We start from the raw sequence: 55458 nt of genomic DNA, 5'->3' as shown, positions 1-55458 counted from the left end.
TGTTGCTGCGGTGGCAGGACCGGCGCTGACGGGGACGCCGCGGCCCAGGCGGCCCAGCAGCGGCCGCAGGAGGTCGCGGAGTTCACTGACGCGGAAGACCTTCAGCAGGAACAGGTAGGCAACCAGCATGACAGGCCCGACGACGACCACGGTCACCAGGGCGGCTGGCCGGCTGCTCCAAGCGAAGCCGTCGGCCCGGTAGCTGCCCAGCAGCCAGAGCGCGAGGGCACCGGCAAGCGCGGAACCGAGGCCTGCGTAACCCATGCGGATGTAGGAATTGGCAATGCGGGGACCATCCAGGTGGCCGAGGAGTCGACGGAGGAACACCACGCTGATCACCACTGACAGGATGTTGCCCAAGGTGTAGAGGATGGCGATCGCGTAGATGATCTGGCCGACGGGGAGGAACTGGATGAAGAATGCGCCCACCACGTAGATCAGGGCCAGCAGGAGCTGGACATACAGCGGCGTGCGGGCGTCTTCGTTGGCATAGAACACGCGCGACATCATGAAGTTCGCGCTCAGGAACGGAGTGCTCAGCGCAAGGATGGTGAGCGTTTGGGCCAGCATGACGCCGTCCTGGGGTTTGCCACCGGAGAAGAACATACCCAGCGGGCCGGCCAGGGCGAACAACGCCAAGGCACCGAACACGGTGGCCACGGCCATGGTGCGCAGGCCGTGGGAGAGGGCATCGCGCAGCTCGGCCTTGTTGCCGTCCTGGGACGCGCGCGTCATGCGGTTAAAGAGGACGGTGGCCAGCGACAGCGCGATGATCGAGTGCGGCAGCAGGTACAGCTGGCTCGCTACTTCCAGGACGGCGTTGCCGGGCAGTACAGCCGCGGCTGCATCGTCTCCGGCGTTGTCCAGGCGCAGGCGCTCGGCACCGGGAATCGTGGCAATTTTCATGACGTAAAGGAACGCCAACTGCCCGACGGCGGCAGTCAGTAACGTCCAGATGCTCAGCTTGGCTGCCTGGCCCAGTCCAACCCCGCGCCATCCGAAGCGGGGCCTCAGCCCCAGCTTCAGGCGAAGAACAGGGATGAGCAAAATGGCTGTTTGCGCCACAACACCGATGGTGGAGAAACCGGCCACAAGGAATGTCTGGGTTGGCCCCCAGTTGTCCAAGGTGTGCGGGTTGGTGACGTTGTCTCCCAGGATCCAGATGAACATCCCCAAACCGGCGATAGCCACCAGGTTATTAAGGATGGGTGCCCACATGGCCGGCCCGAAGGCTCCGTGGGCGTTGAGTACCTGGGTCAGCAGGGCGTACAGGCCGTAGAAGAAAATCTGGGGCAGGCACCAGAAAGCGAACGTGACAGCCAGCGCCTTCTGTTGCTCCGAGTAACCCTGCGTGGTGAGGTCGATGACCAGTGGAGCCGCCAACGTCACAAGTGCAGTGAGCCCGAGGAGAACCAGCACCGCCAGTGTCAGGAGACGGCTGATGTAATCGGCTCCCCTGTCCGGTGCGTTGCTTGCCTTGATGATTTGCGGCACCAGGACGGCGTTGAAAACACCACCGGCAACCAGCAGGAAGATCAGGTTGGGCAGGTTGTTCGCGTTAATAAACGTGTCATTGACCGTTGAACCCAGGCCGAGGGCGGCCCCGAGCATCCAGGTCTTAGCGAAGCCAAGGAACCGGGAAACCAACGTTCCGGCGGCCATGATGGCGCTGGAACGTGCTTCTCCGGATTGAACGGACTGGGTTGCTTTGGCGTCAGACATCGCCTTTATCGTCCCATGAGCCCGCGTCAGAGGTGTTCCGGCAGCACTTCCCGTGCCAGGTCGGCGATGCGGCGTTCATTGGGGAAGGACAATTTGCGGGCAAGTTCCTGGATGGGAACCCAGGCGGCGTCCACGGCTTCCTGGTCGGGATCGTTCTCGATGGTGAGCTCCCCGCCGGTAGCTTGCAGCAGGAAATGATGGACAGTTTTGTGCACGCGGTGGCCGCTGACCGTAAACCAGTAATCGATACTTCCCAGGGGTGCCAGGATGCTGCCTTCGATGCCGGTTTCCTCGGCGATTTCCCGGACAGCTGCTTCCTCATTGTTCTCCCGGCCTTCCGGGTGGCCCTTGGGCAGGCACCACTCCAGCCGGCCACCCCTGTTAAGGCGGGCGATGATCGCAACCCGCAACTCGCCGTCGGACGTGTCCACTACGACGCCGCCCGCGGAGACTTCCTCAACAGTGGGAAGCGAGGCCTGGACCGGGTGCTGCGGGGCGGGCGCGACGTGGGCGCCGATTGCCGACGGCAACGGTGCGTTTGTCCTCCTGCCAGGAGCGCTCGGTATCGGATTGGCCATGAAGTCCACTCTAACGACTCTTGCCCGTGAGTGATGACCGGGACATGGCCACAAGATGGACTGCAGGAGCCGGCTGTTCGGGGACGCCGGGTTTTTGCAGCGATCCGTGACCCAACGCAGGGTAAAAATCTGCCAAGCTTAAGGGACTATGGCGCACGTATTGGACAGTTCTTCAGTTAACTTCACCATCGACCCGGTGGTGCTCGATCTCGGGCAGCGCTTTGTCGACGCCGGATTTGAGCTGTCGCTGGTGGGTGGACCCGTGCGCGACCTTTTCCTGGGCAGGACATCCCCGGACCTGGATTTCACGACTGATGCAACGCCGGACCAGACGATCTCCGTCATCAAGAAGTGGGCGGATAACTTCTGGGAGATCGGGCGTGCGTTCGGGACGATCGGGATGCGCAAGGACGGCTTCCAGATCGAAATCACCACCTACCGTGCCGAGGCCTATGACCCCGACTCCCGCAAACCAGTGGTGGCTTTCGGCAACTCGCTGACCGATGACCTGCTGCGCCGCGACTTCACCATCAACGCCATGGCCCTGAAACTGCCTGGCCTGGAACTCGTGGATCCCTTCGGCGGGGTCCGCGACCTCCATGCCTCGGAACTGGCCACCCCCGGCGCGCCTGAAGCATCCTTTTCCGACGATCCGCTGCGCATGATGCGGGCAGCCCGGTTCGCGTCGCAGCTGGGTGTGTCGGTACATGACGACGTCCGCCTTGCCATGAGCCAGATGGCCGACCGCATCAAGATCATCTCCGCCGAGCGTGTCCGGGATGAACTCATCAAGCTTATTAACGGAGCGCACCCCCGGGTGGGTATCGACCTGCTGGTGGACACGGGCCTTGCCGAGTTCGTCCTCCCGGAAGTCTCTGCCCTGCGGCTGGAGTCGGACGAACACCACCGCCACAAGGACGTCTACCAGCATTCGCTCCAGGTCCTGGAACAGGCTGCAGACCTTGAAACCGGTCCGGACGGCCCGGTGCCCGGGCCTGACTTTGTGCTGCGGTTCGCGGCGTTGATGCACGACGTCGGCAAGCCGGCTACGCGCAAATTCGAACCGGGCGGCGCGGTCAGCTTCAGGCACCACGACGTCGTGGGTGCGAAGCTCACCGCCAAGCGCATGAAAGCACTGAGGTTCGACAACGACACCATCAAGGCCGTTGCCCGTTTGGTTGAACTGCACATGCGCTTCTACGGCTACGGCGATGCCGGTTGGACTGACTCGGCCGTCCGCCGTTACGTTACGGACGCAGGTCCGCTGCTCGAGCGCCTGCACCGGCTCACCCGTTCGGACGTCACAACACGCAACCAGCGCAAGGCCGACAGGTTGTCGTTCGCCTACGATGACCTTGAGCAGCGCATCGCTGCCTTGCTGGAACAGGAATCGCTGGCAGCCATCCGGCCGGACCTGGACGGTGCCCGGATCATGGCGCTCCTCGGAATCAAGCCCGGCCCTGTGGTGGGCCGTGCCTACAAGTTCCTCCTGGAGGAGCGCATGGAACACGGACCGCTGTCCCCCGAGGAAGCCGAATCAAAGCTCCTGGCCTGGTGGGACGCCCAACCCGAGTCCGCCGTCGAGCTTTCAACCGAAACAGAGGAGCCCTAATTGACCGCCGCGACTTCACCGCGTCCGCAGCTCTGGATCCTTCGCCACGGCGAGACTGAATGGTCCAAGAGTGGCCAGTACACCGGCCTGACCGACCTTCCGCTGACTGTGGAAGGCGAACAGCAGGCCGTGGAAGCCCGCAAGGTCCTCGAAGGCATCGACTTCGACCTGGTCCTCACTTCCCCGCTTCGCCGTGCCCGCCGCACCGCGGAACTGGCCGGCTACCCGGACGCCGTCCATGAGCCGTTGGCCGTGGAGTGGAACTATGGCGATTACGAGGGCATCAGTTCCGACCTCATCCGTAAGGACAACCCCGACTACCTCATCTGGACCGATGGCGTTCCCAACGGGGAAACCCTGGACGAAGTCGCAGCCCGGGCCGACAAGATCATTGGCCGGGTCCTGGAATCCGGAATGGACAACGTCCTGGTGGTGGCCCACGGCCATTTCTCCCGCATTCTCACGGCCCGCTGGCTGGAAATGGACGCCCGTGAAGGCCGGCATTTCATTCTTGGAACCGCCAAGGTCTGCACCCTGGGGTGGGACAAGCGAACCCCTGCCATTGTCCGCTGGGGCCTGTAAACCCTCATCCCGCCCACCAACTAATCCTAAAATTTCAAGAAACTTTTGAAAAAAGTGCGAATTAGCTGGTCATGACAGTAATTCATGCTGTAGCTTATATCTTGTTCCCAGAGCGACCCGCCGGGAACCAGGCGTGCATAGGGCAGTCAGTCAGCTGTCCATGCCACAAGCAGAAAAGGAGGTTGGGAAAAATGATTACTTTGACTAGCGGATGGAATGTGACCGTCAACGCCACCCCGGCCTCTGCTGCTTTGCGACGCCCTTTTACAAAGCACATCTCCAATCACTGATCACTCCTGAATTGCCGGACCGGGCTTGTTGCCGGCGGTTTTTCACTGTCACCTCCGGGTGGCGCTGAGTAGTCAGCTGTAGAGGCAGACCCTGGCAGAACGCCGTGGGTGTGCAGTTTCCCCAAAGATCGGAACCAGCTTCTTGTTGGGGGCCGCTGCAGGAAATCCAAATCTCCTGCGGGACCATTCGAGGTTTTTCCGTTCAGGTCTGCTTTATCCCTTATTTATCCTTGGGTAATTGTGCCCTTTTGCCATGGTTTTTCACTGCATAAATCAGGCTTTATTTGTTGTGCCCAAATGCCCCGTAGTTTATGGAAGGAGGTGATCGCTTTGCGCAAACGCCCGGAAGAACAGCGCTTCTACAAGAGCAGCGACGCTCCCAAAGACCGCACACTGTTCAACGGCCAGCTGCTTGACCAGCGCCGTGAAGACGTCTTCGTTGTCCTGCACCAGATGGGACTCATCCGCTGATGCATCCGTGCCGTGAATGAAGGAGTGTCCGGTGCCGCATATCCAGGCTGAACCCCAGGGAGCCCACGCTGCCATGCGTGGGCTCCCCCTTTTGAAGTCTGTTCCGGGTTGGTACCGCCGGAGCTACCTGACGGTAAGCTCGACTCATGCAGGAGACGAGGCCGCGCCGGCAAAGTAAACGTGCAGGCTTTGTGGTCCCCAGCCGGAATGATTCCCTGCTGCGCAACTTCACTGAGCTCGTGGGCGGTCCCCTGGGCAGGCACACGTCGCCGGGAAGGATCTCTCCCGGTCCGTTCACTGTTGAACGCGTCCTGATCGTCCTCACCGTCATCGCCGCCCTGCTTGCCATCCTGGCCAAGGATTACTGCAGGACCAACGGTTGGCAGACACCCAGCCAGTTCTATGCCACGTGCTACTCGGACTTCCCGGAGCTCTTCCGCAACCGTGGCCTGGGCGATGGTGCTTTTCCGTTCCTCACTCCTGACGCCCTGTTCGAATACCCCGTGCTTATGGGACTCATCGCGGGAGCTACGGCGTTGCTGGTCCCCGGCCAAGGAGTCAGCAACGAACGCATCCTGGGCTACTTCGATGTCAACGCCACCTCGATTGTTGCGGTGTGGATCATCACCGTTCTCCTGACTGCCCGCATGAACAGGCGCAGGCCGTGGGACGCCGCCATGGTTGCTGTGGCGCCGGGCATCATCCTGGCCGGATTCATTAACTGGGATATGTGGGCTGTGGCGCTCCTGGCCCTGGCCATGTACTTCTTTTCCCGCGACAAAGCGGTCCTGGCTGGTATCTGCATCGGTCTCGGCACGGCAACCAAGCTCTACCCCGTGCTGATCCTGGGGGCGGTCCTCGTGCTGGCCCTAAGGAGCGGGCGGATCAAGACCTTCCTGGTGACCACCGCTTCCGCGCTGGCGGCGTGGTTGGCGGTCAACCTGCCCTTCGCCGCCATGAACCCCGCCGGATGGCGGTACTTTTTCGAGTTCACCCAGGACAGGCCGGCGGGGTACAGCTCACCATGGTTCGCCTACAACCTGATTGCCGAGCGGCTCCAATGGGTGCAACTGAACGCGCTCACCATCAACGCCCTCGCCCTGAACCTGTTCGTCCTGGCGTGTGCCCTGATTGCCGTCCTTGCCCTCGTGGCTCCACGCAGGCCCCGGCTTGCGCAACTGGCCTTCCTGATCGTGGCCGCCTTTATCCTGACCAACAAGGTGTACTCGCCCCAATTCGTCATCTGGCTGATCCCCTTGCTGGCACTGGCAAGGCCCCGGTGGCGGGACTTCCTGATCTGGCAGGCAGCAGAAGGGCTGCACTGGGCGGCCATCTGGATGTATCTCGGCCAGGCAACCAGCGGAGGGGCAGCCCAGCACAACATCGACATGTCCGCCTACGTCATGGCCGTGCTGGTTCATATGGCGGCTACGGCCTACCTCATGGTCCGCGTGGTCATCGACATCTGGGACCCCTCGCAGGATCCCCTGCGGTCTTCGGGCGACGATGACCCGCACGGCGGTCCGTTCGCCGGAACACGGGATTGGTTGAGAATCGACCTGTTCCGCCCCACCGCCTCCATTCTTCCCTGGCGCAAACAGGAAGTATCCGTCCCACCCGAAGCACCCCCTGCAAAGGAGGTCGGCCGCCATGGCTGATGTCGCCGTCGTCGGATCCGGTCCCAACGGTCTTGCCGCTGCGGTGGTGATGGCCCGGGCAGGCCTGGACGTGCAGCTGTATGAGGCAGCGGACACGATCGGCGGTGGGTCGCGCACCAGTGAACTGATGGAGCCGGGATACCTGCATGATGTCTGCTCGGCGGTGCATCCCATGGCGCTGGTGTCGCCCTTCTTCCGCGACTTCGAGCTCGCGCGGCGGGTGGAACTGATCGTGCCCGAAGTCCAGCACGGCGTGCCGCTGGACGTAGGTGGTGCCGCTGTTGCCTACCAATCCCTGGTCCGCACGGTGATGGAACTGGGCGTCGACGGACCCGCCTACCGCCGCCTTATCGAGCCGCTGCTTGCGCGCGTGGATGGCGTAGTGGACTTTACGTCCAACAAGCTGCTGCGGATCCCCAAGGATCCGATCGCCGCTCTCAAGTTCGGACTCGCGACGCTGGACCAGGGTACGCCGGTGTGGAACCGGCGGTTCAAGGAGACTGCCGCTCCCGCGCTGCTGACCGGTGTCATGTCCCATGCGCTCGGGTCGCAACCCTCGCTGAGCTCCACCGGCGCCGGACTGATGCTCAGCATCCTTGCCCACGCGGGAGGATGGGCTGTGCCCGTAGGCGGATCACAGTCCATTGCCCAGGCCATGGCCGACGATCTTGTTGCCCATGGGGGGACCATCCATACCGGCCAGCGGATAGACTCCCTGGACCAGGTCCGGCCAGCGAAGGCGATCCTGCTGGATGTTGCCCCACCGACGCTGCTGCGCTTGGGAGGGGCGGAAATCCCGGACCGATACAGGCGCTCACTTGAAGCATTCCGTTTTGGGAATGCAGCGTGCAAGGTGGACTACATCCTGTCCGAGCCGGTTCCGTGGTTGGCGCCCGAGCTCCGGAAGGCCGGTACGGTGCACGTCGGCGGATCGCGCCGGTCGATGGCGGAGTCGGAAAACCAGGTTGATCTTGGGATGCACCCGGATGAACCCTACGTCCTGGTTTCACAGCCCTCGTTGGTGGACTCATCCCGGGCTCCGGCCGGAAAACAGATCCTGTGGACCTACTGCCACGTGCCTGCCGGATCCACGGTGGACATGGCCGAGGCCGTGACGAACCGCATCGAGCGCTACGCTCCCGGTTTCCGGGACGTTGTGGTGCGGTCCAAAACCACGACGGCGGCGGAGATGGCCGAATACAACGAGAACTATGTGGGTGGGGATTTCAGCGCGGGAATCATGGACATGCCGGGGCTGCTCCGGCGGCCCGTGGTGTCACTGGTTCCGTGGCGGACGCCGCTGCGGGGCGTCTACCTGTGTTCTTCTTCCACCCCGCCAGGGCCGGGAGTGACGGGAATGCCCGGGTATCACGCCGCCGAATATGCCTTGAAAGACATATTCGGCAAGCGCGTACCAGGGCTGGGCGTTGGCAGTTAGTTCGCCGCGGTGAAGCGTGCCCGGCGGTGTGCCGGGCTTTCGATCTCGTCCAGCATGGCCACAGCGTAGTCCTGCGACGAGATGGCGTTCCCTGCAGGAGTGTCCTTGGCGACCTTGTACTCGCCGGTGCGCTCACCAGGCTGGATCAGGGGTGCAGGTGCCAGTACGGTCCAGTCCAGGGCCTCGGGTGCCTGCCGGACGATCTCCAGGGCCTTGGCACCCGTTGTTGCTTCCGCCTTGTAGGCCTCGGGGAAATCCGGAGAGTCAAGGAGCCGGACGCCGTCGATCTCCAGGGTTCCTGCGCCGCCGACGATCATCAGCCGGGTTCCTTCGGCATTGCTGTAGGCCGTGGCCATGGCGTTCAGCCACTCTGCATGGTCACCGCCGGTGCGGCTGGGGCCCGTAGCCAGCACAACGACGTCGTGGTTTTTCGCGATGGAGGAGAAGACCTGGGCGTCGGACTGGTCGGCTGCCTTTGCCGTTGCTCCGGCCACCTCGGTGCCCTTGCGTGAAATGGCGGTGACCTCGTGGCCGCGGGTCAGGGATTCCTTGACGATCTGGCTGCCGACCATGCCGGTTGCCCCGTAGACTGCGATCTTCATAGCTGCTCCTTTGGGTTGGTATCCTTGATGTAGTTCAAAGGTATCTATTTGATACTGATAGCTTCAAAGGAACCCAGTTACCTGATGGAAACCAACCTCCCCGCCAACGTCCTTGACCCCAACTGCCCTTCCCGCGTGATCTTCCAGCGCATCGGCGACAAGTGGGCCTCCCTGGTCATCCAGGTGCTGGGGGCCGGGCCTGTCCGGTTCTCGGAGTTGCGCAAGATGGTCAACGTTGTCACTCCCAAGGTGCTGACGCAGACGCTCCGGGCGTTGGAACGGGACGGCTTGATCACGCGCACTGTCTACGCCCAGGTTCCGCCGCGGGTAGATTACCAGCTGACTCCGCTGGGCCAGTCCTTGCTGGAGCCGTTGCGCCTGCTGCGTGAATGGGCCGAAAGCCACGTGCCCAGCATCCTCGAAGCCCGTGACGCCTACGACGAAGCCCAGGACGACGCACTGCTCCCCGAACCCAACTGAGTCGCATTTGTGCGCGTTTTGAGCGGTCTAAACGCGCTTAAGTGCGACTCAGTTGGGTTGTGGGGCGGGGGTCAGGGCAGGGCTGATCCGTCCGTCGCTCATGGTCGCAACAGAATCCGTCAGGGGTAAGAAGCCCGTGTCGTGAGTGACCATCACCGTTGCTGTTGAGAAGTCGTCAGTGATGCGCCGAAGCAGCCGCACGATCGACTCGCTGCGCTCGTGATCCAGTGCCGCGGTCGGCTCATCCACCAGCAGGACGGACGGGCTGCCCATCAGCGCCCGGGCAATGTTGACGCGTTGGCGCTGCCCTCCTGACAGCTGGTGCGGCTTCTTGCCTGCAGCGCCGCCCAAACCCACGACGTCCAGCAGATCCTCCGCCTTCCGGCGCCCCTGCCGCGGCGGGATGCCCCGCAGGTGACAGTGGATCAGCAACTGCTCGACGGCGGTCAGTGACGGCAGGAGGTTGGGTTGCTGGAAGATGATGCCCACCTTCTCCCGGCGCAGGGCAGCCCTTTCGGCTTCCTTGAGGCCGGTGACCTCCTGCCCGTCGATGATGACAGACCCTGAGCTTGGTTTGATGAGGGTCGCTGCCACCGCGAGGAGGGAGGACTTTCCCGATCCGGACGGACCGACAAGCGAGAGGAACATGCTGCTGCCGACTGTCAGGTTTACCGCATTCAGGGCGGTCAGCGTGGATTCGCCGTCCGGGTATTCGAGGCTGACATTTACGAGTTGGAGGGAGCTCATGTGTATTCCTTTCCGGGAATTCTTTAGTTGCCGCCGAGTGCAAGCAATGGGTCGATACGGGTGACACGACGGACTGCGAGGACGGACCCGAGCAGGCCCAGGACGATGATTCCGAGCACGGGCAGGACGGTGGTGAAGGGTGTCAGGAGGAAGGGCGCTGCCTGCACGGCGGCGAGTCCTCCCGCCAGCCCCAGCACTCCACCTGTCACAGACCCGGCCAGCAGAACCACCACCGCTTGGGCCAACGCGTCGCGCAGGACGTAACCGGACGAGCCGCCAAGAGCCCGGAGTACCGCGATGTCGCGCGTGCGCTGCACCGTCCACACAGTGAGGAACGCGACGATCACCAGGGCGGATATGCCGTGCAGAAATGCCTGCATGAGCATGAGTGATCCGTTCTCGCTCTTGTAGCTGGCCAGGGCCTGGAATGACGCAACAGGGTCGGCGCTGACCGTGCCGGCCGCCACATTGGCGGCGTCGGTATCCAAGGAGGTACCGCCGTCGTGGGTTACTCCCAGGACCGTGGCCTTGCCCGGTGCCGCGTGGGCAATGGTCCGCCAATCCCCCAGCGTGGTCCACACCACGGAGGTATGTGAATACCACTGGTCTTCCACCACGCTGGAGACGGTGAGGTGCAGGCCGCCCACCTGGACCCGGCTGCCTTCCCGCAGGTCCAGTTCGCGGGCAACGCCCTCGCCGATCACCGCGGTTCCTTCCTGCACCCGCGGGCCAAGCGAGCCGCCGAAGACTGCCACGTTCGCCGTTCCCGTTGCCGCGCCGTCCGCGGCCAGGGACTGGAACCGTGACTGGCTGATGCCGAGCTCCTGGACGGAAGCCACCCCCGGCTGCTCCCGCCAGGTGGTGAGCTGGCCGGTGGAGACCTCGGACTCGGTGAAGGACGCCTTGGGCTCCCCGCCGGCAGGGGCTCCGAACACGATCTGCTGCACCGGCAGAGCGGCGATGGCGGACGTGGACTGGTTGGCAAGCCCCGCCGTCAACCCGGAGAGCATGACGAGCAACAGGGTGATGAGGGCGATCACGCCGCCCATGAGTACGAAACGTCCTCTCGCGAAGCGGATGTCGCGGATGGCTAGAAACATCGGATTCCTTTGGTTCAACCCGGGCTTGTCCCGGCCCTTTCCACTCTTCCGGCCAGCACTCCCGGGCACATCGGGAGCGGGATGGATTGGGCCGGGACAAGGGGTTGAGGGTGCCGTCAACCGAATGGTTGATTCCGGCTGGAGGGCGGGGAATTCCGTCCCGCGCGGTGCGCGCCGCGGATACGCTGGAAGGCGTGCAGGACCAACCCAAGCCCGACGCCCGGGAGACGCCCACCGGTGCGATTCTCCGCGTCCTCCGTGTGAGCTTGCATGTGGGATTTGCCGTCCTGTTGCTGGTGGCCGTGGTCCGGCTGTTGCTGGGAGCCGGCGGCAGCAGGACACCGCTGTCCTTGGGTGCGGGCCTTGTGCTGTCCGGCGCGTTGGCCTTGGTGTATCTTGCCGGGACTTTCCTTGAGAAGCGCCACGCCAACTCCCCCGATGCGTTTGATCCCGCTCCGTACGCGCGCTGGTGGCTGGCCGCGGTAACGCTTCTGTGGCTGCTGCTCCTGTTGGTCAGCAGCGACTTTGCCTGGGTCGCCTTCCCCCTGTTTTTCCTGCAGCTGCATGTGCTGCCGCGCCTGGTGGCGCTGCCGGTCATTGCGGCGTGCACCTTCTTGCTGATCGGGGCGCTCTGGTTCCATGGACAGGGATCGGCCGACGGCGGACTGCAGCTTGCGATGGTACTCGGGCCTGTGTTCGGGGCCGGGTTCGCCGTGGTCACCGGCATGGCCTACGGAGCCTTGTTCCGCGAGGCCGAAACGCAGAGAAGGGTTGCCGGAGAACTGCTCCGGACCCGCGCCGAACTTGCGCGGACGCAGCATGAGGCAGGCATGGTGGCGGAGCGGGAGCGTCTGGCCCGGGAAATCCACGACACCCTGGCCCAGGGCTTCTCAAGCATCGTCCTGATGGGCAGGTCGGTCGGGAAAGCCATGGACGCCGGCGACCTCGAGTCGGCGAAGGGCCTGCTCAAGGTCGTCCAGGAACGGCATCCGCCAACCTGGCCGAGGCCCGCAGCTTCGTGCGCGGCTTGCGATCGCCCGACCTCGCGGAGTCCGGGCTGGTGGCCACCCTGCGCGGACTGTGCGAAAAGACGGAAACCGAGGCTGCCGCCAGGGGAACAACAATGCGTGTCCGGTTTCAGCTGGTGGGTGCCCCTGTTGACCTCCCGAACGCCTTCCAAACCACCCTGTTGCGGGCCGCGCAGGCCTCCCTCGCCAACGTGTGGAAGCATGCGCAGGCGCGTGCCGCCGTCGTGACCTTGTCCTTTCTTGAATCCGAGGTGACCTTGGACGTGTTTGACGACGGCGTCGGTTTTGAACCCTCGACGGCGGCCCATGCGGTGCGTGGCGACGGTAGCGGCGTCGGGCTTTCCGGCCTGCGCGAGCGGCTTGCGGCGCTGAACGGGAGCCTGGAGGTGGAGTCGGCGCCGGGTGAGGGGACCGTGGTCGCAGCCCGGCTGCCCCTTCCCGAGGAGGATGCCCAGTGAACGAAATCCGGATTCTGTTGGTGGACGATCACCCTGTAGTGCGGGCTGGTCTCCGTGCGATGCTGGCGGATTTTCCCGGGGTCACCGTAGTGGCCGAGGCTGCTGACGGAGACGCTGCGCTTGCCCACCTCGTGCGGCTGGGCAGCCTGGGTGAACCCGTTGACCTGGTGCTCATGGACTTGCAGATGGGGCAGGGCATGGACGGGGTGACGGCCACGGGGAAGATCAAGGCCGGGGAGGCCGGGACTCCCCCGCCACCTGTCCTGATCCTGACCACCTATGACACCGATGCCGACATCCTCGCAGCCGTCGAGGCCGGCGCGAGCGGCTACATGCTCAAGGACGCTCCGCCCGAGCAGCTCCGCCAGGCCGTACTGCAGGCGGCCGCCGGGCAAACCGCGTTGGCGCCCGAAGTCGCCGCGAAACTCATGGGCAGGATACGGAATCCGTCGCCGGCCTTGAGCGGCCGCGAGGTGGAATTGCTGGAGTTGCTGGCTACGGGCATGAGCAACCGGGCCATCGCCAAGCAACTGTTCATTTCAGAGGCCACAGTGAAGACCCACCTGGTGCACATCTACGCCAAGCTTGGCGTGGACAACAGGACAGCCGCAATCGCCGTGGCGACGCAGCGCAGGATCATCCGCGGGCATTGACCCCCACCCTCCCAACTGGGTCGCACTTGTGCACGTTTTGAGCCGTCATAACGCGCACTAATGCGACTCAGTTGGGTGCGAATTTAGGTGAAACGGTTGACCTTTCGCCTTCAAGCAGTGACGATTAGTGCACGTTTCGCTATGAGTTAGATCACAAACTATCACTCGTCGAAAGTTGGCACCCATGTCCGCACCCCTCAAGGGCTTATCCGGCGCTGCGCCCAACAGCCCACGATGCGCCCCGCTTCCGTTCCTCAGGAAGGCCGCGTCAATCGGCTTGGCAACGCTGCTGCTGGCCGGAACCATCCCCACCCTGGGCTTCACACCGGCCGCGGCCGCCCCAGGCGCCCCGGCAGCGATCAAACCCGTCACTCCTGAAGTCCCCGTTGATTCCGCGGGAGTACCCCTCGGGGCGGTGACCGGATACACCCAGGCGGGAAACGTCGTCGAGCTTTCAGCCGAAAAGGGTGCGATCCGCGTGACGTTCCTCGATGACGGGAACTTCCGCCTGGAGGCCGACCCCAGCGGCACGTTCACCGACCCTGCCAATACTGACCAAGGCGACCCGGCCCGGACCGCGAACATCGTGGTCGGCAAGGACAAGTTCCCGGGCGCTAACCCAGAGGTGACCGACGGCGACTGGATTGTCCTCAAGACGGCCAGGATCAGTGTCCAAATCAACAAGGCCACTACCCGGTTCCGTGTTGTGAGGGCGGACGGATCTTTGGTGCTGCAGGAAACCGCGCCCATCACATTTGGGGCGACCACGGCAACGCAGCACCTGGCCCAACAGGACGGTGAACAGTTCATCGGCGGCGGCATGCAAAACGGCCGTTCCGTCCACACCGGGGCCCTGATCAACATCGCCAGGAACTTCGACTGGGATGACGACGGCTACCCCAATGCCGTCCCCTACTACATGTCTTCCAAGGGCTACGGCGTCCTGCGCAACACCTTCGCGCGCGGTTCCTACAACTTCGCCGGCCAGCCCACCACCACGCACGAGGAAAAGCGGTTCGACGCCTACTACTTCGTGGGCGACTACAAACAGTCCCTCGGGGCCTACACCACGCTGACCGGCAAGCCGATGATGCCCCCGGTCTACGCGCTGGAATACGGCGATGCGGACTGCTACAACCGGTCGAACACGGGCTACTCCTCCTCAGGCTACGGCGATCCCGACGGAGCCAAGCAACGCACTCCGGATGCCATCAAAACCGCGCGGAAGTTCGTGGAAAACGACATGCCGGCCGGATGGATGCTGGTCAATGACGGTTACGGCTGCGAATATCAGCAACTCCCGGAAACCGTGGACAACATCGAGGAAGAGACTGACCTGAAAGTTGGCCTCTGGACCCAGCGTTCCCTGACCAACCAGGAATACGAGGTAGGCGAGGCCGGTGTCCGCCTCCGCAAGCTGGACGTCGCGTGGGTGGGCCAGGGCTACCGCCAGGCGCTCACCGGATGCGAAGCCGCCCACAGCGGAATAGAGCAATACTCGAACGCGCGCGGCACCTCGCTGATGGTTGAAGGCTGGGCAGGTTCCCAGCGGTGCGGCATGCAGTGGACCGGTGACCATTCAGGAAACCTCGACGCCGTCCGCTGGCAGGTCCCGGCACTCACCGGAGCCGGGAACTCGGGTCTGGCATTCTCCACGGGCGATGTCGACGGAATTTTCGGCGGCTCACCGGAGTCTTACGTGCGCGATCTCCAGTGGAAAGCCTTCGCTCCTGCGCTGTACTCCATGTCCGGATGGGCCGCGACTGACAAGCGTCCGTGGTTGTACGGCGAGGAAGCAACCTCGATCAACCGCCATTACCTGCAACTCCGCCAGCAGCTCATGCCGTTTATCTACAGCCTGGCGCAGGAGTCTTCCACCACAGGCGTTTCCATGATGCGCTCCATGGCGCTCGAGTTCCCGGACCAGGAATGGTCCTACGGCGCGGAGGCCAACAACCAGTTCATGCTCGGATCGGACTTCCTGGTCGCTCCGGTTTTCACCCAGACAGATGTCCGCAACGGAATATTCCTGCCGGCAGGCCGGCAGTGGGTGGACTACTGGTCCGGCAAGCTGTACCAAGGCGGCCAGATCCTCAACGGCTATGACGCACCCTTGGACAAACTTCCTGTCTTCGTGCGGGCGGGCGCGGTGATCCCGCAAGGCATCGTGGCCAGGAATGCTTCCCTGGTTCCCGAAGATTCCATGATCACGCTGGACGTCTATGCCCAGGGCAAGGACAGTTTCACCCTCTACGAAGACGACAAGGTCACCCGGGAATACAAAGAGGGCAAGTCCTCAAGCCAACTCTTCGAGGTGGACGCCCCGGGCAAGGGCAACAGCAGCGTGAAGATTTCCATCGGCGAACGGAAGGGCGACTACACCGGCAAGGCAGCAGCCCGCCCCTACCAACTCAAGGTCCACGCCGGTGCTGCACCCAAGGAGGTGAAGATCGGCGGCGCGAAGCTCACGCAGCTCAGCACCAAGGAGGCGTTTGACGCGGCAAACGCCGGCTGGTTCTTCGACGAATCCACCAACGGCATCGTGTGGGTGAAGACCGGAACCATCGCATCAAACCAGTCCGCGACAGTCCAGCTGCAGCAGGCCGGCCCGCTGGGTGGAAACAGCCAGGACGCGGTTGCGGCCGAAGTCCGCGTTACCACCGGGCAGCAGGTCTTCCAGGATCAGCAGACCACGGTGACAGCCGAATTCGTGAATACCGGCGCCAAGGCCAAGACCACCGTGGAACTGGCTCCGGTCCTTCCCGAAGGTTGGACCGTCATTTCCTCCGCCGGGACGACGGCGGCCACGGTGGAGCCCGGACAGACGGCAACCGCAACGTTCGTCGTCTCACCCGGCTCCAGCGCGAAGGCGGGTCAACAGACCGTGCGGGTGTCGGCGTCGTACTCTGCTGCCGACTCAACCACACAGACGGTGACCGGAGGCAACTCCCTCTACGTGGCTTATGGGTCACTGGCCGCGGCCTACAACACCGTCTCGGTCACCACCGTGGCGGGCAAGGCGCTCGGAAACTTCGACGGCGGTGGCGCCACCTTCGCGGCCGAACAGCTGGCTGCCGCACCGGTACCGTCGGGCGGCGTCCGGCCAGGCAGCACGGTGACGGTGGATGCGGGGAAGCCCACCCAGGTTGATTACACATGGCCGTCCGTTGGGCCGGATGTACCCAATTCGGTAGCACTCTCCGCCCAGACCATCGCGGTCAAGGGCAAGGGAACGCACTTGGCTGTGCTGGGCTCGGCAGCCGTCGGCAACGGCACCAGTCCCGAGCTGACCTTGACATATGCCGATGGGAGCATGGAAAAGCAGTCCGTCTTCTTCCCCAACTGGCTGCAACCTTCAGTCCTGAACGGTGCCGTGGTGGCGGTCTCTGAGCAGGGCCGCAACAATGCCAACGGACCATCTCCCGAGTACACGCAGTACAAGTACCAGGCCTTCTCGAACACGGTCCGGCTCAACCCCACCAAGGAACTGGCCTCGGTCACGCTGCCCACGGACACACGCGTGAAATTCTTCGACTGGAAGGTGGTTTCCCAGCCGCTGCCGGATGTTCCGCGAGGTTCCGTGTACGCCTCGGAAACGCCTTGGGTGCAAGCCATTAACGGCTATGGCGTGATCGGCAAGAACGTGGCGAACAAGGACAGCGCATCATCCCCGGACAAGCCGCTCGCCATCAACTACACCGATCCCGCCACAGGCCAACAGCCCGTCTTCACCAAGGGCCTGGGTGTGCACGCGGCCTCGAAAATCACGTATTACCTGGGTGGAAAGTGCACATCGTTCACGTCCCAGGTGGGCTTGGAGAGCGGTTTTGGCGGCAACATCATCTTCAAGGTCAATACCGACGGCGTGAACAAGTACCAGTCGCGGACCTATACTCCCGGTTTTGCGCCCGAGTCCGTGAAGGTGGACCTGTCCGGCGCAGCGTACGTGGAGCTGGTGGTTGATCCCTCCGGTTCCATCAACGGGGCACACGGCGTATGGGGTGATGCCAGGTTCACCTGCGCGCCCTAGCTGATTCCCTGGCCCTCCGGCCCGCAGCATCGTTGACCACGGCTGCGGGCCGGCGGCGTCCCGTCCGGGGTGTGGGCGCAGCAGGAAACTGTCAGGGGAACCCGGCATAATGTCGCAAATGGGGAAACTTAGGAATCTGGTCCTTGGACTCGTGGCGCTGGTGATGGCTGGATCGCTGGCTGCGTGCGACGACGGCCGTTCAGGAGCGGAGAGCGCTGCCCGGCAGCTCGCGTCCGCCCTGGAAGCGCTCGACGTCGGGCAGCTCGCCGTGGAAGGCACGGACGCTGCCGCAGCCAACGAGGAACTTAAAGCAGTATTGGGAGGCTTGGATGCCAAGCCGTCTGTCCAGTCCGGTGACGTAAAACTCGACGGCGACACCGCCACGTTCCCCCTCAACTACAGCTGGAATATCGGTTCCACCACGTGGGACTACAGCCTGGACGCCACGCTCAGGAAATCCGGTGACAAGTGGGCGGTCCAATGGAGCCCCCGCCTGCTGGCTCCTGACCTGGGTGATGGCGAAACCCTCTCCGTCAAAACCGTCCCGGCCCAGCGGGGACAGATCCTCGGTGCAGGGGATGCTCCTATTGTGGAGGACCGCCCGGTCTTCCGCGTGGGAATAGATAAGACGAAGGTGCCGGCCGAACAAGCGGATGCCTCGGCACGGGCCATGGCTGCGCTGCTGGGGTTGGACGTTGAGGAGTACGCCAAGCAGGTAGCTGCCTCCGGTCCCCAGGCGTTCGTAGAAGGCATCGTCCTCCGTGCTTACACAGCCGAGATCACGGAGGCCAGGATCAAGGCCATTCCCGGCGGCGTCAGCATCCTTGATTCCATGGCACTGGCTCCCACCCGGACCTTTGCCCGGGCCCTTCTGGGCAGCGTTGGCCAAGCCAGTGCGGAGCAGATTGAGAAGTCCAACGGTGCGCTGCGGGCCGGTGACGCCACAGGAACGGGAGGCCTGCAGCAGAAGTACGACTCCCTGCTCCGGGGCAAGGATGGCGTTGAGGTTGTTGCCACCGCCAAGCCCGCGTCCGAAGGCGCAGAGTCCCAAACCAAGGTGCTGTTCTCCACAGCCGCTGAAGCCGGCACAACGCTCAAGACCACACTGGACATCGAGCTCCAGCAACTTGCCGAGCAAACACTGGCAGGGGTGGAGCCTGCATCCGCCATCGTCGCCATCAAGCCGTCCACCGGGGCTGTGCTCGCTGCCGCCTCCGGGCCGGGAAGCAACGGCTACAACACGGCCATGCTCGGCCAGTACGCTCCCGGTTCCACCTTCAAGATCGTGGATTCGCTGGCCATGTTCCGCAACGGCGCCACACCGGACTCCAAGGTAGAGTGCCCGTCCACACTGACCGTGGACGGCCGGACCTTCAAGAACGCCGAGGGCTACCCCGAAAGTTCGCTGGGTTCCGTTGCCCTCCGGGATGCGTTCGCCCACTCCTGCAACACCGCTTTCATCAATGCCCGTACCACCGTCTCCCAGGACCAGCTTGAATCCGCCGCCCTGGCATTGGGCGTGGCGGTGGAAGCGCCAAAACTTGGGGCCGATGCCTTCCTGGGATCCGTCCCGGCCGAAGCCGAGGGCACAGAACATGCCGCTTCCATGATCGGTCAGGGCAAGGTTCTGTTCTCCCCGCTTTCGGCAGCGGTCATGGCTGCTTCGGTGGCCAACGGAGCGCCCGTGTCACCGCAGCTCGTCCTGAACGCCGATGCTGCAAGTACGCAAACACAGAACCCCGACCCCGGTACCGCCCCTGCGGAAGGCGGCACCGCATCGCCGTCGTCCGCTGCTGCTACGGTTCCGGCCTCACCAGCCTCAACCACCCCGATCACCAAGGAAGAAGCCGCAGGATTGGCGGACATGATGCGGGCAGTGGTGACCTCAGGGCACGCCGGCTTCCTCGCCGAGGTCCCCGGGGCACCGGTCGGTGCGAAGACGGGCACTGCGGAGTTCGGCAACGAAAACCCGCCAAAAACCCATGCGTGGATCGTGGCAACCCATGGGGACCTCGCAGTTGCAGTGTTCGTAGAGGACGGCGGCCTGGGTGCCACTACCAGCGGTCCTTTGCTGAAGCAGTTCCTGACAGCAGCCGGCTGACAGGCGTTCGGTGGGCTGAGAGCCTGCATGGGAAGATGGGGCAGTGGCCCATATTGACGTTTCCGGCATCGACTACTTCCTCTCAGACGGCACCCAACTGCTGAACGGCGTGACGTTCAAGGTGCCGGACGGCACCAAGACAGCCCTGATCGGACCGAACGGCACCGGCAAAACCACGCTGTTCAAGATCATTTCGGGGGACCTCACCCCGGACGAAGGCGCCGTGGGCCGTTCCGGGAACATGGGAATCATGCGGCAGTTCGTGGGCCAGGTGCGGGACGAATCCACAGTCAGGGACCTTCTGGTTTCAACGGCGCAGCCCGGCCTGGCAGCGGCTGCAAAAGCCGTGGAGGAAGCCGAGCTCGCCATGATGGAGCGGGATGATGAGCCTACCCAGATGAAATATGCCCAGGCGATCGTGGACTGGGGCGACGCCGGCGGTTATGACGTGGAGACCGTCTGGGACGAGGTTTGCATGGCTGCCCTTGGGATCTCGTTCGACAAGGCCCAGTTCCGCCGGGCCTCCACGCTGTCCGGTGGCGAGCAGAAGCGTCTGGTCCTGGAGGCATTGTTTGCCGGACCGGATGAGTTGTTGCTGCTGGACGAACCGGACAACTACCTGGATGTCCCTGGTAAGCGCTGGCTCGAGTCCAAGCTCAATGAATCCAGGAAAACGGTGCTGTTCATCAGCCACGACCGCGAATTGTTGAACAACGCCGCAAGCCGCATCGTGACTTTGGAACCGGGGATCAATGGTGCCGGCGCATGGATCCATGGTGGCGGGTTCGGTTCCTACGTCGACGCCCGTGCCGACCGGAATGCCCGTTTTGAGGAACTCCGCAAGCGGTGGGACGAGGAGCATGTCAAGCTCAAGGAACTCGTCAACATGTACAAGAACAAGGCTGCGTTCCGTTCCGACATGGCCAACAGGTACCAGGCCGCGCAGACCCGTTTGGCCAAGTTCCTGGAGGCTGGCCCGCCGGAGGCCTTGCCCATCGAGCAGAACGTGCGGATGCGGCTCAAGGGCGGGCGTACCGCCAAGCGTGCCGTGGTTGCGGAGAAGCTCGAACTGACGGGGCTCATGAAGCCGTTCTCCACGGAAATCTGGTTTGGCGACCGCGTGGGTGTCCTGGGGTCCAACGGCTCGGGCAAGAGCCACTTCCTGCGCTTGCTCGCCACCGGCGGCACGGATCCTGAGCGGGAACACCTGCCCGTCTCGGACGTGGTGATCGCTGAGGTCCCCCACCAAGGCACCGTGAAACTGGGTGCCCGCATCCGGCCCGGGTTCTTTGCCCAGACGCACGTCCGCCCCGACCTCCTTGGCCGCACGCTGCTGGAGATCCTGCATCGGGGTGACGAGCACCGCTCCGGCCTGCCCCGGGAGGCTGCGGCCGGAGCCTTGGATTCCTACGGCCTGGCCGGTCAGTCCGAGCAGAAGTATGAGTCCCTGTCCGGTGGCCAGCAGGCGAGGTTCCAGATCCTGCTCCTGCAGCTTTCCGGTGCCACCCTCCTGCTGCTGGACGAGCCCACTGACAACCTCGACCTGCACTCCGGCGAGGCCTTGGAGCGGGCCATTGATGCGTTCGAGGGCACCGTCCTGGCGGTGACGCACGACCGCTGGTTCGCCAAGTCCTTCGACCGCTTCCTGGTGTTCGGCTCGGACGGCAAGGTGTACGAGTCGGAGGAACCGGTCTGGGACGAGAAGCGCGTGGAGCGCACCCGCTGATCCTCTCCCACATCCCGTCGTGTTTGGGCGGATCCGAAGCAGGGATGAGCAAATGATCACAGTTGGTGATCAATTGCTCAAAGCCATGCTACGGTTGAAGCATGGGAACTGCTGACCGTCATCGCCTCATTGGCGAACTTCTGCGCCAGCGCGAGGAAGTCTCCGTGGAGGAGCTCGTTGCGGCGTGTGGTGCCTCCGGTGCCACTATCCGCCGGGATCTCGAAATTTTGTCAGCCAATGGTGTCCTCCGCCGCGTCCATGGGGGCGCCCGCAGCCTGCTGGACCGTGGCGACAACCCCGGCTATGGACAACGGGAACTGGAAGACCATGACCAGAAGCTTCGGATTGCCAAAGCGGTGGATTCCCTCATCAGGGACCGCGCGCACGTCTGGCTGGACAGTGGATCCACGGCTACGGAGATCGCCCGTTGCCTGGGCAGGCGTACGCTGACCGTCATGCCGATGTCCCTGCACGGCGTCGATGCGCTGATGGACAGCAAAACAGGTGGGCGCTCTGACCTCATCCTCCCCGGCGGCGAACTGATTCCTGGCGAACAGTCCTTCCGTGGCCCGATGACTGAATCCAATATCCGCTCCCTCCGTTTTGACACCGCCGTCGTCACACCGTGCGCCATCAACGTCAAGGACGGGCTCCTGGCCCATGACCTCAATGACGCCGCCGCCAAACGCGCAGGCATGGAATCGGCGTCGAAGGTGATCGTTGCCGCCTCCGGCCCGAAATGGCTTGCCAGCGCGGTGGCATTGGTGTCCGCCCTGGACGCCGTGGATGTGATCGTGACCGACCTGGAACCCTCCCCTGAAATTTCTGCCCGGCTCAACAAACTCTCCGTGGAAGTTGTGATCGCATGACCACCAGCACCAAGGCCGCTCCGAACGTCAAGGCAGCCGCCGTGGCTACGTTCCTGATCTTTGGCATGAACGGCCTGGTATTCGCCAGCTGGGCCGCCCGTATCCCCGCGGTGACTGAGGCATTGAGCCTCACCTCCGGCCAGATGGGCACGTTGCTGCTGTGCACCGCCGTCGGGTCCCTGTTGGCGCTGCCGTCCGCTGGCTGGGTGGTGGGCCGGATCGGGACCGCCAATACGGTGCGTGCGGCGGGAATCGTGGCGGGCGCTGCCGGGGTGGCCATTGCTGTTTCGCTGATTGCGGCGTCGGTCCCTGCCACCGCGATTGCGCTGTTCTTCTTCGGTATCGGCATCGGCCTGTGGGATGTCGCCCAGAACATCGAAGGCGCAGACGTCGAACACCGCCTCAAGCGCACCATCATGCCCCAGTTCCACGCTGCGTTCAGCGGTGGCGCCTTTGTGGGCGCGCTGATTGGGGCGGGACTTTCCCAGCTGGGAGTGGGGCTTCCGGTACACCTCATGGTGATCGCGGCGATCGCCGTGACGCTGGCCCTGACGGCGCCACGCTACTTCCTCCCGCACGTGGCTGCGGCCTCGGAAACGCACGACGGCGAGCGGCCGGCTTCCAAGGGGCCGTCGGCTTGGCGGGATGGACGGACGCTGCTGATCGGTGTGGTGGTGCTGGGTGCCACCCTTACCGAAGGCGCCGGCAACGATTGGATCGCGAAGGCCGCAGTCGATGGATTGGGAGCCTCGGAAGCCACCGGTGCGCTTCTGTTTGCGCTCTTCGTGGCCGCTATGACGGCCATGCGCTTCCTGGGCGGGAAGGCCATCGACAGGTTCGGTCGTGTGGCGGTGCTTCGGGCCAGCATGGCGGCTGCGGCAGCGGGCCTCGCTCTCTTCGTCTTTGCGGGCAACGTGGTACTTGCCGGATTCGGCGCGGCCCTGTGGGGTATCGGTGCAGCGTTGGCGTTCCCCATGGGCATGTCCGCCGCGGCTGACGATCCCAAGCACGCGGCCGCCCGGGTTTCGGTGGTGTCCACCATCGGTTACGTGGCCTTCCTGGCTGGACCGCCCCTGCTGGGATACCTCGGCGACCACACCGGGATCCATCTGGCACTGCTGGCGATCGGGGCGCCTATTCTGGTTGCTCTCCTGCTTGCCGGCGTTGCAAAGCCTTTGCCTGCCAAATAGTCATGCCGTCCGCTTCGGCGTTCTCTTTGATGCATGCTTTGCGGAAAGCCACCCAAAAGAGCAGCACGGTGCCGGCGGCAAGGCAGGCGCCGCCCAGGACATCGCTGAGCCAATGAGCCAAGAGGTAGGTGCGGCTCACCATCATCGCCACGATCCCGATGGCCGCCAGCACCTTCATCCATGCGCGCCCCATCAACAGGCTCAGGATGACGAGGAAGGCTGTGGTTGCCGATACATGCCCGGAAGGGTATGAACCAGTGTCGGTGAGAACCCTGGCTCCTTCCGGCCTGTCGCGCCCGACCACTGCCTTGGCAAGCTGGGTCAGCGCCAGGGCAGTCAGTCCTGAGGTGCTGGAAAAGATGGCAGCTTTGGGTCGACGCCAGATGAAGAGGACGGTCACCAGGACGACGTGGAAGAACAGCATGCCCGCATAGCCGGCCCAGTTGAGGAAAGCGTTCACGGCATCTCCTGCCGGCGACTGCAGGGTGAAGATGTAAGCCTGCCACTGGGTATCCGCGCGGTTGAATGCCGGTTCCCCCTGCCCGGACATGAGGATGACAGCCGGAACAAGGAAGGCGCACAGCAATACGGTCCCTGCCGTGATCAGTTGCCAGTCCGGCCTGGTACTTGGTGACAGGACTCGGATCATCCATTCATCGTAGCCACACCGCCGTCGGCTGGGCCTCAGGCGGTGTGGAAGCGAGGTACGACCGTGACGGGACCCACGTTGTCCAGCGTGCGCCGGACTGTCTCCTCCACGTTGTGCGTCTTTCGTGCCAGACCTTCAAGGGTCACGGTGTTGTCCACGGGCAGGGTGACTTCGGCGTGGAGGGCATGGCCGGACCACCGGAGCCTGGACGAAGCTCCGGGATATCCTGCTTCCTTCAAGGCACAGGCCAGTCGTTCCGTCAGGCGGGGATCCACGCCGTCCATCAGCCTCCGGCCGACATCGCGCACAGTCCCCCACAAGAGGACGCCGATCGCCGCGGAAATGAGAACCCCTACGATCGGATCCGCCAGGGGGAAGCCGAGCCAGATCCCCACCACTCCGGCTACGACGGCGAGGGACGTGAAACCGTCCGTACGGGCATGGACGCCGTCTGCCACCAGTGCCGCGGAGCCGATCCTGCGCCCCACCCTGATCCGGTACATGGCCACGAGCTCGTTGCCCAGGAAGCCCACCAGCCCCGCAGCCAGGACCCAGCCGAGGTTCTGCACGGGTTGGGGTTGAAAGAACCGACGGACGGACTCGACGGAGGCCACTACTGCGGAAAGGGCGATCATGGCGACGATGAAAAGCCCGGCCAGGTCCTCGGCCCTTCCAAAACCGTAGGTGTACGTGGAGGTGGCCTTCCTCCGGCCAAGCAGGAAAGCAATCCAGAGCGGAACAGCCGTGAGGGCGTCCGAGAAGTTATGGACCGTGTCCGCCAACAGGGCGACCGACCCGCTGACGAGGACAATGCCCAGTTGAAACAGGGCAGTCACGCCCAGTCCGAACAGTGAAATCTTGACCGCACGGATGCCCTGCGCGCTTGAAGTGAGTGCAGCATCCATCGAGTCGGCCGGATCGTGCGAGTGGGGAGTCAGGACGTGCTTCAACCAGCCCATGAAACCGCCGCCGCTGTGATGGTTCCCGTGGTCATGGTGGTGATGTGGGTGTACGTCAACGGACCGCTGATTGTCACGGTGCATTGGTGCCGTATGGTGCATGTTCACTGGCCGGCCGGTTCCCGGGGCGGGTGTGGCTGGATCCGGTGGTGTGGTGCAGTCCCCAAGGCGTGCTCCGCCTGGTGGATGGCATCGGCCACAAGTTCCCATGCATGGCCGTCCTGCAGCCTATAGAAGACCTTGGTGCCCTCCTGCCGGGTGCCCACCATGCGGGCCAGGCGCATCTTGGCCAGGTGTTGGGAAACTCCGGCCGCGGGCTTGCCGGTCTTTTCGGCAAGTTCGTTCACCGACAGCTCACCGTGGCGCAAGGCAAGGATGAGCCTCACCCTTGTGGCATCGGCCAGCATGGCAAACACCTCCACGGCCAGTTCCACGTACTCACTGTCAGGCGAGAGGGTGCAAGCCCGCTTATCTGCATTCATACGCAGATAATTGCACACCTCTGCCTCCACGCTCAAGCAATGCCGCTGGCAGCGCGCTACTGTGGTCGAATGCGACGCTTCCTGGGCAAGGGCCCACGCCATGTGGCACGACTTGACCAGTTTCTCGTGCGCGCGGTGTCACGGCAGCCCCAGGGAGACCACGACGATTTCTTCCGCCAACTGTCCGCAGCAGCCACCAAGGGCAAGTTGTGGTTCGGCGTGGCCGGAGTACTCGCTTCCTTCCCTGGCCGCCCTCGCCGCGCAGCACTCCATGGGCTGCTGGCCCTTGGCGTCGCATCAGGCGTCACCAATCTGGTCTTTAAGACAGCCCTGCCCAGAACCCGCCCTCAGCCCGAGCACCTGCCGGTCTTCCGCTTCGTGCACCCGCAGCCGGTCAGTTCCTCCATGCCGTCCGGGCACTCTGCGTCAGCAGTCGCCTTTGCCGTGGGTGCCGGAATGGTGTGGCCCGCGCTCGGGATCGGCCTGGCTCCGGTCGCTGCCGGGGTCGCGTATTCGAGGGTCCATACGGGTGCGCACTGGCCGTCGGATGTAGTGTTCGGTTCTGCGCTGGGGGCCGGCGCTGCTCTTCTGACCAGGAAGTGGTGGCCGGCAAAACCCCTTGAGCCGAAGCCCCGCCGTACTGCCGCGGAGGTACCGGCAATCGCCGACGGCGAAGGGCTGAGTATCGCCGTCAACACCCTGGGCGGGTCGTACACCCCCGAAACGGGCGAACTCCTCCGGCAGATATTCCCCAAAGCGCATATTCACGAGATTGCCGAGGGCGACGACGTTGCAGCCGAGATCGACGCGGTCGCGACGCAGCCTGGCACCGTAGCCTTGGGCGTGTGGGGCGGTGACGGAACGGTAGGCACCGCGGCCGCTGCCGCCGTCGGGCATTCATTGCCACTGCTGGTCCTGCCGGGCGGAACGCTCAACCACTTCGCGCGCGACCTCGGGACCAACTCGATGGACGACGCCCTCGCCGCACTCACCAGGGGTGAAGCTGCTTTGGTGGACCTGGGACACGTGGTGGTGGAGCGCGGGTTGCCTGAACTCCCCGAAACCACGGAAATGGCCATGCTGAACACAGCCAGTGTGGGCGTTTACCCCAATCTGGTCCGCAGGCGGGAGCGGCTCCAGCCCGCCCTCGGCAAGCCGCTGGCCGGATTGCTGGCGTCGCTGAGGACCTTCGGCGCCAACTCCCCCACCACGCTCACCGTCGATGGCCGCAGGCACAAGCTCTGGATCCTCTACCTGGGCCGAGGCCGCTATTACCCCAGTGACCACGCGCCACTGCGCCGTCCAATACTGGACGACGGCGTGTTCGACCTGCGCATGATCAGCGCCGACGAGCCCTTCGCCCGTGCACGGCTGCTGTGGGCAGTGGTGACCGGGACGGTTGCGGCTTCCAAGGTCACGCACTTGTCCGAGGCCACCGGGATCACCGTGGAATCCGTGGGGCAACCGCTGGTGCTTGCCGTGGACGGTGAACCGAAGCCGGGTGTGCGAAAAGCCGTGTTCTCCGTCCGCAGCCGGGAACTGCGCGTGTACTCGGCCTTGCCCGAGGTCGACTGACCCGGATCATCCGTGAGGACTACCCTGACCGGACCCTGAATCATCCCTGAGACAGGCGAATTACGCACCCTCCGTGACTAGCGTTGTAAGTACAGTCAACGCTCATCCGCACGCAGGTGCTCTGAGGAGGGAACGCTTCCATGATCGAAGCAAAAGGCCTGACCAAGGTCTACGGCGAGAAGACCGCCGTGGGCGGCGTCAGTTTCACTGTCCAGGCCGGACGTGTGACGGGCTTCCTGGGCCCGAACGGTGCCGGCAAGTCCACCACCATGCGCATGATCATGGGGCTCGACACCCCAACCTCAGGTTCGGTGACCGTCAACGGCGAGCCGTTCGCACGGCACAAGGCACCGCTGCGCGAAATCGGCGCGCTGCTGGATGCAAAAGCAGTCCATACCAGCCGCACCGCCCACAACCACCTGTTGGCCATGGCCGCTACGCACAGCATTCCCAAGGCCAGGGTCCGCGAAGTCATCGAAATGACCGGACTGGGTGATGTCGCCAGGAAGAAGGTCAAGGGGTTCTCGCTGGGCATGGGGCAGCGCCTGGGCATAGCCGCTGCGCTGCTGGGCGATCCACAGACCATCATCTTGGATGAGCCGGTCAACGGCCTTGATCCGGAAGGTGTGGTCTGGGTCCGGAACCTGGTCAAGTACCTCGCCTCGGAGGGGCGGACGGTTTTCCTGTCCAGCCATTTGATGAGCGAGATGGCACTGACGGCGGACCACCTGATCGTGATCGGCCGCGGCAAGATCATTGCCGATGCTCCTATTGCGGACATCATCACCGGCAAGGGCCAGGTCAGGACCCGGGTACGGACGGACCAGCCGGAGAAGCTCATGCAGCTTCTGGCCGGTACCGGCGTGTCAGTGGAAGTCCACGAACGCGAACTGCTGGAAGTGACAGGGCTGGATCCGCGCGGCATTGCCCGCACGGCGTTGGACAACCAGGTCATGGTCTATGAGCTCACACCGCTCCAGGCAAGCCTCGAAGAGGCGTACATGGAATTGACCAAGGATGAGGTCGAATACCACTCGCACATCACCGCCGGGGCCCAGGTTCCCGCCCAGGCTGGAAGGAAGTAAACATGAGCACCGCAACTTTGGACCGCCCCATCCGCAACTCGGTTGGCCCGGGACCGGCCTTCCACCGTGTGCTGAACTCGGAGTTCATCAAGTTCCGCACTCTCCTTTCCACGCTGATCCTGCTGGCCTCGACTGCCCTGGTCATGGTGGGGTTTGCCGCACTGGCAGCCTGGGGAACCGGCCAGTTCTCCCAGGAAATGGCCAACGATCCCGAGGCTGCAGCAGCCATGGCAGCCCAAGGCGGAGACCTCGCCGTCAGCATTCCCACCTCGGGCATTTCCTTTGCGCAGCTGATCCTTGGCTCACTGGGCGTGCTGTTGATGAGCTCGGAGTTCACCACCGGCATGGCCCGCTCCACCTTCGCGGCCGTGCCCAACCGGATTTCGCCGTTCCTGGCAAAGCTCATCGTGGTGGTGGTCAGCGCCTTCCTGTTGACTGCGGTTTCCACGTATGTGGCGGGCCTGGTCGCCTTGCCGATCATTGATAACTACGATCTCAAGCTGGATCTGGGCAGTTCCCAGTCGATCAAACTCCTGCTGGTCAACAGCATTTACGTTGCAGCGGTGGCCGCCATCGGCATGGCTTTGGGAACCATAGTGCGTAACTCTGCAGGCGGCATCATGAGCCTCGTAGGCCTGTTCTTCGTGGCACCCATCGCCTTCCAGCTGATCCCCGGGGACTTCTTTAAGGAGGCCAGCAAGTACCTTCCCACCAACACCCTGACGCCACTGACCGCCGTCGAACATGTCCCGGACACCCTGGAGGCCTGGCAGGCAGCCCTGGTCCTGGGCGCCTGGGTGGTTGTTCCCGTCGCCATCGCCATGGTCCTGCTGAAGAAGCGGGACGTATAAGCCCTCTAGGCTCGAACCATGACAGATGTTCCACCAGCGAAAGACGCGCCGGCACCCACTGCCGACGCGTCTTTCGCGGAAATAGCCCAGCGCCGCAGGGGCCGGGTCCGCCGCTGGTTCTTTGAACGGCCGCGTGCCATGGATGCCGTGGTGGTGCTGTGCTACGTCCTCCTGGCCCTGCCCACCATCATTGGTTCCATCACCGAGGGCAAATGGCTGGTGGTGGCGCTGCTGCTGATGATCGCGGCGGTCCTGGCCTTCAGGCGGCGTTTCCCGCTGCAGGTAGTGATCGCCGTAGCACTGTTGGAAGTGTCAGCCACCATCCTGAACCCGTGGGGCTCCAACGTGTCCGCGGGCCTGTGGTTCGCCCTCTACGCACTGGCCTCCATCAGGAAGCGGTCGGTGTCCCTGGTGGTCTTCGTCGCCGCAAGCCTGCCGCTGAGCCTGCTCTACCTCTTTATGTGGACCAGCCCCAGCGAGATGGACAACCTTCAGGATGTGCCGGAGAACTTCCACCTGATCAACAACATTGCCACGTCCGTGACCATCATGTTGTCCAACCTGCTGGCCACCGGAATCGGCATATCGGTCCGGCAGCGCCGCGAGCATGAAGCGGAGATCGCGGCGTGGGCGGCACGGACAACACAGCTGGGGAAGGTCACCGAACGGAACCGGATTGCGCGCGAGATGCACGACGTCGTGGCGCATTCGCTCACGGTCATGGTCAGTCTCTCCGATGGAGCCGCGGTGGTGGTCAAGAAGGACCCCGCGCGTGCCGGTGAGGTACTGGGTGAACTGTCCCGGACCGGCAGGGCTGCCTTGGCCGACATGCGCCGCGTCCTGGGCGTCCTGCGGGACGATTCCGGGCGGCCGGCGCCATTGACGCCCTTGGAATCGGGACACAACCTGGCCAAGCTCCTGGACGGTTTCCGCACTGCCGGGCTGCCGCTGCACTATGCTCACACCGGTCCGGCGCTGCCGTCCGATCCCGCCCTGGAGCTGACGGTCTACAGGATCGTGCAGGAATCGCTCACCAACGTGCTGCGGTACGGCCGTTCGCTCAGCCGGGTGGACGTCCAGGTGACCAACGACGGCGATCTGGTCACCATTGACGTGCTCGACGACGGCCGCGGCACCCGGGATGGTGGCGCGGAAGCCGTGGGCAGCCTGGGTACGGGCCAAGGCATCGCGGGGATGCGGGAACGTGCCGGAATCTATGCTGGAATCGTTACTGCCGGTCCAAGCAAGAGGGGAGGCTGGGCTGTCCATGCCCAGCTGCGCTTGAACGGCGACAAGGGGGAACTGTGACAGAAGACGGCATCATCAAAGTCCTGTTGGTGGATGACCAGCCACTGCTGCGGATGGGTTTCAGGCTCATCCTCGAAGGCGAAGACGACTTCTCGGTGGTGGGCGAGGCTTCCGACGGAATCGAAGCGATCGGTTTGGTGGCTGAGTTGCAGCCGGACGTGGTGCTCATGGATGTCCGGATGTCCGGCATGGACGGAATCGAGGCCACGCGGCACATCTCGTCTTCCGGGTCCGAAGCCAGGGTCATCATCCTGACCACTTTCGACCTTGACGAATATGCCTTCTCAGGTCTGCAGGCAGGAGCCTCGGCGTTCCTGCTGAAGGACGTGGCCCCTACCGAACTGGTTCATGCCGTTCGGCTGGTAGCCAGCGGGGATGCGGTGGTGGCTCCCCGCGTGACGCAGCGCCTGCTGGAAACCTACGTACGCGGCGGGCATGCCCCGGGGCATGCTGCGCCAACCCACAGGGATCCACTGCTGGACGAGCTCACGCCGCGGGAAACGGAAATCCTCACCACCATCGCCGAGGGTCTGTCCAACGCGGAGATCGCCCATAAGTTCTTCCTGTCCGAGGCCACGGTGAAGACGCACGTCCGCAGGATCCTCAGCAAGCTGCAGTTGCGGGACAGGGTGCAGGTTGTGGTTTATGCGTACGAAACGGGCCTGGTGGTCCCCAGCAATCCGGATTACTGACGCACAGCCCCGCCACAGTTCCGCCATGTACAAGCCATAGCTGTGGCGCGTTTCATGGATGCATGACCTCCTCCAACCAACCCCACCCACATCATGACCGAGGCCTCGAGTTCGACCTCTCGACGCTCCTGAGCAGACGTCGCACGCTCGGTGTCCTGTTGGGCGCCGGCACCTCAGCAGCCCTGGCCGCCTGCACGCCGGGCACCGGAGGCGGCTCCGCAACGCCGTCGTCCACTGCCAGCGCTGCCGCCACGGCAACGCAAGGTACGACGCCGGCCGCCTCGCCTTCGCCAACGGGGACGGTGACCCGTGCTTTTGCCGAATGCCGCGTGGAGATCCCGGAGGAAACCCTGGGGCCGTACCCAGGGGACGGTTCCAACGGACCAAATGTGCTGGAAGCTTCAGGCGTGGTGCGCCGCGACATCACATCGAGCTTCGGTACCTCCACGAGGAAAGCCGAGGGTGTTCCGCTCACCGTCACGCTGACACTCCTGGACAACGCGAACGGTTGCGCTCCCTTGGCCGGCGCTGCCGTGTATGCGTGGCATTGCGACCGGGACGGCAAGTACTCGCTGTACGACGACGGGGTGGAGAACGAGAACTACCTCCGCGGGGTGCAGGAAGCGGACGCGAACGGCCAACTCACTTTCACCACGATCTTCCCCGGTGCTTACTCCGGGCGCTGGCCTCATATCCACTTTGAGGTCTTTGAATCGATGGGCAACACCACTGCGGCCGGGCAGGTGCTGGCCGTATCGCAGATCGCGCTGACTGAGGCGGCGTGCAAAGACGTCTATGCCTCGGCCGGGTATGAGGCAAGCGCCCGCAACTTCCCCAGGACAACCCTGAAGACCGACATGGTGTTCCGCGACGACGGGGCCATCTACCAGTTGGCGACCATGTCCGGTTCGGTGACCGGAGGCTACACGGCGGCACTGAACGTCACCGTATAGTCCCCGCGGTCCGTTCCGGTGCCTTCCGGGCCCATCTCGTAGACTCGGGGTCATGTCCTCCTTGAACCAGTCCGCAGCCCGTGACCACATCCAGGACCTCGGAAGCTTTGTGTCGGCTTCGCCGTCGAGCTTTCACGCCGTCCATGAGGCAGGGCGGAGGCTGGATGCGGCAGGCTTCACGGCTTTGGACGAGAGGCAGCAGTGGGAGGGAGGTCCGGGAAGGTACTACGTGATCCGGGATGGTGCCCTGATTGCCTGGGTTGTTCCGGGGAACGCCACAGCCACCACGGGTTTCAACATCCTGGGCGCACACACCGACTCGCCGTCTTTCAAACTCAAGCCCAAGCCGACCACCGGCAGGTTCGGGTGGCTCCAGGCCGGCGTCGAGGTCTACGGTGGGCCGCTCCTCAACTCGTGGCTGGACCGGGAGCTGCAACTGGCCGGGCGGCTGGTGCTGCGCGATGGCTCCGAGCATCTGACGGCAACCGGCCCGCTCCTGCGTTTCCCGCAGCTGGCCATCCACCTGGACCGTGCGGTGAATGACGGCCTTGCGCTGTCCAAACAGCAGCACATGAATCCGGTCTTCGGGTTGGGGGACCCTGCGGGTGAGGATCTGTTGGGCCTGCTCGCCGCACGCGTGGAAGGCGCCTCCGTGGATGCTGCGGAAATAGGCGGGTACGACGTCGTTATTGCGGACACGCAGGCACCTGCGGTTTTCGGGGCCAACAGTGAGTTCTTCGCATCCGGGCGGTTGGATAACCTGTCGTCCACGCACGCGGGGCTGACGGCATTGATCGATCATGCCGAAGAGGTTCCCGCCGATGGTCCGATCGCTGTCCTGGCTGCTTTCGACCACGAGGAAATCGGATCCAACTCGCGTTCCGGTGCCTGCGGACCTTTCCTCGAAGACGTCCTGACCCGGATCGCAGACGGGCTGGGAGCGTCGGTGAGCCAGCGGCGGCAGGCGTTGTCGGCGTCGTTCTGCGTTTCCGCCGACGCGGGGCATGCAGTGCATCCGAACTATGCGGAGCGGCATGATCCTGCCAACCGGCCGCTGCTTAACGGTGGTCCCCTCCTGAAGATCAATGCCAACCAGCGATACGCCACCGATGCCCCGGGGGCGGCGTTGTGGGCGCAGCTCTGCCATGAGGCCCAGGTGCCTTACCAGGAGTTTGTCTCCAACAATGACATTCTGTGCGGTTCGACGATCGGCCCGCTGACTGCAACACGGCTGGGGATCCGCACCGTAGACGTGGGTGTGCCGCTGCTGTCCATGCACTCTGCTCGTGAACTTTGCGGTGTGGAGGATCCCTACCACCTGACGGTGGTGGTTGGTTCTTTCTTCCGGCGTCATGTGTGACCGGAAGCACCCGCGTCCTTCTCAAGCAGTCATTTCAGGTGCATTTCAAAATTTATCTTGGTGCAACAGTTGATGCCTTGAGCAATACATTTTGTGCAGCTTCCCTTTTTGGCGGGCGTCAAAATGTACGGGCGCACAGCTTGGAGCCCCATCGCGGTAGCTAGTGTGGGAAAGCCATGTGGCCCGGTGCACACACCAGGGCCGTTTCCAGCCAGACTCGAAGGACGGCGCGATCCATGCACGCTGACCAACAGCTTTCCAAGTCGCTGAAGCCCCGACACCTCTCCATGATCGCCATCGCAGGCGTGATCGGTGCGGGCCTGTTCGTGGGCTCCGGTGCCGCGATCCAGCAAGCCGGACCGGGAATTCTTCTCGCCTACCTGGCAGCCGGCCTCGTCGTCATCCTCGTCATGCGCATGCTCGGCGAGATGGCCGCAGCCAACCCGGAAACCGGTTCGTTTTCCACCTACGCGGACAAGGCCCTGGGCCGCTGGGCAGGGTTCAGTATCGGCTGGTTGTATGCGTGGTTCTGGATCATCGTCCTTGGCATTGAAGCAACAGCCGGTGCGGCCATCATGCACCGGTGGGTCCCCGGCGTCGATCAGTGGGTGTGGGCGCTGATCCTCATGGTGCTGCTCACCCTGACCAACCTGGGTTCCGTGAAGTCCTACGGCGAGTTCGAGTTCTGGTTTGCCTCCATCAAGGTAGCCGCGATCGTGATCTTCCTGCTCGCGGGCATCGCGGCCATCTGCGGACTGATCCCGGGCGTATCCGCCCCCGGCGTAGCCAACCTCCTGGACCAGGGCGGCTTCATGCCCAACGGCCCGGGCGCGGTCCTGGCCGGCATCCTTGTGGTGGTCTTCTCGTTCTTCGGCGCCGAAATCGCCACCATCGCCGCCGGCGAGTCAGCCAACCCCGTGGACGCCGTCAAGAAGGCCGTGAAGTCCACTGTGTGGCGCATCCTGATCTTCTACATCGGCTCCATCGCGATCGTCGTAACCCTCCTGCCGTGGAACAGCGCCTCGGTTGCCAAGAGTCCGTACGTCGCGGTCATTGAGCTCTACGGAATCCCCGGTGCGGGAACCATCATGGACATCGTTGTCCTGACCTCCGTGCTCTCCTGCCTCAACTCCGGCCTGTACACGGCCAGCCGCATGCTGTTCTCGCTGTCCCGGCGTGGTGATGCTCCCAGGTCCTGGACCAGGATTTCCAAGCGCGGCGTCCCTGCAGCGGCAGTCCTTGCCTCAACCGTGGTCGGCTTTGTCACCGTGGGCCTCAACTACATCGCCCCGGACACTGTCTTCCTGTTCCTCGTGAACACCTCCGGTGCCATTGCCCTGTTCGTGTGGCTGGTCATTGCCGCGTCACAGCTGGTCCTCCGCAAGCGCATGGGTGCCGCCGCCAAGGATCTTTCCCTCAAGATGTGGTTCTTCCCGTACCTGACATGGATTGCCATCGCCAGCATCGTGGCCTTGATCATCGGAATGGTCATCCTGGAGTCCACCCGCGAGTCGCTGTTCCTGTCGCTCGCACTGGCCGTGGTGGTTGTTGGCATCGGCGTGTGGCGCTACCGCAAGGGTGGTACCGCGCACCAGGCGACCCAAGCGGAACGCAAGCCCGCAGAGGTAGGTTCCGGCCCGGCTTCGTAAGCGTTCCTTGGCTGCGGGGCAGCTGCCGCCAGAGTTCGACGGCGGGTGCCCCGTTGCGCTTCATGGGGCCGCCCGGGTCAGCCGCGCCGACTCAGCGGCGGGAACTCAGAGGTCGCGTGTGGCGGGCTGCTGGCCGGCCTGGGCGCGTTTCCGGTCCGCCTGGATGATGCCGTCGCGGACCCCGGCCCGGACAACGAAATACAGCGCATACAGGACGACGGACGCGCTGAAGATGGTCAGGACGAGCGAGCTCAAGGGATCCATGCTTCCACCCTAACGGGATGCTGACCGCACCCTGATGGAGTCAAAATCAACACTTTGGGCATTCTCGTGCTAGTGTCTTTGACGCTGTTACGGAGAAAAAGGAAACCGCTTCTCCGAATCACCCTGCGCGGGTGGCGGAATGGCAGACGCGCTAGCTTGAGGTGCTAGTCCTCGAAAGGGGGTGGGGGTTCAAGTCCCCCTCCGCGCACACAGGAAACCCCTGGAAGATCAAGGTCTTCCAGGGGTTTCGTTGTTGGTGGTGCCCACGCGTCCCGGGAGGCTCCCTACGCCCCGGGGCGGGGAGCAAACATGATGACGGCGACGCCCACCAGGCAGATGACTGCTCCCATGACATCCCACCGGTCCGGGCGGAAGCCATCCACCAGAATCCCCCACGCGAGGGATCCTGCGATGAACACTCCGCCGTAGGCGGCGAGTACGCGGCCAAAGTGCGCGTCCGGCTGGAAGGCTGCAAAGAATCCGTAGATACCCAGGGCTGCAACGCCCAGTCCAGCCCACCACCACGCCTTGCCCTCGCGGACTGCCTGCCAGATCAGCCAGGCGCCACCGATCTCTGCAATTGCGGCCAGGATGAAGAGCACAACAGACTTTGCGATGGTCATCCCATCAGTATTCACTGCCTGGCGGGAGCCGTTTTCCACATAAGCACTTCCGGAGCTTTGGGTGGGGCAATGGGTCGAATAGCTTTGAGTGCGGGGGATGCACTAAGATATTGAAGTCTGTGCTGCGCCCTCCTTCCGAAACTTCGGCGGGGGAGCGATGCACAGCATCGCAAATGAACCTCCTGTTACGGAAAGACCGTAACCGCTTAGCCCAAAGGAGGTGGGTTCACATATGCGTCCTTACGAATTGATGGTAATCATCGACCCCGAGGTCGAAGAGCGTACCGTAGAGCCGTCGCTTCAGAAGTTCCTGAATGTCATCACCACCGATGGTGGAACCATCGAGAAGGTTGACATCTGGGGCCGTCGCCGTCTGGCATACGACATCAAGAAGAAGTCTGAAGGTATCTACGCAGTGGTGAACTTCACCGCTGAGCCGGCTACCGCCAAGGAACTTGACCGCCAGCTGTCTCTTAACGAGACGATCATGCGCACCAAGATCATCCGCCCCGAAGACCAGAAGGTTGTTGCTGAGTAATCAGCCCTTCAAGCTCTTTACCCCGTAGGAACGAACAAGGAGGCAGTAGATGGCAGGCGAAACCACTATTACCGTCATTGGCAACCTGACCAATGACCCGGAGCTGCGGTTTACGCCGTCCGGCTCGGCAGTAGCGAACTTCACCATCGCTTCTACTCCCCGGACCTTTGACCGCCAGTCGAACGAGTGGAAGGACGGGGAAACCCTGTTCCTCCGCGCATCGGTATGGCGCGAAGCCGCTGAGAACGTGGCCGAATCCCTCACCAAGGGGATGCGCGTCATTGTCTCCGGCCGTTTGAAGAGCCGTTCCTACGAAACCAAGGAAGGCGAAAAGCGCACCGTCATCGAGCTTGAGGTCGACGAAATCGGCCCGAGCCTGCGTTACGCAAATGCCAAAGTCAACCGCACCCAGCGCTCCGGCGGCGGGTTCGGCGCCGGAAACGGTGGCCAGGGTGGCTTCGGCGGCGGCAACGCCGGTGGCTTTGGAGGAGGCGCTGCAGCTGGTGCACACCAGGGCGGCGGCAACTCCGGTGGAGGCTGGGGCGGCAACCAGTCCGCACAGCAGGATGACCCCTGGGCTACGCCCGGTGTCAGCAATGCAGGCGGCTGGGGCAACGGCCCCGATTCCGAACCTCCCTTCTAAACACCTAAACACCACCATCCCGTGGATCTCTATCCACGGGCTCCATAGAAAAGGAGCTCCACGATGGCTAAGGCTGAACTCCGTAAGCCCAAACCAAAGTCCAACCCCTTGAAGGCCGCTGACATCACTGTCATCGACTACAAGGACGTAGCACTGCTGCGCAAGTTCATCTCCGACCGCGGTAAGATCCGCGCTCGTCGCGTCACTGGCGTTACCGTTCAGGAACAGCGCAAGATCGCCCAGGCAATCAAGAACGCCCGCGAAGTTGCTCTGCTGCCTTACTCCGGCGCTGGCCGCGGCTAAGGGAAGGGATTAACTAACATGGCAAAGCTCATTCTGACCCACGAAGTAACCGGTCTCGGTGCTGCTGGCGACGTTGTCGAGGTCAAGAACGGTTACGCACGTAACTACCTCCTGCCCCGCGGCTTCGCTCTGACCTGGACCCGCGGTGGCGAGAAGCAGGTTGAGTCCATCAAGGCTGCCCGCGCTGCCCGCGCCCACGCTTCTGTTGAAGCTGCACAGGCACAGGCCCAGGCTCTGTCCTCCAAGAAGGTCAAGCTCGAGGTGAAGGCCGGCGAGTCCGGTCGTCTCTTCGGCACGGTCAAGCCGGCTGATGTTGCTGCTGCTGTTGAAGCTGCCGGTCTCGGCTCCATCGACAAGCGCAACGTTGAACTGCCGAACCACATCAAGTCCGTGGGTTCGTACCAGGCCAACGTCCGCCTGCACGAGGACGTTTCCGCTGTCATCGACCTCGAGGTCGTTGCAAGCAAGTAGTCTCCGACTGCACCTGAAGGACCCCCGTTACCGGATTCCGGTGGCGGGGGTTCTTTCGTCCGCGGCTTCGTTCCCGCCACACGTGCGCCGAGATGGCAGTTAATCGCAGTGTTGACGCTCGGGATTGTCATCAAATGCCATCTCGGCGGGGTAATTTATGGCCGATGGATCTCCGTCATCACATGGTGGTAGCCGGATCGGATCAGTTCCGCGAGGACGTCCCGGTCTACGTCACCCAGCTTGTTGACGTAGAGGCAGGCAACGCTGGTCTTGTGCTTTCCAAGGTCCGGAAGCAGCTTGTCCGCAGCGGGTCCCTCGGTCAGTCCGTAAAGCACCAGGTTGCCCTTCCGGGGCGAGAACCCTACGGCCGGTGCGTCTCCTTCGCGTCCGGTGTCGTATTTGTAGTGATAACTGCCGAAACCGACGATCGACTCCCCATACATGTAGGGCTCCTGGCCGGTGATTTCACGCATCATCTCCAGCAGCTCGAACCCATCGGCCCGCCGTACGGGGTGTTCCACGGCGGTCAGGAATTCTTCCACTGGCACGTCAGTGGGCTGGGTCTTGTTCTCTGCCATGACCGTAGTCTGGCAGGTCCGGGGAGTGTCGGCCAGCAGCGGTGATAGCCTGCCCCGGTGACTTCCAACAGCATGCGCAGCCGCCCCTTCCATCAAGTCGATGTCTTCTCCGGCGAGCCGTACAAGGGCAACCCGCTTGCCGTCGTCGTCGACGCCGAGGGCCTGAGCAGCCAGGCCATGCAGGGCTTTGCCAACTGGACCAACCTGTCCGAGACAACGTTCCTGCTGCCTGCTACGCACCCGGACGCGGATTACAAGGTGCGTATCTTCACGGGCAGCGAGGAGTTCCCTTTCGCCGGCCATCCCACCCTCGGCTCGGCCCACACCTGGCTGGAGGCCGGGGGAGTTCCCAAGACGGACGGCGTCCTGGTCCAGGAGTGCGGTGCGGGTCTGGTCAGGGTCAAGCACGACGCCGGGCGGTTGGCTTTTGCGGCGCCGCCCCTGACCCGCTTCGGTCCGGTCGGGGAGGAAGTGCGGGCACAGTTGATGGCCGGGCTGCAGCTGGCCGACGGTGCACTCCTGGATGCGTCGTGGCTGGTCAACGGTCCCCGCTGGATCGGGGTGCTCTTGGGCTCGGCCGACGACGTGCTGGCCATCGAGCCCGACCTCGCTGCGCTCGGTGAGTTGAACGTCGGGGTGATCGGCCCCCATAAGGAGGGTGCCGGCGTCGACTTTGAAGTCCGGACGTTCTTCCCGGGCGATGCCATGATCGAAGACCCCGTCACGGGCAGTTTCAACGCCGGGGCGGCGCAGTGGCTGATAGGAAGCGGACGTGCGCCGAGGGAGTACGTGGCTGCCCAGGGGACCGTTCTGGGCCGGGCAGGCCGTATCCACGTGAGGGCCGAAGGCGACGACATCTGGATTGGTGGTGAATCCACCACCTGCATCCAGGGCACCGTGGTGTTGTAGGGCAGGGAACGCAGTCCCGGGTGCGCGGGACCTGCGTTGTCGGCACCCGTTGCTGTTGTTAAGCTCAAGCATGCCGCACCAAAAGGGATCCCCATGAGCGAATACTCCCCGGCCGTTGATGCCTACATCGCGTTGCAGCCTGACAACGTGCAAGCGGTCCTGCATGAAATCCGGAGGACCATCCATGATGCGGTGCCCGACGCCGGCGAGATGATCAGCTACGACATTCCCACCGTCACGTTGGGCGGCCGGTACGTGGTGTATTTCGCGGCGTGGAAGCATCACATCTCCGTCTACCCCGTTCCGCACGCGGACAAGGAGCTCGCATCGGAGCTTGAACCCTACCTGGCAGGAAAGGGCACGTTGAAGTTCGTGCTGGCCAAACCCATCCCATACGGCATGATTGGCAGGGTGGCTGCACAATTGGCAGCGGAGAAGGACCGCCGGGGTTGATTGACGCGCGCCGCCAAGGGTACTGAAGGTATGGGCGCACACAGGAGGACAACGCATGGTTTCCGCACGGACATTTGAGTCGATCGTCATCATCTTCAACCCCAACAGCACGGGAGACGCACCGGAACTCGCAGAGCAACTGCAGGGGAAGTTGACGGAGATGCTGCCGTATTCGCCCGAACTCGTCCTCAAGCCGACCCAGCACGCCGGCCACGCAGTGGACCTGGCCCGTGAAGCGGCATCGGCGGGCGGCGACGTCCTGGTGGTGTCCGTGAGTGGCGATGGCGGCTACAACGAGGTGGTGAACGGCGTCATGCAGGCGCAGAACCCCAAGGCCGTTGCTGCGGTCATGGCAGCGGGAAACGCCAACGACCACCGCCGGACTGTGGGGACCAAGCCGCTGGAAGAAGCCATTGTGGAAGGCCACGTGCGGAATATCGACCTGCTGCGCATCCACACCGGCCAGCAGGAAAACGAGCCGCTGGAGTACGCACACTCGTACATCGGGTTCGGACTCACTCCCGTGGTGGCGACCGAGCTGGAAAAGGGCAGCAAGGGCGCCCTGAAGGAGATGGTTTCCGTCATCAAGACCTTCTCCGAGTTCGAGCCGTTCGAGATCCGGCTGGACAACGGAAAACGCCAGAAGGTGGACAGCCTGGTCTTCGCCAACATCCCGGAGATGGCCAAATACGCCACACTCAGCGAGGCGGAGGACACGCCCAGGGATGGCAAGTTCGAGGTAATTTTCTTCCCGCACATGCCCAAGTGGCGGGTGGCGCTGAACGCCCTGCGCGCAACCACCCAGGGCCTGGGTGACCAGCCGAGCGTCAGCAGTTACGAGTTCACCACCCTCAAGCCCTTGCCGTACCAGATGGACGGCGAGGTCAAGAATGTCGAGGCAGGCATCAAGGTCCGGGTTGAGAGCGCTCCGGCAGCTTTGCCCACCATCGGCTGACCTCAGCCGCTGCACGCCTTAGCGACGAAGTCGTACAACGAGCCGCGAAGTCCGGTGGGGGCAGCCACTTTGAGAATGCCCCGGCGTTCGCCCACGGCTATCCGGACCGGCAGCAGCGTTCCCACTTTGTCTTCCGCTACCGCATGCGGATCGCAACGCGCAGCCCGCATCGGCAGCCGCAGTTCCGTGGCATCGCCGCCGGCCTCGATGGTCACGTTCCTGGGCCACGCGCCTTCCACGGCCTCGGCCAGAAGCGTCGTTCCGTCGATTGACTCGATGGTCAGGCTCTTCTGCGAACCTTCCAGCCCTGTGGGGGTGGCCAGCAAGCGCACGACGGCGGTACGGCCATCCGCTGCAGGCTCCAGTCCCGGATCCAAGGACAAGGCGGCGACGCCTGCCGCTTCAGCTGCCAGGCATGATTCGCCTGAAGTGCGTGCAAGGATTCCGAAGGGGTCGTGCGCGTCTGCGGCAACCTCCCGGTCCTGTCCGTTGACGCTGTAGTGAACCGTCGCCACAGGGGTCGCAGTGTCCACGTCGCCGCATGCCGGCCCAGGCAGGACGGCGGGGAGCGCTTTGGGCTGTCCGGGTGGCAGTGCCAGGGGAGTGTTTGCCGACGTCCAGGTGATGCTTCCCTGGAACAAGGGGGACTCTACGCGGGCCCCGGTGACGCTGAGCTCTTCCGTTGTGTTGTTGGTGAGTTCGAGCAGGATGGCCTGCGTTCCGTACTGGTCCCTTGACTGGTTCAGTGCCACGCTGACGGCGGCTGCGCGTGTGCTTCCGGCGGGCTCGGGAACCGCCGTTCCACACCCGGCCAACGCTGTAGCAGACATCAGAACCAGACAAACCGCGGCGCGACGCCGGTGAAGGGACGCCATGGGCTCAGTCTAGGAGCAGTCCCTATGGCGATCAAATAATAAGCATGCTTAGCTTAAGGACAATACGCCCGGTTTTGTCACGCAGGAAGGAAGCCACATGTCCACCGTGACCCAGCTGTTCCAGTCCCCGCCAGCAGCTGTCTGGAAAGTCATTGCCAATGGTTGGCTCTATTCGGGCTGGGTGGTGGGCGCCTCGCGGATCCGCGCGGTGGACGACCATTGGCCTGAGGTTGGCTCCCGCCTGCACCACTCCGTGGGCTCCTGGCCGTTCCTGATCGACGACAGCACCAGCGTCACTGCCGTTGATCCGGGCCGCTCTTTGGAGCTGCAGGCACGCGGCTGGCCCATGGGGGAAGCCAAAATACTGATCACGCTCGAGGACCTCGGGGCTGGTAACTGCCGGGTCTCCATCTCGGAGGATGCGGTCCGCGGGCCCGGAAAATTCGTGCCAAAGGTGCTGCGGGACCCTGTTATTGCCGTCCGTAACCGCGAAACGCTAAGGCGCCTGGATCTCATGGCCCTTGGCGGCGCCGGAGAAAGCAGGCCCGCCATCTAGGCCCCGCGGGCGCCCGGGAATAGATCCATCGCCTGACCTGTTCAGCCATGTAGATGCATATGCATGTATGCTGGAGATGAACAAGCAACAGGAGAATGCCATGGAAACCCGCCGCATCACCGTCCTTTCCGCCGGGCTCGGCGTACCGTCGTCCAGCCGCCTGCTCGCAGACCAGCTGGCTGCCTCGGCAGGGCGGCAATTGCGCGAGGCAGGCATCGAGGCGAGGATCGACGTCGTTGAACTCCGCGACCTCGCCGTGGACATCGCCAACAACTTCGTCACCGGGTACGCCGCACCGCGCCTCGCTGAGGTGATTGCCGGCGTCGAGGACTCCGATGGAATCATCGCCGTCAGCCCTATCTTCAGCGCCTCCTACAGCGGACTGTTCAAGTCGTTCATTGATGTCCTGGACCCCAAGTCGCTGGACGGCAAGGCCGTCCTTCTGGGCGCTACCGGCGGCACCGACCGCCACCAGATGGTGCTGGATTACGCCATGCGGCCGCTGTTCAGCTACCTGCGCACCCGGATTGCGCCAACCGCAGTCTTTGCCGGGCCCCAGGACTGGGGAAATGACGACGGCGGGTCCCCGCTGTCCGCGCGCGTTGACAGGGCCGCCGGCGAGCTGGTGCAGATGCTGAAGGGACCGCAGCCGGGCCGTAAGCCGCAGACGCTTGAGTCGCTGCCGTTCGAGCAGCTCCTCGCTGGAATTTCAGCGGGCCGGTAGGGCGAACTTTTCACCGCGGCCAGTCGTTGTGGCAGGCATGAAGTGTCCTGTGGATTCTGTCGACCTGGTGATGAGCGAACGCAGCGGAGTGGAGATTGACTACTGCCCGCAGTGCAGGGGCGTGTGGTTGGACCGGGGGGAGCTGGACAAGATCATTGATCGGGTCAATTCCGAGACCGGCCAGATGCCCCCGCGGCCCGCTGCTGCCCAGCAGCCGCCCATAGCCCCGCCGCCTTTGTACAACCCGTTTGAATCGCGTCCGCGCTACGACGACCGTGACCGCCGGGATTACGACCGGAATGACTACGATCGCCGCGACGGCTACAACCGCGATCAGTACGGCCGGAAGCGCAAGAAGAAGGAAGGCTTCCTGGGCGACCTGTTCGACTTCTAGTCGTCCAGGAGTTCGATGAACTCGCGCGCCTGTTTGATGGTGATGTCGGAATGGCGCGTGAGGGCACGTGCCGCGCCCTCCACGTCGCCGCTCTTGGCCAAGGTGCGGATGCGTCCGTAGATTTCGTCGTTGAGCATGTTGCTGCTTACTTCACGCGTCACGTCGCCTTTGCTGACGATGGCGCGGTAGCGGTAGGGAAAGCGCTCGGGTTCGTCGTCGTCGTCAGCCAACAGGTCCTTGGGCGGTGTCTCCGGGGTAAACGGCTGCGGGTGGGCGGCGAGTGCTCCCACGGCGTCCCTTGAAGCGCGGAGTCCCTCGCCGGTCGCTTGCAGGTACAGCTTGATGGCTGCCATGCCCTGCCCCTGGGCGATCAGCGAATAGAGCCTTCGGTGCTGCTCCTCGTTGAGCTTGGCGGCCGAATCCTTGGCCAGCTGCACGGGATCCTTCGGTGCCTTGGCTGCGGCGGCATCGGCCCTGGTGACGGCCTGCCGTTTGGTGAAGGAGCGGATAAGGAGCAGTACGCCCGCGATGACCGCTAAAAGGATCACGAGCGGGATGAGGAGCGAATCCATGGCGTTTCAGAGCCGATCTATGTAGTTCTTGGCGGTGGCTAGGTCTGTCCGGGTGGCCTGTCTGAGGACCTTGATGGCTTGAATCTTGTGGCCGCTTCGCACCAGGTTCTGCAGCTCGAAGGCGAGCTGCGGATTGAGCTGTCCATTGGGAAGGACTGCCGGTGGCTGCTGTGCAGGGACGGAGTGCCCACCGCCGCCCGGCTGGTTTACGGGCGCAGTCCGCTGCTGACCGGAGCGGTTGCGCTGGGTGGTCTCCTCGATCCTGGCACGGGAGGCCAGGGCGGCCTGAACCTGGGACGCCTGATGAGCGGCGGAGCGCGCTGCCAGTTCGCGTTGGTACCGTTCGGCGTCGGAGATCCCCGTGTCGCGGGGTTTCAAGGCCGCAGAAAGAGCCCACAGAAGTCCGACGACGATGATGAGCGGAAGAGCAATCGTCAGCACGTCGCCAAGGTTCGTCCCCATGCTTAGAGCTTATGCCAAATGTCGGTTATCCACAGCACATTCCCGGGTTGGCATAGGGTGGTGATAGAACGCTGTCAAATCCGGACGCCATTTGTAAGATGCATCACAATTTCGGCATGCTTATCCCCCAAGAAGCACTTGGATTGATGCCGGGTCGACTCGAGGCTGTGGATGGTTTTCCACTGTAAATTTCTTTAACCCACAGCTTGTGGGGAGCGTTTCCGCAGGTCAGGGCATGGTTACGTGGAAAAGAAATTCTCTATCCACAAGGTAACGCACAGGCTGTGCACATCCGTGAACACCTATTCCACAGGTTATCCACAAGTGTGCGTGGGAGTCGGCTTTGCGACAGGGCGGACCACCGCTAACGTGGCTCGGGTACCTGTTTCAGGAGGAATCCGTCCGTGGAGATCCGACTTTAGGCACGCACTTGTGCGGCCGCGGAAAGATCCTGTGGATAAGTTGTGGAAAATGGGGAAGTCCCTGAATTGTCAGACCCCGGAGATACAACTGGAGCACTCGGCTGGTCCGTAGGCTCGGACAATCCGTCCAGGTTCAACTGCGCTTGACGCACCGCTGAGCAAGACTCTCTGCAGCGGTACATATTTGGAGGACGGCTTTGTCAGTTACGCACTTGGACTCGATCGAGGGCACCCGCGCTTCCGACTCAAGCAGGAAACCTCCCCAGGACATTGCTGCCGAACAATCTGTGCTCGGCGGCATGATGCTCTCCAAGGACGCTATCGCGGACGTCGTGGAGATTGTGCGGGGCCATGACTTTTACCGTCCTGCCCACGAGACCATCTACGAGGCCATCATCGACCTCTATGGCCGCGGCGAACCTGCCGACGCCGTGACGGTCTCGGACGAGCTGACAAAGCGCGGAGAGATCAACCGCATTGGCGGACCCGCCTACCTGCACGAGCTGATCCAGACCGTTCCCACCGCTGCCAACGCGGGATACTACGCCGAAATCGTGGCCGAACGGGCTGTCCTGCGGCGCCTGGTGAATGCCGGGACCAAGATCGTGCAGATGGGCTACGGGCACGACGGCGAGGTCGAGGACCTCGTCAACCAGGCGCAGGCGGAGGTTTATGCCGTAGCCGAGAAACGCACGGCAGAAGACTACGTGGCTTTGAAGGACGTCATGGAGTCCACCGTGGACGAGATCGAGGCCTCCGGCCACCGTGGCGAGGGCATGGTGGGCGTCCCCACCGGCTTCTACGAACTGGATGAGCTCACCCACGGCCTGCACCCTGGCCAGATGATCGTTATCGCCGCGCGTCCGGCTGTGGGTAAGTCCACGTTCGCCTTGGACTTCGCCCGTTCGGCGGCCATCAAGCACAATCTGGCTACGGTCATGTTCTCCTTGGAAATGGGCCGGAACGAGATCGCCATGCGTCTTCTCTCGGCAGAAGCCACCATCAGCCTCCAGGACCTCCGCAAGGGCACCATCAAGGACGAGCAGTGGTCCAAGATCGCCACCACCATGGGACGCATGAATGATGCCCCACTCTTCATCGACGACAGCCCCAATATGTCCCTCATGGAGATCCGGGCCAAGTGCCGCCGTTTGAAGCAACAGCATGATCTCAAGCTCGTGATCCTCGACTACCTCCAGCTCATGAGCTCCGGTAAGAAAGTGGAGTCCCGCCAGCAGGAAGTCTCCGAGTTCTCGCGTGCCCTTAAGCTGCTTGCCAAGGAACTCCAGGTCCCGGTCATCGCGCTTTCCCAGCTGAACCGTGGCTCGGAACAACGCCAGGACAAGCGGCCCATGGTGTCCGACCTCCGTGAATCCGGCTCGATCGAACAGGACGCCGACATGGTCATCCTGCTTCACCGCGAGGACGTGTACGACAAAGAATCACCCCGTGCCGGCGAGGCCGACATCCTGGTGGCCAAACACCGTAACGGCCCCACCAAGGACATCGTGGTCGCCTTCCAAGGCCACTACTCGAGGTTCGCCAACATGGCCGGCGACTCCGGCGGCGGCGGGTTCTAAACCGTAGGGCTTGCGGCGGTGGTGCTACTTCAACTGCCTCCGCAGTAGGCAGAACTCATTGCCCTCGGGGTCCTGTAAAACGTGCCAGTTTTCGTCGCCGGTTTGTCCGACGTCGGCGGGTCGGGCTCCAAGGGACAGAAGGCGTTTCAGCTCCGCTTCCTGGTCCCGGTCAACAGGGTTGACGTCAATATGCAATGGAAGACGACCCCTGCGGGGGTTGGTGCTTGGGCTCAGGATGATGGTGGGCTGCAGCCCGCCAAAACCCACGTCTGGTGGCCCGATTTCAATCGCTCCATCCTCGCGGTCCAGTTCAACGTAGCCAAGGACGTCGCTCCAGAACCTGGCAAGCAGTTCAGGGTCTGCACAGTTAAGGACCAGTTCGCTGATGCGGCAGGACATGGAGGCCAGTGTACTCAGTGAAGCAGCAGGTAAAACAGCACGACCAGGCCGGGTATCAGGGCTTGGCCGATGGCGCTTGTCAGGAGGCGCCGTTCCGTGACCCACAGCCAGAAGCCCAGGAACACGTGGCTTGCACAGCAGAACAGCACGATCGCCACGCCTCCGGCGGCATTGCCGAAGTTGACCATCCATAGTCCGACAGCGATGCCAATCCCGTAGACGATGTTGTAGGCGCCCACATTCATGGCCCACATCCGGACGGCCGCCACGTCCGGCGGTTTGATGAGGAAAAGCCGGTGGAAGCGTTGATCCCCGTGGAAGAAGATCTCAAGCGTACCGACACTGAGCAACGTCAGGGCGGTGAGCCCGGCAAGAAGCTGGCTTAAGAGGTTCATGGTGGGCTCCTGACCATGTCCAATCCCGCTGTTTCCGTGCAGAATACGCCCGCGGGGATGCACTCTCAAGGTTTCCCAGGAACAGAAGGCCAGGACTCCGCGCAGATCGCGGAGCCCTGGCCTTGAGCCGAAAAGTCAGCAGCCCTCGAAGTCGCTCAGCACCTTCACTTTCGCCGCGGAGCCGGACGAGGGGTCGAAGGCGTAGCCGACCCATTCCTTGGCCAACCGCCGGGCGAGTTCCACGCCCACCACGCGCTGGCCCATGGTGAGCACCTGGCAATCGTTGGACAGGATGGAGCGTTCAACGGAGAAGGAGTCGTGCGCCGCGGTGGCACGGATACCGGGAACCTTGTTGGCAGCAATGGCTACGCCAATGCCGGTGCCGCAGAACAGGATGGCCCGGTCGGCCTTGCCGTCGCGGATCATTTCACCGGCCGCGATGCCAACGTACGGGTAGGGCTTGGTGAAATCCTCATCGGCACGGTTCACTCCGATGTCGATCACCTCGGTGATCCGGGAGTCGGCCTGAAGGTCGGCGAGGATCCGGTCTTTGTAGTCAACGCCGGCTTCGTCGGCGCCCACGATGATGCGCATGGTCGTTCTCCTAGTGGGTTGCTGCGGCAGGTGCGGGAACTGCGGTGAAGTGGGGTCCGACGGCGGTAAACACCATGGCGAGCGACGTCGCCCCGGGGTCCGGCGTGCCGACGCTCCTTTCGGCGAGGGGCCGGGCGCGGCCCTTGAGCGGCCGGAGGTCGGCGGTCGCTGCCGCAGCTTCGGTGGATGCGGCGGCGGCGGAAGCCCAGGCTTCCTCGACCGAAGAACCGGAAGCCACACCCTCCGAGAACGAGGACGTGAACGGCAGCAATGAATCCACCATGGTCTTGTCACCGATGTCGGCCTTGCCAAGTCCTGTGATTCGCTCGGCGAAGGCGCGGACAGCCTCGGCGAGGTCTGCCGACGTCGGGATTTCGGCGTCGCCCAGCCGTTCGCCAAAGGCGCGCAGCCCGGCTCCCCACAGGACGCCGGAGGTTCCGCCGGCCTTGCCTGCCCAGGCGTCGCCACCGGCGATCAGCACGGATCCGGCGCCGGCACCGGCGGAGTATGCGGCAGCGGCTGCTTCGAGTGCTGCCGAGGACCCGCGGACCATACCGCGGCCGTGGTCGCCGTCGCCGGCTATTGCGTCCATCTCGCCCAACTTTGTTTCTGAATCACGCAACAAAGAGGCAGTCTCTTCCAGTGCGGCGAGGCACCGGCCGGCATAGGCACGCGATTCTTCTGTGGAGGAGTAGTCGGCGGCAGCCTCGGCTACAGCGTCGTCCACAGCAGTGTCAGCGGTGGCAACGTCGAGTCCCACGGAACCGCGGCGGTATGCGGGGGTCAAAGCAGGAGCCGTCCAGTACTCCTCGAGTTCATCGTCCAGCCACGTTACGGTCAGGGACACACCTGCCATGTCCAGACTTGTCACCAATTCGCCGACCTCAGGCATCACCAGGGTGTAGCCAGCCTCGCGGAGGAGAGGAGCAACCGTACGCCAGAGGACGAACAATTCCTCGTTCTTGGTGGAGCCCAGGCCGTTCAGGATGACGGCAGCACGTCCGGACGCGCCTGCGGGTGCTTCCTCCAGAACGCGGCGGACCAGTTCCCGGCCGAGTTCGACGGCGGTGGGCAGTTCGGTATCGAACAGCCCAGGCTCGCCGTGGATGCCGAGGCCCAGGCCCATGTGACCTTCGGGAAGGCTGAAGAGCGGGGTGTCTGCTCCAGGGAAGGTGCAGCCACTGAAGGCGGTTCCGATGGTCCGGGTGGAGTCGTTGGCCTTGCGTCCCAGCCGGACCACGGAGTCCAGATCCAATCCGGCCTCGGCAGCGGCCCCCATGACCTTGAAGACCACGAAGTCACCGGCGATGCCGCGGCGCTTCTCGATTTCGGCCAGGGGAGCGCTGGCAATGTCGTCCGTGACCAGCACGTTCTCGGCGCGGATACCCTCGGCGTTCAAACGCTCGCTGGCCATCCCGAAATTCAGGACGTCTCCAGCGTAGTTGCCGTACGTAAACACGACGCCGGCGCCGGAGTTGGCTGCCTTGGCCACCGAGTAGGCCTGCTGGGTTGAGGGCGAGGTGAAGATGTTGCCCACCACGGCACCATCAGCGAAACCCGGGCCGATGATGCCGGCGAACGCGGGGTAGTGGCCGGAGCCGCCGCCGGTAATGACGGCGACCTTCGGCGTGGCAGGCCGGTTGCGGCGTACCGCTCCGCCCTCAACCTGGCGGACCAGGTCCGAGTGGGCGTCGCAGAAGCCGGCGAGGGCTTCGTCGGCAAAATCGGCGGGATCGTTGAAGATTCTGGTCATGGTGGGTCCTGGTGTTCCTTGTGAAGCAGGGACTAGTGGATGTGGCTGCCGCCGTTGATGTCGATGGTGGTGCCGGTGAGGTAGGCGGAGTCCTCGGAAGAGAGGAACGTGATCACGGCTGCCACTTCCTCGGTGGTGGCGTTGCGGCCCAAGGGGATGCCGGCGTTGATGGCGTCTTCCTGCTCCTGGGTGCTGCCAACGCGGATGTTGGTGTCCACGGCGCCGGGGGTGATGGCGTTGACGGTCACGCCGGTTTCACCGATTTCACGGGCGAGTGCCTTGGTGAAGCCGAGGATCGCTGCCTTGGCTGCGGAGTAGGGAACCTTGCCGAAAACGCCGCCACCGCGCTGGGCGGAAACGGAGGACATGTTGACGATGCGGCCCCAGCCATTGGCGATCATGTCCGGCAGGAAGGCCTTGGTGACCAGGTAGGTGCCGGTGGCATTGACGTCCATGACCTTGTGCCAGAGCTCAAGGGTGGTCTCCAGGAAGGGGATGGGGGAGGTGATGCCGGCGATGTTGGCCAGCGCGCCAACGGGCGGCAGGTTCCCGCCGGCAACTTCAGCGGCAACCGCGGCCTGGGCGGCGGTGACGGAGGCCTCGTCGGCCACGTTGATCTCGAAGCCGAACGCAGGGACGTTGAACTCGTTGCCGATTTCGGCGGCAACCTTGGCGGACTTCTCGCCGTCGAGGTCCAGGATGACGATTCCCCAGCCCTGGGCGGCGTAGCGGCGGGCGGTGGTCAGGCCGATGCCGCGCTCGGAGGTAGCTCCGGTGAGGACTGCGGTGCGCTGGATGGTGGACATGGTGCTCCTTGGAATGGTGGTTGTTAGATGAGGTCAGTGATGAAGCTGCCGGCTTTGGCGGTGGCAGCGGGGCGCTCGTCATGGGTGACGTCGCGCGTTTCAAGTTCAAGCGAGAAGTGGCCGGTGTAGCCGGCATCCCGCAGCTTGGACAGGCCGGTGGCGAAATCCGCCTGGCCATTGCCGATGCTGAGGTTGATGTTCCCCGGCTCGGTTTCGGTGGCGGGCACTGCATCGCGGAGGTGGACGTGCGTGATGCGGCCGCCGAAGCGGTCCACGAAGTCCACGGGATCGCCTCCGGAGGCAACGATGTGGCTGAAGTCCATGACAATTCCGACGTCGGAACCGGCCAGGCGGTCGGCGAGCAGCTGCGCGCGTTCGGTGTTCCAGCAAAGCCGGAAGTAGTGGAGCGACTCGGTCCACAGTTCGACGCCGAACTCCTTGGCCCGCTCCGATGCGTGGATCAGCTGCGAAGCAACAGCGTCGATGTCTTCTTCCAAACTGCGGACCGGTTCGTGGTCGATCGCGCCACACGGAAGGACCAACGCCTTGGCACCTGTCTTGGCAGCAAGGCTGAGCAGCATCCCAAGGTGACGTTCGCGCTCTTCCGCGGCTCCGGCGTCGAGCGTTGCGTTCAAGTCCCCGATGTCGCCGTTGACGGAGCGGACGCGCATTCCCGAGTTATTGACGACGGCGGCAACCGCCTCGACCGCCGCGGCGTCCAGTACATAGGGCACGTGGTCGCAGACACCGGGGAGGGCGCCCAGGTCAATCTCGTCGAAACCGAGGCTGCGCATGGTGCGGAGGGCAGTGTCCAGGTCCTGGTGGCGGAAGCTGATGGAAGAGCAGCCCAGTCGTGAATGGAACATCGTCGTTGATCCTCAGAGTGCGACGCCTCGTCGTAGAGGCGTTTTAGTGATGAACACCACGGTAGCCCCGTTAACTGTCGACAGTCAACCTTTGGAGTTGACTGTTGACATTACTGGTGTCACCCGTCACAGTTGACGTATTATGTTGACTGTCGACAGTGAGGTTGCCGTAGACGCGCCCCACTCATCGAAAGGGAAAGACAAGATGAGCAATGAAGCTCTGACCATGCGTGGTCCGGTTCATGGAACCAAAGAAGCTAAGCGCGTCGCTGTTGGTTCAGGCGTCGGCGCAGTCATTGAAACCTATGACTTCATCGGCTTCGGCACAGCCGCCGCACTGTACTTCGGTACGGCATTCTTTCCGGGCGCCGACCCGGTGACCGGTACGTTGGCCTCCTTCGCGACCCTCGGCGTCGGGTTCGCTGCCCGCCCGCTGGGCGGCATCATCGGCGGCCACCTTGGTGACAAGCTGGGCCGCAAGCCAGTCCTGGTTGCCTCCCTCATCCTCATGGGCCTCGCGACGTTCGCCATCGGCCTTCTTCCCACGTACCAGCAGGTGGGCCTCCTCGCGCCGGCGCTGCTGGTGATTGTCCGCATCATCCAGGGCCTCGCATTCGGCGCTGAATGGGGCGGGGCCATCCTCATGAGCTACGAACACGCACCCTGGAAACGCAAGGGCCAGTTCACGGGCATCGTGCAGGCCGGCTTCCCCGTAGGCCTGCTGTTGGCGAACCTCGTGTTCCTGGGCAGCGTGGGCCTGGGCGGTGAATGGGCCTGGCGCGTTCCGTTCCTCGCCAGCATCGTGCTGGTGGCAGTCGGACTGATCATCCGCTCCAAGGTCCCCGAGTCCCCCGTGTTCGAGGACGTCAAGACCAAGGGCGACATTGTGAAGTCCCCGGTCGTCGAGGTCATCAAGACCGACTGGCGCAACATCGTCCGCGGCATCGGCCTCCGGGTCGCAGAAACCGCAGGCTACGCCGTTTCCGTGACCTACATGATCTCCTACCTGCACAGCAACCAGCTGGCCGACAAGACCCAGACCCTGGTGGCACTGTGCATCGCTGCCGGCATCGGCATCTTCGCCACCTACGCATGGGGTGTGCTGACAGACAAGGTTGGTCGCCGCCCGGTCTACATCTGGTCCACGGCCTTTGCTGTTGTCTTCGGCATTCCGATGTTCCTGATGGTCAACACCGGCCTCTTCATCTGCATCATTGCCACGATCGTCATCGCCTACGCCGTATGCCAGAACTCCCTCGCCGGTGCCCAGGGTGCCTGGTTCCCGGAGCTCTTCCAGGCAAAGACCCGCTCCTCCGGCGCCTCCCTGGCCTACCAGATTTCCGCCATGGTTTCCGGTTTCACACCGTTCATCACCACCTTGCTGTTCGTGAGCTTCGGCTGGGTGGGTCCGGCCGCACTGTTCAGCATCTACGGCGCCATTGGTCTCTGGGCCGCAGTTGTCACCAAGGAAACCTGGGGCAAGCGTGAGCGTCAGCTCGCCGAAGAAGCCGCCAGCAAAACCCCCCAGACGGTAACCGCCTAAGCAACCACTCGACGTCGGGCGCGTTCTCTCCATCAGTGGCGCCCGACTCCGGAAGGAAACCAGTGTCTCTTTCAGCAGCCCAGGCGGCTCCCACCGCCGCAACCTCGCCCGAGCGCGTCGAGCGTATCCGTGCCGCTGCGTACCGCATCCGCCATCACGCCCTGAACATGGGCGAAGTCCAGGGCCAGGGCTACGTGGGCCAGGCCCTCGGTGCGGCGGACATGCTCGCTGCGGTCTACGCCGACCAGCTCACGTACCGCGCCGAAGACCCCCACTGGGAGGGCCGGGACCGGTTCCTGCTCTCCACCGGGCACTACGCAATCGGCCACTACGCGGCCCTGGCCGAGGCCGGGATCGTTCCGGTTGACGAACTTGAGACCTACGGCTCGGACGATTCGCGCCTGCCGATGTCGGGCATGTCCACGTACACCCCGGGCATGGAAATTTCCGGTGGTTCCCTGGGCCACGGTTTGACGATCGCCGTGGGCATGGCGCTCGGTCTGCGGGCGCAAGGTTCCGCTTCCAGGGTCATCAACTTCCTCTCTGACGGTGAACTGGACGAGGGTTCCACCTGGGAAGCGGCCATGGGCGCGCACCACCACCAGCTCGGGAACCTGACTGCGATGGTGGACATCAACGCCCTCCAGGCCGACGGGGCCACGAACACGGTGCTGCGCACCGAACCGGTGACGGAGAAGTGGGAATCGTTCGGTTGGTACACCCAACGGGTGGACGGGAACGACGTCGGTGCGCTGCTGGCTGCGTTCGACAATATCGCCTCTGTTGCGGCTCCGGTTGGCCGGCCGTCCGTAATCCTGTGCGACACGAAAGTCGGCCGCGGCGTTCCCCTGCTGGAGACCCGCGAGAAGGCGCACTTCATGCGCATCGAAGAACACGAGTGGCAGATCTGCCGTGAGCAGCTGACCGCTGGATATGAAGGGACGGCCACGGCATGAGCACCGCAACAGAGGCCCGCAACACCACACGGGCTGCCAAGCCCAAGCTGAAGACTTCGGCGATGATCGCATCCTTCGCAGACCCCGGACAGAAGACCACCTCTGCTCCCTTCGGGCACGCACTGGTTGCCGCGGCCGAGGCGAATCCGAAGATCGTCGGGCTCACCGCAGACCTGGGCAAGTACACGGACATGCACATCTTCGCCAAGGCGTTCCCGGAGCGGTTCTTCCAGATGGGCATGGCGGAACAGCTGCTGTTTGGTGCGGCAGCGGGCATGGCCGAGACAGGGCTGGTGCCGTTTGCGTCCACGTACTCCGTCTTCGCTGCCCGGCGTGCGTACGATTTCCTCTGCCTGGACATCGCCGAACCGAACCTCAACGTGAACATCGTGGGCGGACTCCCCGGCCTGACCACGGGCTACGGTCCCAGCCACCAAGCCACCGAAGACATGGCGATCTTCCGCGGTATGCCCAACCTGACCATCGTGGATCCGTGCGACTCCGTGGACATTGAACAGGCAGTGCCGCAGCTTGCAGCCTCCGATGGGCCTACCTACCTGCGCTTGCTCCGTGGCAACGTGCCCACTGTGCTGGACGAGTACGACTACACGTTCGAACTCGGCAAAGCCAAGGTGCTGCGCGGCGGCAACGACGTGGTGTTCGTCTCCTCCGGGTTGATGACCATGCGCGCGTTGCAGGCAGCCGATGCACTGGCAAAGCACAACGTGGACGTGGCCGTGGTGCACACGCCCACCATCAAGCCTTTCGACTCCGCGACGGTACTTGCGGAGCTGAACACCGACCGGTTGGCCGTCACCCTGGAGAACCACACGGTTGTTGGCGGCCTGTTCGAAACTGTTGCCTCCGCCGTCGTGACCGCAGGGCTCGGCAAGCGGGTGGTTCCCATCGCGCTGCCGGATCAGTTCCTCGACGCCGGTGCGCTGCCAACGCTGCACGAACGCTACGGACTGTCCGTGGACCGGATTGTTGCGAAAGTGCTGTCCGAACTCGGCTAAGCACTTGTCCTCCAGGGGCGCGGGACCGGCATACTGCCGGTCCCGCGCTTCTGGCCGTAGTATCGACTGTTAACAGTCGCCCATTGACACCAAGGAACATCATGGCCCTGAGCGCATCCCTGCTGGGACTGGAAAAGAAGAGCCTCCGCGAGCAAGCGCTCTCGGCACTCCGTACTGCCATCACCAGCGGTGAACTCGAACCCGGGCGTCATCTGGTGGAAACCGAACTTTCCGACATGCTGCAGATCAGCCGCGGGACACTCCGCGAAGCCCTTCGCCAGTTGGAGCAGGAAGGGCTTGTATCCGCAGGAGCGCGGGGCCGCCTCTCCGTGCGGCACCTGGACGTCAAGGAGATCCGCGACATCTTTGCCGTCCGGGGCGTCCTGGAATCGCTCGCTGCGCGTACCCTCAGCGACATGCCGGACAAGGAGGCCGCGCTCGCCGAGTTGCGTGCCGCCGTCGACACCATGGCCAAGGCCGGGGAAGCCTCCCTGGAGCAGCAGATCGAGGCCGACCTGGAGTTCCACCGCACCCTGTGCCGCCTCTCGGGCAACGAGACACTGCTGCATCAATGGGAGTCGCTGGAAGGCTCCATCCGGATGTCCATCATGTTCGCCGGCCTGGAACGCGCCACGAGGAACATGAGCGTCGGGCGGCACCACGACATTGTGGCTGCAATCGAGACAGGCGATGCCGCCAAGGCCCGTGAGACGATCATCGCGCACATGGATGGCGCGGCCGAGAACCTGGTGGGTTAGTTTCCCGCGTCCTTCAGCAGATGGTCCGGCAGCCGGTTTCCCGGGGCGCGCCCCCTGATTTCCAGCAGTTCGCGGGCATGCGCGTGGAGTTTCCTGTCCTCGTCAGACACCGGGATCCAGGCAGGAATGGGTACCGCGGTTCCGGTGTCGTC

At 63.6% G+C, this 55458-nt stretch carries 56 protein-coding genes, 1 tRNA gene and 1 pseudogene (2 of these 58 running past the window's edge); 37 read left to right on the top strand and 21 right to left on the bottom strand.

Annotated elements, in window-relative coordinates:
- Together murJ and ACSVIE_RS05340 are read right to left on the bottom strand one after the other, a co-directional pair.
- A protein-coding gene (gene murJ, locus ACSVIE_RS05345; protein WP_442423238.1) for a murein biosynthesis integral membrane protein MurJ crosses the window boundary here: on the bottom strand, positions 1-1722 show its 5' portion. It extends 282 nt beyond the left edge of the window; 1722 of the gene's 2004 nt are visible here — the first part of the coding sequence; its start codon is at positions 1720-1722; its stop codon lies beyond the left edge, outside the window.
- Positions 1723-1748: 26 nt separating this feature from the next.
- The gene (locus tag ACSVIE_RS05340; protein ID WP_090822121.1) at positions 1749-2252 is read right to left on the bottom strand and encodes an NUDIX hydrolase; all 504 of its coding nucleotides are present in this window, start codon (positions 2250-2252) and stop codon (positions 1749-1751) included.
- A 196-nt stretch (positions 2253-2448) separates the two neighbouring features.
- Here ACSVIE_RS05340 and ACSVIE_RS05335 point away from each other — a divergent pair, with 196 nt between their 5' ends.
- The 5 genes from ACSVIE_RS05335 to ACSVIE_RS05315 all read left to right on the top strand — a co-directional run bounded on the left by ACSVIE_RS05335 (position 2449) and on the right by ACSVIE_RS05315 (position 8351).
- Entirely contained in the window at positions 2449-3912 is a 1464-nt protein-coding gene (locus tag ACSVIE_RS05335; RefSeq protein ID WP_426004983.1) for a CCA tRNA nucleotidyltransferase, read from the top strand.
- Positions 3913-4494: a histidine phosphatase family protein gene (locus ACSVIE_RS05330; protein WP_426004982.1), complete on the top strand. Its 582-nt coding sequence runs from the start codon at positions 3913-3915 to the stop codon at positions 4492-4494. It begins immediately after the preceding gene.
- 611 nt (positions 4495-5105) lie between these two features.
- The gene (locus tag ACSVIE_RS05325; RefSeq protein WP_426004981.1) at positions 5106-5255 is read left to right on the top strand and encodes a hypothetical protein; all 150 of its coding nucleotides are present in this window, start codon (positions 5106-5108) and stop codon (positions 5253-5255) included.
- 146 nt (positions 5256-5401) lie between these two features.
- Entirely contained in the window at positions 5402-6913 is a 1512-nt protein-coding gene (locus tag ACSVIE_RS05320) for a glycosyltransferase family 87 protein (protein WP_426004979.1), read from the top strand.
- Complete coding sequence (locus tag ACSVIE_RS05315) at positions 6906-8351, top strand: phytoene desaturase family protein (RefSeq protein ID WP_442423237.1); 1446 nt, start codon at positions 6906-6908, stop codon at positions 8349-8351. The genes ACSVIE_RS05320 and ACSVIE_RS05315 overlap by 8 nt, the downstream gene beginning before the upstream one ends.
- Here the strand turns inward: ACSVIE_RS05315 and ACSVIE_RS05310 are convergent.
- On the bottom strand, positions 8348-8953 hold the full coding sequence (locus ACSVIE_RS05310) for an NAD(P)-dependent oxidoreductase (protein ID WP_442423236.1): 606 nt from the start codon (positions 8951-8953) through the stop codon (positions 8348-8350). The two genes, ACSVIE_RS05315 and ACSVIE_RS05310, sit on opposite strands and share 4 nt — an antisense overlap.
- A gap of 84 nt (positions 8954-9037) precedes the next feature.
- Here ACSVIE_RS05310 and ACSVIE_RS05305 point away from each other — a divergent pair, with 84 nt between their 5' ends.
- On the top strand, positions 9038-9433 hold the full coding sequence (locus ACSVIE_RS05305; RefSeq protein ID WP_426004976.1) for a winged helix-turn-helix transcriptional regulator: 396 nt from the start codon (positions 9038-9040) through the stop codon (positions 9431-9433).
- Between the two features lie 48 nt (positions 9434-9481).
- Here ACSVIE_RS05305 and ACSVIE_RS05300 read toward each other — a convergent pair whose 3' ends face one another.
- Positions 9482-10180 carry an ABC transporter ATP-binding protein gene (locus ACSVIE_RS05300; protein ID WP_442423235.1) on the bottom strand — a complete coding sequence of 233 codons (699 nt, stop codon included), beginning with the start codon at positions 10178-10180 and terminating at the stop codon, positions 9482-9484.
- 23 nt (positions 10181-10203) lie between these two features.
- On the bottom strand, positions 10204-11280 hold the full coding sequence (locus ACSVIE_RS05295) for an ABC transporter permease (protein ID WP_442423234.1): 1077 nt from the start codon (positions 11278-11280) through the stop codon (positions 10204-10206).
- Positions 11281-11474: 194 nt separating this feature from the next.
- Between ACSVIE_RS05295 and ACSVIE_RS05290 the strand changes: the two are divergent.
- The 7 genes and pseudogenes from ACSVIE_RS05290 (at position 11475) to ACSVIE_RS05260 (ending at position 23335) form a co-directional block, all read left to right on the top strand.
- Positions 11475-12766 (top strand): annotated as a pseudogene (locus ACSVIE_RS05290) (sensor histidine kinase).
- The gene (locus ACSVIE_RS05285; RefSeq protein WP_442423233.1) at positions 12763-13419 is read left to right on the top strand and encodes a response regulator; all 657 of its coding nucleotides are present in this window, start codon (positions 12763-12765) and stop codon (positions 13417-13419) included. The pseudogene ACSVIE_RS05290 and the gene ACSVIE_RS05285 overlap by 4 nt, the downstream one beginning before the upstream one ends.
- Positions 13420-13603: 184 nt before the next feature.
- Entirely contained in the window at positions 13604-17449 is a 3846-nt protein-coding gene (locus tag ACSVIE_RS05280) for an NPCBM/NEW2 domain-containing protein (protein WP_442423232.1), read from the top strand.
- 118 nt (positions 17450-17567) lie between these two features.
- Positions 17568-19550 (top strand): penicillin-binding transpeptidase domain-containing protein, encoded by a 1983-nt coding sequence (locus ACSVIE_RS05275; RefSeq protein ID WP_442423231.1) that lies wholly within the window; start codon positions 17568-17570, stop codon positions 19548-19550.
- A 43-nt stretch (positions 19551-19593) separates the two neighbouring features.
- On the top strand, positions 19594-21276 hold the full coding sequence (locus ACSVIE_RS05270) for an ABC-F family ATP-binding cassette domain-containing protein (RefSeq protein WP_426004968.1): 1683 nt from the start codon (positions 19594-19596) through the stop codon (positions 21274-21276).
- Between the two features lie 101 nt (positions 21277-21377).
- Complete coding sequence (locus ACSVIE_RS05265; RefSeq protein ID WP_442423230.1) at positions 21378-22145, top strand: DeoR/GlpR family DNA-binding transcription regulator; 768 nt, start codon at positions 21378-21380, stop codon at positions 22143-22145.
- Positions 22142-23335: an MFS transporter gene (locus ACSVIE_RS05260; protein WP_442423229.1), complete on the top strand. Its 1194-nt coding sequence runs from the start codon at positions 22142-22144 to the stop codon at positions 23333-23335. Before ACSVIE_RS05265 ends, ACSVIE_RS05260 begins: the two co-directional genes overlap by 4 nt.
- On the opposite strand, the gene ACSVIE_RS05255 is transcribed toward ACSVIE_RS05260, so the two are convergent.
- The 3 genes from ACSVIE_RS05255 to ACSVIE_RS05245 all read right to left on the bottom strand — a co-directional run bounded on the left by ACSVIE_RS05255 (position 23280) and on the right by ACSVIE_RS05245 (position 25425).
- On the bottom strand, positions 23280-23984 hold the full coding sequence (locus ACSVIE_RS05255) for a phosphatase PAP2 family protein (RefSeq protein WP_442423228.1): 705 nt from the start codon (positions 23982-23984) through the stop codon (positions 23280-23282). The two genes, ACSVIE_RS05260 and ACSVIE_RS05255, sit on opposite strands and share 56 nt — an antisense overlap.
- A gap of 35 nt (positions 23985-24019) precedes the next feature.
- Complete coding sequence (locus tag ACSVIE_RS05250) at positions 24020-24943, bottom strand: cation diffusion facilitator family transporter (protein WP_442423227.1); 924 nt, start codon at positions 24941-24943, stop codon at positions 24020-24022.
- Positions 24944-25047: 104 nt separating this feature from the next.
- Entirely contained in the window at positions 25048-25425 is a 378-nt protein-coding gene (locus ACSVIE_RS05245; protein ID WP_442423226.1) for an ArsR/SmtB family transcription factor, read from the bottom strand.
- 69 nt (positions 25426-25494) lie between these two features.
- Between ACSVIE_RS05245 and ACSVIE_RS05240 the strand changes: the two genes are divergently transcribed.
- The 8 genes from ACSVIE_RS05240 to ACSVIE_RS05205 all read left to right on the top strand — a co-directional run bounded on the left by ACSVIE_RS05240 (position 25495) and on the right by ACSVIE_RS05205 (position 34898).
- Positions 25495-27000: a bifunctional phosphatase PAP2/diacylglycerol kinase family protein gene (locus ACSVIE_RS05240; RefSeq protein WP_442423225.1), complete on the top strand. Its 1506-nt coding sequence runs from the start codon at positions 25495-25497 to the stop codon at positions 26998-27000.
- Between the two features lie 140 nt (positions 27001-27140).
- Positions 27141-28085, top strand: coding sequence for an ABC transporter ATP-binding protein (locus tag ACSVIE_RS05235; RefSeq protein ID WP_426004962.1), 945 nt, complete (start codon positions 27141-27143; stop codon positions 28083-28085).
- Between the two features lie 2 nt (positions 28086-28087).
- Positions 28088-28936 carry an ABC transporter permease subunit gene (locus ACSVIE_RS05230; RefSeq protein ID WP_442423224.1) on the top strand — a complete coding sequence of 283 codons (849 nt, stop codon included), beginning with the start codon at positions 28088-28090 and terminating at the stop codon, positions 28934-28936.
- An 18-nt stretch (positions 28937-28954) separates the two neighbouring features.
- Positions 28955-30244 carry a sensor histidine kinase gene (locus ACSVIE_RS05225; protein ID WP_426004959.1) on the top strand — a complete coding sequence of 430 codons (1290 nt, stop codon included), beginning with the start codon at positions 28955-28957 and terminating at the stop codon, positions 30242-30244.
- A complete protein-coding gene (locus ACSVIE_RS05220; RefSeq protein ID WP_442423223.1) occupies positions 30241-30936 on the top strand; it encodes a response regulator in 696 nt (231 codons plus the stop codon). The genes ACSVIE_RS05225 and ACSVIE_RS05220 overlap by 4 nt, the downstream gene beginning before the upstream one ends.
- 62 nt (positions 30937-30998) lie before the next feature.
- Complete coding sequence (locus tag ACSVIE_RS05215; RefSeq protein ID WP_442423222.1) at positions 30999-31889, top strand: intradiol ring-cleavage dioxygenase; 891 nt, start codon at positions 30999-31001, stop codon at positions 31887-31889.
- 52 nt (positions 31890-31941) lie between these two features.
- Complete coding sequence (locus ACSVIE_RS05210) at positions 31942-33249, top strand: M18 family aminopeptidase (protein ID WP_442423221.1); 1308 nt, start codon at positions 31942-31944, stop codon at positions 33247-33249.
- Positions 33250-33485: 236 nt separating this feature from the next.
- Positions 33486-34898: an amino acid permease gene (locus ACSVIE_RS05205; protein ID WP_442423220.1), complete on the top strand. Its 1413-nt coding sequence runs from the start codon at positions 33486-33488 to the stop codon at positions 34896-34898.
- A 105-nt stretch (positions 34899-35003) separates the two neighbouring features.
- Here ACSVIE_RS05205 and ACSVIE_RS05200 read toward each other — a convergent pair whose 3' ends face one another.
- Entirely contained in the window at positions 35004-35162 is a 159-nt protein-coding gene (locus ACSVIE_RS05200; RefSeq protein WP_442423219.1) for a hypothetical protein, read from the bottom strand.
- A gap of 125 nt (positions 35163-35287) precedes the next feature.
- On the opposite strand from ACSVIE_RS05200, the gene ACSVIE_RS05195 reads away from it, so the two are divergent.
- Positions 35288-35370, top strand: a tRNA-Leu gene (locus ACSVIE_RS05195).
- A gap of 76 nt (positions 35371-35446) precedes the next feature.
- On the opposite strand, the gene ACSVIE_RS05190 is transcribed toward ACSVIE_RS05195, so the two are convergent.
- On the bottom strand, positions 35447-35785 hold the full coding sequence (locus tag ACSVIE_RS05190; protein ID WP_426004951.1) for a YnfA family protein: 339 nt from the start codon (positions 35783-35785) through the stop codon (positions 35447-35449).
- 232 nt (positions 35786-36017) lie between these two features.
- On the opposite strand from ACSVIE_RS05190, the gene rpsF reads away from it, so the two are divergent.
- The 4 genes from rpsF to rplI all read left to right on the top strand — a co-directional run bounded on the left by rpsF (position 36018) and on the right by rplI (position 37740).
- Entirely contained in the window at positions 36018-36323 is a 306-nt protein-coding gene (rpsF, locus tag ACSVIE_RS05185) for a 30S ribosomal protein S6 (RefSeq protein WP_021473324.1), read from the top strand.
- Positions 36324-36372: 49 nt separating this feature from the next.
- Entirely contained in the window at positions 36373-36966 is a 594-nt protein-coding gene (locus ACSVIE_RS05180) for a single-stranded DNA-binding protein (RefSeq protein WP_426004950.1), read from the top strand.
- Between the two features lie 63 nt (positions 36967-37029).
- Entirely contained in the window at positions 37030-37269 is a 240-nt protein-coding gene (rpsR, locus tag ACSVIE_RS05175) for a 30S ribosomal protein S18 (protein WP_003800144.1), read from the top strand.
- Between the two features lie 18 nt (positions 37270-37287).
- Positions 37288-37740 (top strand): 50S ribosomal protein L9, encoded by a 453-nt coding sequence (gene rplI / locus ACSVIE_RS05170; RefSeq protein WP_426004949.1) that lies wholly within the window; start codon positions 37288-37290, stop codon positions 37738-37740.
- Between the two features lie 155 nt (positions 37741-37895).
- Here rplI and ACSVIE_RS05165 read toward each other — a convergent pair whose 3' ends face one another.
- A complete protein-coding gene (locus ACSVIE_RS05165; protein ID WP_442423218.1) occupies positions 37896-38318 on the bottom strand; it encodes a DUF1801 domain-containing protein in 423 nt (140 codons plus the stop codon).
- Positions 38319-38375: 57 nt separating this feature from the next.
- Here ACSVIE_RS05165 and ACSVIE_RS05160 point away from each other — a divergent pair, with 57 nt between their 5' ends.
- From ACSVIE_RS05160 to ACSVIE_RS05150, 3 genes are all read left to right on the top strand, one after another.
- Positions 38376-39227: a PhzF family phenazine biosynthesis protein gene (locus tag ACSVIE_RS05160; protein ID WP_442423217.1), complete on the top strand. Its 852-nt coding sequence runs from the start codon at positions 38376-38378 to the stop codon at positions 39225-39227.
- Positions 39228-39320: 93 nt separating this feature from the next.
- Positions 39321-39680: an iron chaperone gene (locus ACSVIE_RS05155; RefSeq protein ID WP_442423216.1), complete on the top strand. Its 360-nt coding sequence runs from the start codon at positions 39321-39323 to the stop codon at positions 39678-39680.
- A gap of 55 nt (positions 39681-39735) precedes the next feature.
- On the top strand, positions 39736-40635 hold the full coding sequence (locus ACSVIE_RS05150; protein WP_442423215.1) for a diacylglycerol/lipid kinase family protein: 900 nt from the start codon (positions 39736-39738) through the stop codon (positions 40633-40635).
- Between the two features lie 2 nt (positions 40636-40637).
- Here the strand turns inward: ACSVIE_RS05150 and ACSVIE_RS05145 are convergent, their stop codons facing one another.
- Positions 40638-41510, bottom strand: a complete 873-nt coding sequence (locus tag ACSVIE_RS05145; RefSeq protein ID WP_442423214.1) for a hypothetical protein — start codon at positions 41508-41510, stop codon at positions 40638-40640.
- A gap of 97 nt (positions 41511-41607) precedes the next feature.
- Between ACSVIE_RS05145 and ACSVIE_RS05140 the strand changes: the two genes are divergently transcribed.
- The 3 genes from ACSVIE_RS05140 (at position 41608) to ACSVIE_RS05130 (ending at position 43184) form a co-directional block, all read left to right on the top strand.
- Complete coding sequence (locus ACSVIE_RS05140; protein ID WP_442423213.1) at positions 41608-42066, top strand: SRPBCC family protein; 459 nt, start codon at positions 41608-41610, stop codon at positions 42064-42066.
- A 100-nt stretch (positions 42067-42166) separates the two neighbouring features.
- Positions 42167-42790 (top strand): FMN reductase, encoded by a 624-nt coding sequence (locus tag ACSVIE_RS05135; RefSeq protein ID WP_442423245.1) that lies wholly within the window; start codon positions 42167-42169, stop codon positions 42788-42790.
- Positions 42791-42839: 49 nt separating this feature from the next.
- A complete protein-coding gene (locus ACSVIE_RS05130; RefSeq protein ID WP_442423212.1) occupies positions 42840-43184 on the top strand; it encodes a zf-TFIIB domain-containing protein in 345 nt (114 codons plus the stop codon).
- Here the strand turns inward: ACSVIE_RS05130 and ACSVIE_RS05125 are convergent.
- Positions 43181-43756 (bottom strand): hypothetical protein, encoded by a 576-nt coding sequence (locus ACSVIE_RS05125; protein ID WP_426004939.1) that lies wholly within the window; start codon positions 43754-43756, stop codon positions 43181-43183. The two genes, ACSVIE_RS05130 and ACSVIE_RS05125, sit on opposite strands and share 4 nt — an antisense overlap.
- Before the next feature lie 6 nt (positions 43757-43762).
- On the bottom strand, positions 43763-44218 hold the full coding sequence (locus ACSVIE_RS05120) for a hypothetical protein (RefSeq protein ID WP_426004937.1): 456 nt from the start codon (positions 44216-44218) through the stop codon (positions 43763-43765).
- Between the two features lie 619 nt (positions 44219-44837).
- Between ACSVIE_RS05120 and dnaB the strand changes: the two genes are divergently transcribed.
- Positions 44838-46220 carry a replicative DNA helicase gene (dnaB, locus tag ACSVIE_RS05115; RefSeq protein WP_442423211.1) on the top strand — a complete coding sequence of 461 codons (1383 nt, stop codon included), beginning with the start codon at positions 44838-44840 and terminating at the stop codon, positions 46218-46220.
- Positions 46221-46244: 24 nt separating this feature from the next.
- Here dnaB and ACSVIE_RS05110 read toward each other — a convergent pair whose 3' ends face one another.
- The 6 genes from ACSVIE_RS05110 to ACSVIE_RS05085 form a co-directional block, all read right to left on the bottom strand.
- The gene (locus ACSVIE_RS05110; RefSeq protein WP_426004934.1) at positions 46245-46619 is read right to left on the bottom strand and encodes a VOC family protein; all 375 of its coding nucleotides are present in this window, start codon (positions 46617-46619) and stop codon (positions 46245-46247) included.
- Between the two features lie 14 nt (positions 46620-46633).
- A complete protein-coding gene (locus ACSVIE_RS05105) occupies positions 46634-47014 on the bottom strand; it encodes a DUF1304 family protein (protein ID WP_442423210.1) in 381 nt (126 codons plus the stop codon).
- Between the two features lie 135 nt (positions 47015-47149).
- Positions 47150-47608, bottom strand: a complete 459-nt coding sequence (locus ACSVIE_RS05100; RefSeq protein ID WP_442423209.1) for a ribose-5-phosphate isomerase — start codon at positions 47606-47608, stop codon at positions 47150-47152.
- A 10-nt stretch (positions 47609-47618) separates the two neighbouring features.
- Complete coding sequence (locus ACSVIE_RS05095; RefSeq protein ID WP_442423208.1) at positions 47619-49361, bottom strand: dihydroxyacetone kinase family protein; 1743 nt, start codon at positions 49359-49361, stop codon at positions 47619-47621.
- Between the two features lie 32 nt (positions 49362-49393).
- Complete coding sequence (locus ACSVIE_RS05090; protein ID WP_426004930.1) at positions 49394-50167, bottom strand: SDR family NAD(P)-dependent oxidoreductase; 774 nt, start codon at positions 50165-50167, stop codon at positions 49394-49396.
- A gap of 23 nt (positions 50168-50190) precedes the next feature.
- Positions 50191-51033, bottom strand: coding sequence for a sugar phosphate isomerase/epimerase family protein (locus tag ACSVIE_RS05085; RefSeq protein ID WP_442423207.1), 843 nt, complete (start codon positions 51031-51033; stop codon positions 50191-50193).
- A gap of 205 nt (positions 51034-51238) precedes the next feature.
- Between ACSVIE_RS05085 and ACSVIE_RS05080 the strand changes: the two genes are divergently transcribed.
- The 4 genes from ACSVIE_RS05080 to ACSVIE_RS05065 all read left to right on the top strand — a co-directional run bounded on the left by ACSVIE_RS05080 (position 51239) and on the right by ACSVIE_RS05065 (position 55306).
- A complete protein-coding gene (locus tag ACSVIE_RS05080) occupies positions 51239-52576 on the top strand; it encodes an MFS transporter (RefSeq protein ID WP_426004928.1) in 1338 nt (445 codons plus the stop codon).
- Positions 52577-52638: 62 nt separating this feature from the next.
- Entirely contained in the window at positions 52639-53532 is an 894-nt protein-coding gene (locus tag ACSVIE_RS05075) for a transketolase (RefSeq protein ID WP_442423206.1), read from the top strand.
- Positions 53529-54548: a transketolase family protein gene (locus ACSVIE_RS05070; RefSeq protein ID WP_426004926.1), complete on the top strand. Its 1020-nt coding sequence runs from the start codon at positions 53529-53531 to the stop codon at positions 54546-54548. The genes ACSVIE_RS05075 and ACSVIE_RS05070 overlap by 4 nt, the downstream gene beginning before the upstream one ends.
- A gap of 101 nt (positions 54549-54649) precedes the next feature.
- Positions 54650-55306: a GntR family transcriptional regulator gene (locus ACSVIE_RS05065; RefSeq protein ID WP_426004925.1), complete on the top strand. Its 657-nt coding sequence runs from the start codon at positions 54650-54652 to the stop codon at positions 55304-55306.
- Here the strand turns inward: ACSVIE_RS05065 and ACSVIE_RS05060 are convergent.
- A protein-coding gene (locus tag ACSVIE_RS05060; protein WP_442423205.1) for an acyl-CoA thioesterase crosses the window boundary here: on the bottom strand, positions 55303-55458 show its 3' end. Its footprint extends 819 nt past the window's final position; the window shows 156 of its 975 coding nt (coding positions 820-975); its start codon lies beyond the right edge, outside the window; it ends in the stop codon at positions 55303-55305. The genes ACSVIE_RS05065 and ACSVIE_RS05060 overlap by 4 nt on opposite strands.

This window comes from Paenarthrobacter sp. NCHU4564, from assembly GCF_052156435.1.
Taxonomy (GTDB): Bacteria; Actinomycetota; Actinomycetes; order Actinomycetales; family Micrococcaceae; genus Arthrobacter.
This window is presented reverse-complemented; position numbering and strand designations above follow the sequence as displayed.

Bases quoted from the DNA above. Each gene is read 5' to 3' on its own strand.
- ACSVIE_RS05335 (WP_426004983.1), top strand. From the start codon at position 2,449: ATGGCGCACGTATTGGACAGTTCTTCAGTTAACTTCACCATCGACCCG.
- ACSVIE_RS05320 (WP_426004979.1), top strand. From the start codon at position 5,402: ATGCAGGAGACGAGGCCGCGCCGGCAAAGTAAACGTGCAGGCTTTGTG.
- ACSVIE_RS05315 (WP_442423237.1), top strand. From the start codon at position 6,906: ATGGCTGATGTCGCCGTCGTCGGATCCGGTCCCAACGGTCTTGCCGCT.
- ACSVIE_RS05310 (WP_442423236.1), bottom strand. From the start codon at position 8,953: ATGAAGATCGCAGTCTACGGGGCAACCGGCATGGTCGGCAGCCAGATC.
- ACSVIE_RS05305 (WP_426004976.1), top strand. From the start codon at position 9,038: ATGGAAACCAACCTCCCCGCCAACGTCCTTGACCCCAACTGCCCTTCC.
- ACSVIE_RS05300 (WP_442423235.1), bottom strand. From the start codon at position 10,180: ATGAGCTCCCTCCAACTCGTAAATGTCAGCCTCGAATACCCGGACGGC.
- ACSVIE_RS05295 (WP_442423234.1), bottom strand. From the start codon at position 11,280: ATGTTTCTAGCCATCCGCGACATCCGCTTCGCGAGAGGACGTTTCGTA.
- ACSVIE_RS05280 (WP_442423232.1), top strand. From the start codon at position 13,604: ATGTCCGCACCCCTCAAGGGCTTATCCGGCGCTGCGCCCAACAGCCCA.
- ACSVIE_RS05275 (WP_442423231.1), top strand. From the start codon at position 17,568: ATGGGGAAACTTAGGAATCTGGTCCTTGGACTCGTGGCGCTGGTGATG.
- ACSVIE_RS05265 (WP_442423230.1), top strand. From the start codon at position 21,378: ATGGGAACTGCTGACCGTCATCGCCTCATTGGCGAACTTCTGCGCCAG.
- ACSVIE_RS05260 (WP_442423229.1), top strand. From the start codon at position 22,142: ATGACCACCAGCACCAAGGCCGCTCCGAACGTCAAGGCAGCCGCCGTG.
- ACSVIE_RS05255 (WP_442423228.1), bottom strand. From the start codon at position 23,984: ATGATCCGAGTCCTGTCACCAAGTACCAGGCCGGACTGGCAACTGATC.
- ACSVIE_RS05250 (WP_442423227.1), bottom strand. From the start codon at position 24,943: ATGGGCTGGTTGAAGCACGTCCTGACTCCCCACTCGCACGATCCGGCC.
- ACSVIE_RS05245 (WP_442423226.1), bottom strand. From the start codon at position 25,425: ATGAATGCAGATAAGCGGGCTTGCACCCTCTCGCCTGACAGTGAGTAC.
- ACSVIE_RS05240 (WP_442423225.1), top strand. From the start codon at position 25,495: ATGCGACGCTTCCTGGGCAAGGGCCCACGCCATGTGGCACGACTTGAC.
- ACSVIE_RS05235 (WP_426004962.1), top strand. From the start codon at position 27,141: ATGATCGAAGCAAAAGGCCTGACCAAGGTCTACGGCGAGAAGACCGCC.
- ACSVIE_RS05230 (WP_442423224.1), top strand. From the start codon at position 28,088: ATGAGCACCGCAACTTTGGACCGCCCCATCCGCAACTCGGTTGGCCCG.
- ACSVIE_RS05225 (WP_426004959.1), top strand. From the start codon at position 28,955: ATGACAGATGTTCCACCAGCGAAAGACGCGCCGGCACCCACTGCCGAC.
- ACSVIE_RS05215 (WP_442423222.1), top strand. From the start codon at position 30,999: ATGACCTCCTCCAACCAACCCCACCCACATCATGACCGAGGCCTCGAG.
- ACSVIE_RS05210 (WP_442423221.1), top strand. From the start codon at position 31,942: ATGTCCTCCTTGAACCAGTCCGCAGCCCGTGACCACATCCAGGACCTC.
- ACSVIE_RS05205 (WP_442423220.1), top strand. From the start codon at position 33,486: ATGCACGCTGACCAACAGCTTTCCAAGTCGCTGAAGCCCCGACACCTC.
- ACSVIE_RS05200 (WP_442423219.1), bottom strand. From the start codon at position 35,162: ATGGATCCCTTGAGCTCGCTCGTCCTGACCATCTTCAGCGCGTCCGTC.
- ACSVIE_RS05190 (WP_426004951.1), bottom strand. From the start codon at position 35,785: ATGACCATCGCAAAGTCTGTTGTGCTCTTCATCCTGGCCGCAATTGCA.
- rpsF (WP_021473324.1), top strand. From the start codon at position 36,018: ATGCGTCCTTACGAATTGATGGTAATCATCGACCCCGAGGTCGAAGAG.
- ACSVIE_RS05180 (WP_426004950.1), top strand. From the start codon at position 36,373: ATGGCAGGCGAAACCACTATTACCGTCATTGGCAACCTGACCAATGAC.
- rpsR (WP_003800144.1), top strand. From the start codon at position 37,030: ATGGCTAAGGCTGAACTCCGTAAGCCCAAACCAAAGTCCAACCCCTTG.
- rplI (WP_426004949.1), top strand. From the start codon at position 37,288: ATGGCAAAGCTCATTCTGACCCACGAAGTAACCGGTCTCGGTGCTGCT.
- ACSVIE_RS05165 (WP_442423218.1), bottom strand. From the start codon at position 38,318: ATGGCAGAGAACAAGACCCAGCCCACTGACGTGCCAGTGGAAGAATTC.
- ACSVIE_RS05155 (WP_442423216.1), top strand. From the start codon at position 39,321: ATGAGCGAATACTCCCCGGCCGTTGATGCCTACATCGCGTTGCAGCCT.
- ACSVIE_RS05150 (WP_442423215.1), top strand. From the start codon at position 39,736: ATGGTTTCCGCACGGACATTTGAGTCGATCGTCATCATCTTCAACCCC.
- ACSVIE_RS05145 (WP_442423214.1), bottom strand. From the start codon at position 41,510: ATGGCGTCCCTTCACCGGCGTCGCGCCGCGGTTTGTCTGGTTCTGATG.
- ACSVIE_RS05140 (WP_442423213.1), top strand. From the start codon at position 41,608: ATGTCCACCGTGACCCAGCTGTTCCAGTCCCCGCCAGCAGCTGTCTGG.
- ACSVIE_RS05135 (WP_442423245.1), top strand. From the start codon at position 42,167: ATGGAAACCCGCCGCATCACCGTCCTTTCCGCCGGGCTCGGCGTACCG.
- ACSVIE_RS05125 (WP_426004939.1), bottom strand. From the start codon at position 43,756: ATGGATTCGCTCCTCATCCCGCTCGTGATCCTTTTAGCGGTCATCGCG.
- ACSVIE_RS05120 (WP_426004937.1), bottom strand. From the start codon at position 44,218: ATGGGGACGAACCTTGGCGACGTGCTGACGATTGCTCTTCCGCTCATC.
- ACSVIE_RS05110 (WP_426004934.1), bottom strand. From the start codon at position 46,619: ATGTCCTGCCGCATCAGCGAACTGGTCCTTAACTGTGCAGACCCTGAA.
- ACSVIE_RS05105 (WP_442423210.1), bottom strand. From the start codon at position 47,014: ATGAACCTCTTAAGCCAGCTTCTTGCCGGGCTCACCGCCCTGACGTTG.
- ACSVIE_RS05100 (WP_442423209.1), bottom strand. From the start codon at position 47,608: ATGCGCATCATCGTGGGCGCCGACGAAGCCGGCGTTGACTACAAAGAC.
- ACSVIE_RS05095 (WP_442423208.1), bottom strand. From the start codon at position 49,361: ATGACCAGAATCTTCAACGATCCCGCCGATTTTGCCGACGAAGCCCTC.
- ACSVIE_RS05090 (WP_426004930.1), bottom strand. From the start codon at position 50,167: ATGTCCACCATCCAGCGCACCGCAGTCCTCACCGGAGCTACCTCCGAG.
- ACSVIE_RS05085 (WP_442423207.1), bottom strand. From the start codon at position 51,033: ATGTTCCATTCACGACTGGGCTGCTCTTCCATCAGCTTCCGCCACCAG.
- ACSVIE_RS05080 (WP_426004928.1), top strand. From the start codon at position 51,239: ATGAGCAATGAAGCTCTGACCATGCGTGGTCCGGTTCATGGAACCAAA.
- ACSVIE_RS05070 (WP_426004926.1), top strand. From the start codon at position 53,529: ATGAGCACCGCAACAGAGGCCCGCAACACCACACGGGCTGCCAAGCCC.
- ACSVIE_RS05065 (WP_426004925.1), top strand. From the start codon at position 54,650: ATGGCCCTGAGCGCATCCCTGCTGGGACTGGAAAAGAAGAGCCTCCGC.